A 56,067-nucleotide genomic window follows, 5' to 3' on the forward strand; every position below is an offset into this window, starting at 1 on the left:
GAGGATAATTTGGCATTTGACAAGTGCACGCTGTTGAGTTCTCAAGGATCGGACGCACCCACACACCCACCCCATCAGGGCAAGAAGCGCAGGGCAACTTCACAATCATAGGTCGGCATCTCGGAGCTGTCAAAAGCAGCTGTTCCGAAGCCGGAGCCTCTATCTTACACCCGCGGAACCGCGTCTGGAAGATGTGGAGGCCGTTCGCTGCTTGGAGGGGAGCCAGGCCTTCCGGCCTTCCGCTCAACCGCTTGGGGCGAACATGTAATAACTTACGCGGATCCCGCAGGTCCGGCAAATCCCCATCGCATCCCGGGCGTGTCGCCATCCTCCTTCCCCGGTTTTCCGGGGTTCTTCCGCACTGCCACCGACCACGCCCCGCGGAGAGGACACCGGCGTACTGTCGGCACATGACGCAGTCACTCGGCGGACATCCGGTGCCGCTCCCCTCCACGCTCGGGGTGGCCGAGCTCGCGCGGCGCAGCGTTCATGCCGCAGGCGCCGCACTCTCCGTCGACGGAAGCAGTTCGCCCGATCCCGACGACATCGCCGCCGCCTACCGCAGCGACCGGTACCTGCGCATCGACGGCGCCGCACCGGATGTCTGGTCGCCGCTGTCGCGCTTCTGGCCGACGACCGAGGGGTGGATCCGCACCCACGGCAACTACCCGCATCACGCGGTCGCGCTGCGTGTCGGCCTCGGGCTTCCCGCCGACGCCGACGCCGAGGAGATCGGCTCCGTGATTCGTACGCGCAGCGTCGTCGACGCGGTCGGCGCCATCCGCGCCGCCGGCGGGATGTGCGCACCCGCGCTCGGGGAGCATCCGGAGCGGGATGCGGAGTTGCGCGCACGGCCCCTCGTAGAGACCTCGCCCCTCACCACGTCTGCGCTGAGGCAGCCGGTCAGGCGGCTCTCGGCGGGCTCGCTTGCCGCACCGCTGGCAGGAGTGCGCGTGCTCGACCTCACGCGGGTGATCGCCGGCCCCGTCGCCACGCGCACCCTCGCTCTCGCGGGCGCCGAGGTGCTGCGCATCGACCCGCCCTGGCTTCCGGAGCCCGACTGGCAGCACCTCGACACCGGGCACGGCAAGCGCTCCGCACTGCTCGACATCGCCGCCGAGCCTCAGCGGTTCGAGCGCGTGCTCACCGGCGCCGACGTCGTCGTGCTCGGATACCGACCCGAGGCGCTGGCGGGCCTCGGACTCTCCGCCCCGCTGCTCGCCGAACGGCATCCCCACCTCATCGTCGGGCAGCTCAGCGCCTGGCCGGGCGCGGACTCCCCGCGGGGCTTCGACAGCCTGGTGCAGGCGGAGTCAGGCATCTCCTGGCTGGAATCGCCAGACGGTCAGGAGCCCGGCGCGCTTCCGGCCCAGGCTCTGGATCATTCCGCCGGCTATCTGCTGGCCGCCGGCATCGCCACCGCGCTGCGACGGCGCACTCGATCCGGCGGCGGCTGGTGGGTGCGCACGTCGCTGCGCCGGGTCGCGGCGGAGCTGCTCGGCATGCCGCGCGGCATCCGTCCGGCCGAACCCACCGCCCCGCCGGCTCGGACACAGGATTTCGTCGTCGCGGGCAGGCGGATCACCACGGTGGCACCCGCGGTGCGCTGGCCGGGATCACCCGAGTGGTTCCCCGCCCCGCGGGTGTGGGGCGGGGACGACGCGGCGTGGTGAGCGCGCGACGACGACAACGCAGACGACCAGGGTCAGTGCCCCCCACGCACCGGAGGCCGCAGGCAGCGTGCGGTAGGCGAGCTGCTGCACGCTCAGCGCTCCTGCACGGCCGCCGACCTCGAGTGGACCGTAGGCCGCGAGGCCGACGAGCCACCCGGCAAGCAGGACGGCGGGCAGAGCCAGCATCCACGTCCACCGCAGCCATGCCGGCACTTGATCTCCCGCGGCGCGCAGGGGTCGCGCGCGCAGCCAGCTCAGCGCGAATACCGCGAGGATCGCCAGGCCGAGCACGCTCGAGCCGTGCTGCAGCCACTTGTAGCCGGCGAGCGGTCCCCACATCTGCTGCAGTGCCGGCAGCGCCTGCACTCCCCAGCGCCCCTCGTGCGTGAAGAGGTCCCAGCCGATGTGCGACAGCACGCCGAGGATGAGTGAGAGCGCCAGCATCCACGGTCCGGCCGCTCCCCCGCGACCACGCAGGGCATCCCGCGCGGCGTCCGACCCGGTCTGCTCCCACTCGGCGGGCAGCCGTCGTCGCAGGAACGCGGGCGCCAGGGCCGTCAGACCCGGGCGCATCACGACCCGCCAGAGCAGCAGCAGGATCAGCGCGACGAGGGCGGTGAGCAGCACGTTGCCCGGTGCGTGCGTGAAGCCGTACGACGGCCCCAGTCCGCGGGTGAACAACGGCAGGTCCGGCGTCATCGCGCCGATCGCCAGTGCGGCAGGCACCAGCGGCGTGCGCAGGAACGGCAGCGCGACCACCGCATGGCTCGGGGTGAAGGGCATGGATCCTCCGGCTCGGGCGGGGACGGACCGACTCAGTCGGTCCGCTTCCCCGCCTCGCCTGCAGAGCTCGAAGTCGTCGCGGCTCCCGCGGCGTCCTCCCCCGCCTCGGCGCCGACGACCGCGAGAGGCATGGTGCTGGTGTCGATGAACGGGTTCTCGTCCTGGCCGGCGACGAGCTCCTCGGCTTCCGCGACGCTCTCCACCGTCGGCACCGATCCGAGCAGCGGACGCTGCGCGGTCTCGCGCATGGTCAGCAGCGCGACCCCGCCGAGCGCGGCGAAGAACATGATGTAGAACGCCGGCATGTAGATGTTCCCGGTGAGCTCGATCAGCGCCTGGCTGAACAGCGGCGTGGTGCCGCCGAACAGCGACACCGCGAGGTTGTACGCGATCGCCATGGCACCGAAGCGCGACGCGGTCGGGAACAGCGCGGGCAGGGCGGATGCCGAGATCGCGACGTAGAACGCGACCGGGATCGCCACCATCGCCAGCGCCAGCATCACCGCCCATTCCTGACCGATCTGCATGACGGCGAAGGCGGGGAGCATGAGCACGACGGTGGAGCCGACGGCGATGCCGTACACCGGGCGGCGCCCGATGCGGTCCGAGAGCCGACCGATCAGCGGCAGGCACGCACTCATCACGACGAGCACCGGCACCGTGGCCAGCGCCGCCATCAGGTTCGACACGCCGACCTCCTTCTCGAGGTAGGTGGGCATGTAGCTCGTGAGCGCGTAGCCGGCGGTGTTGGTCGCCGACACCAGGGCGATGCCGATGAGGATCTGCCGCCAGTAGTGCCGGAAGATGCCGCCGACACCCTGGCGGGCCATCGGATCGGCGGGGTCGGTGCGGTTCAGCCCGGCGCTCTCCTCGGCCTCATAGGCGGGTGTCTCGGGGATGCGCAGCCGGAACCAGATGGCGACAGCGCCCAGCGGGATGGCGACGAGGAACGGGATGCGCCAGCCGTAATCGGTCATCGCCGCGGGCCCCGATACGCTCTCGGCGATCCAGGTCGTGATCGCGACGACGCTCGCGCCGGCTGCGAAGCCGACGTACGAGCCGACGTCGAGGAACGACGACCAGTAGCCGCGGCTGCGGTCGGGCGAGAACTCCGAGACGTAGGTGGTGGCGCCGGCGTACTCGCCGCCGGTCGAGAAGCCCTGCACCATCTTCAGCAGGTACAGCGGGATGATCGCCCACAGGCCGATCTGGGCGGAGGTCGGAAGCACGCCGATGAGCGCGGTGGCCACCGCCATCATCGCCATGGTGAGGAACAGCACGCGCTGTCGACCGATGCGGTCGCCGAGCGGGCCCAGCACGATACCGCCCAAGGGGCGCACGAGGAACGAGATCGCGAACCCGAGCAGGGTGATCAGCAGACCCCATGCACCGGGCAGATCGCCGGTGAAGACGACGGCGAGGGTGACCGCGAGGTATCCGTACACCCCGAAGTCGAACCACTCCATGAAGTTGCCGACGACGGTGCCGGAGATCGCCGTGCGCAGGCGGCTCTTCCTGACGACGAGGACGTCATCGACCTGCAGCCGGCGTGCGGCGCGGCGTGCGGAGGGACGGCGGACATGTGCTTCCTTGGGCAAGAGAACCAGCTCCTAGAGTGCTTGCGGACAGCGTCAGCTGTCCGATGCTACTAAAGCTGTCCGCACGGAACCTGGCACGCCACGCGTGCTGCACTCAATCCAGGAAGACGCCCGCCAGCGTCTTCTTGCCGCGCCGGAGCACCGAGACGCCGCCGGGCAGGGAGCCGCGCACCACGGCATCAGCGTCGCCGACGCGCTCGCCGTCGAGCGAGACGCCGCCCTGCGCGATCGCACGGCGCGCCTCCGAGGCGCTCGAGACGAGGCCGGTGCGCACCAGCGCGTCGACCACGGTCGTCCCGGACGCCAGGTGCGCGTTGGGCAGCTCCTCGAGCGCGGTGCGCAGCGTGCCGGCGTCGAGCACCGACAGGTCGCCCTGGCCGAACAGCGCCTCGGATGCCGCGATGACCGCCGCCGTCGCCTCCGCGCCGTGCACGGTCGCGCACACCTCGAGCGCGAGGCGCTTCTGCGCCGCACGGCGGAACGGCTCGGACTCGACGAGCTCGGCGTACTGATCGATCTCGGCCCGGGTCAGGAAGGTGAACACCTTCAGCCGGTCGATCACATCGGCGTCGGCGGTGCTCAGCCAGAACTGGTACATGCGGTAGGGGCTGCACATGTCGGCATCCAGCCAGATCGCGTTGCCCTCGCTCTTGCCGAACTTCGTGCCGTCACTGTTGGTGATCAGCGGAGTACCGATCGCATGCACCGATGCGCCTTCCACGCGGTGGATCAGATCGGTGCCGCTGGTGAGGTTGCCCCACTGGTCGGATCCGCCGGTCTGCAGCACGCAGTCGTACGAGCGGTACAGCTCGAGGAAGTCCATGCCCTGCAGGATCTGGTAGCTGAACTCCGTGTAGCTGATGCCGGCATCGGAGTTCAGGCGGGCAGCCACTGCATCCTTCTTCAGCATGGTTCCGACGCGGTAGTGCTTGCCGATCTCGCGCAGGAAGTCGATCGCGCTCAGCGGCGCGGTCCAGTCGAGGTTGTTCACCATGCGCGCGGCGTTCTCGCCCTCGAAGCTGAGGAAGCGCTCGACCTGCGCGCGCAGGCGCTGCACCCACTCCTCGACCGTCTCGCGCGTGTTGAGCGTGCGCTCGGCCGTGGGCCGCGGGTCGCCGATCAGGCCCGTGGAGCCGCCGACGAGGCCGAGCGGCTTGTGGCCGGCAAGCTGGATGCGGCGCAGCGTGAGCAGCTGCACGAGGTTGCCCAGGTGCAGGCTCGGCGCGGTCGGGTCGAATCCGCAGTAATAGGTGATCGGGTCCCCGCCGAGAAGGGCGCGCAGCGCCTCCTGATCGGTGGACACGTGGACGAGGCCGCGCCACAGCAGCTCGTCCCACACGTTCTCGAACGTGGGGTCGAGCGCCACTGCAGTGGTGGTCAGCGGGGCGGTCGTCGGAGCGGGATTCGACACGCGCTCCAGGCTATCAGCGGCGTCCGGGTCAGCTGTGCACGCCCCACCACAGCAGGAATGCCGCGCCCAGGGCGACGACCCAGCTGACCAGACTGCCGACGAGGAAGTACTCGGCGCGTGCTCCGGTCTCGCCGTCCTTGGAGATCTCGGGGAAGCGCACGATGCCCTTCGCGGCAAGCACCGCCGCCAGCAGGGAGTAAGCGCCGGCGAGGGTGAGCGCCACCACGAGCAATCGCTCGAGCGGGCCGATCAGCCGGCCGCCCTGGAACCCCGTGGCGACCTGCTGGGGCTGGCGCAGCTGTCCGCCGCGGTAGCGTCCGCCGGCTTCGACGGGGCGCCAGGTGCCCTCGCGATCCAGCGCGGCGCGGACGACGAGGTTGCCCGACTCGGCCACGAACACCAGTACCCCCAGCGCCAGCACCGCCGCGTCGAAGCCGATCTCGCCCTCCGGAGAGGGCAGGTGCCAGGCCGCGCCGATGAGTCCTGGCGCGGGACGCGCGGGCAGCAGCGCCGTGGTCGAGGCGGCGACGACGGCGAGCAGCACTGCAGGCCAGAACGAGGCTCGCCCGGTGGCATCCAGCGGCATGAGGCGGATCCACACGCCGCCGATCGCGACCGCGCAGACGGCGGGGATGATGGCGTCGGAGAGCGCGCCGACGGCGATCAGCACGACGGCGAGCGCGAGCAGCACGGCGATCCGTGCCCCACGTGCGAGGATGAAGCGCCGCGCGAGGTCGGCACCTCCGACGGCGAGCAGGGCGAGACCGGCGACGATCACGCGACCCCCTCCTTCTGCTGCTCGAGTCGGGGCTGCTCGTATCGGGGCTTGTCGAGCCTGAGCTGCTCGAGCCCGTCGAGCAGTGCCGCGGCGCCGGAGCTGCGCAGCGCCTTCGACACGGCCGGCTGGGTGACCCCCTCCTGCGCGGCGAGTTCGCTCTGCGAGAGACCGCCCAGACGCCCGTATGCCAGGCGCCGCTCGCGGGCGGACATCCGCACGACGACGGCGTCGCGGGCGAGCAGATAGGCGTTCGCCGTCGAGACCAGGGCCGGCTCGGACTGTCCGGGTGCAGCGACGATCCAGCTGCGCGCGGTCGGGACCGCCTTCTGCTGCCGCGCGTGCACGATGTCGATCGCCTCGCGAGCCGCCCACCAGCCCGGACCGTCGGTGAGCTCGCGATGCGCCGACTCGATGGCCCGGATCTCGCCGACGCCGAGCCCGTAGCGGAACTCCGCCCCCTCGGGCAGCGCCAGCTGCAGCAGCAGCACACCGACCATCGCCTCGTCGAGGGTGCGGTAGACGCCCTGCTGCTCGTCGCCGACCGTGGGTCGCAGCGGCTCGAGCGCGAGCGGATGCTCCTGCTCCACCCGGGCGATGGTCTCATCGAACATCCGCTGCGCCTGCGCGCGATCGCGCAGGCGACGGGATCCGACGATGTCGGCAATCACAGCGACGACCATCTCATGAACATAGCACGCATAATCGCGCGATATGCGTCATCCGGTTATGTTCTCCGGATATGCCCGCTCAAAGACCCAGCGCGTGCGCGGCGGCCTGCGCGCGGGCGACGAGCTCTCCCCGCTGTTCCGCCACGCGCTCGGGCGCGGTGCCGCCGACACCGGCACGCGAGGCCACCGACCCCTCGATACTCAGCACGGTGCGCACCTCCGGGCGCAGGTGCTCGGACGTGGCCTGCAGCAGCTCGTCGTCGGCATCCTCCAGCCCGATGCCGCGCTGCTCGCACGCACGCACCAGCGCTCCGCTGATCTCATGCGCGTCGCGGAACGGCACGCCCTGCTTGACCAGCCATTCGGCGACATCGGTCGCGAGCGAGAATCCCTGCGGCGCCAGCTGCGCCATCCGCTCCGTGTCGAAGCGGAGCGTCGCGACCATGCCCGCGAAGGCCGGCAGCACCAGCTCGAGCGTCTGCACCGAGTCGAAGACCGGCTCCTTGTCCTCCTGGAGGTCGCGGTTGTACGCCAGCGGCAGGCCCTTCAGCGTCGCGAGCAGACCCGCGAGGTTGCCGATCAGCCGGCCCGATTTGCCGCGGGCGAGCTCCGCGATGTCGGGGTTCTTCTTCTGCGGCATGATGCTGGAGCCCGTGGAGTACGCATCGTCGAGGGTGACGAAGCCGAACTCCCGCGTGTTCCAGAGGATGATCTCCTCGCTGAGGCGGGAGAGGTCGATGCCGATCATGGCGGCGACGAACGCGAACTCCGCGACGACGTCGCGGGCGGACGTGCCGTCGAGCGAGTTCTCGGCCGGGCGGTCCAGGCCCAGCTCCCGCGCGACGAGCGCCGGGTCGAGGCCGAGTGTGGAGCCGGCCAGCGCTCCCCCGCCGTACGGCGACACCCCGGCGCGACGGCGCCAGTCGACCAGGCGCTCGAGTTCGCGCACGAGCGGCCACGCGTGCGCCTGCAGGTGATGGGCGAGCAGCACGGGCTGAGCATGCTGCAGATGCGTGCGGCCCGGCAGGATCGCCTCGGGGTGCGCCTCGGCCTGCGCGGTGAGGGCGTCGATCACGCGCAGCAGCTGACGGGCGATCACGCGCGCGTGGTCGATGAGGTACATGCGCACGAGCGTGGCGATCTGGTCGTTGCGGCTGCGACCGGCTCGCAGCCGTCCGCCCACCTCCGCGCCCACCTCGGCGATGAGCGCCTTCTCGAGCGCACCGTGCACATCCTCGTCACCCGGGTCGGGCAGCAGCGTGCCGTCTGCGATGCGCGCGGCGAGAGCATCCAGGCCGGCGTGCATGGTGCGCGCGTCGTCGGCGTCGAGATACCCGGCCGCCTCCAGCGCAGTCGCGTGCGCATGCGAGCCGGCGATGTCGTAGGGCGCGAGGATCCAGTCGAAGTGCGTGGAGCGGCTGAGCGCCGCGAGCTCGGGCGAGGGCCCGCCGGCGAAGCGCGCCCCCCAGAGGGCGCCGTCGTTCGTGCCGTGCGCGCTCATGCCGTCGCCGCCTCGGCATCGCTGTGCCCCAGCAGCCAGACCAGCAGCGCCTTCTGCGCGTGCAGCCGGTTCTCGGCCTCGTCCCAGACGACGCTCCGGGGCCCGTCGATGACCTCCGAGTCCACCTCGTACCCGCGGTCGGCGGGGAGGCAGTGGATGAAGATCGACGACGGATCGGCGAGACCCATGAGCTCGGTCGTCACCTTGTATCCGCCCAGGTCGCGCAGCCGCTCGATCTTCTCCTCCTCCTTGCCCATCGACACCCAGGTGTCGGTGACGACCACGTCGGCGGCGTCGGCGGCCGCGCGAGGGTCGGTGAGCAGGGTGAGCGAGCCGCCGGTCTCGGCGGCGCGGGTGTGCGCGGCGGCGACCACGTCCGCGCGAGGTGCGTAGGCCTCCGGGGAGGCGATGCGCACGTGCATGCCGGCGGTGACGCCGGCGAGCACGTAGGAGTGCGCCATGTTGCTGCGCCCGTCTCCGAAGAACGCCAGGGTCAGGCCCTTCAGCTCGCCCTTGTGCTCGCGGATCGTGAGCAGGTCGGCCAGCAGCTGGCAGGGGTGGAAGTCGTCGGAGAGCGCGTTGACGACCGGCACGCGGGTGCCGCGCGCCATCTCCTCGAGCCCCGCCTGCGCGTAGGTGCGCCAGACGATGGCGGCGACCTGGCGCTCCAGCACGCGCGCGGTGTCGGACGGCGTCTCCTTGCCGCCCAGCTGGCTGTTCGCGGTGGAGATGATCAGCGGCGAGCCGCCGAGGTCGGCGATGCCCACGGCGAACGACACCCGCGTGCGCGTCGAGGACTTGTCGAAGATCACCGCGACGGTCTGGGGACCTGCGAGCGCCTTGCTGGCCCAGCGGTCCTTCTTCAGCGTCAGCGCCAGGTCGAGGATCTCGGTCTGCTCGGCGGGAGTGAGATCGTCGTCGCGCAGCAGGTGGCGGGTCATGCGGGAGCCTCCGTGAGGGTTGTGGCGGTCGGTGCCGGGAGCGTCTCGGCGACGGCGGCGAGCGCGGCGCGGAACCGGCTGAGGAACTCCTCGACCTCCGCATCGCCGATCGTGTACGCGGGTGCGATGCGGATGACGTCGGCGGTCGGCGCGTTGACGATGAGCCCCCGCTCGTGCGCGGCCGCGCGGACCTCGGCAGCGACCGGAGCGGTGAGACGGATGCCGATGAGCAGTCCCGCGCCCGTCGTGCCGCCCACCAGCGGCAGCGAGCGCACCCCCTCGCGCAGCTGAGCGCCGCGCGCCGTGACGTTCGCGAGCAGGTTCTCGCTCTCGATGTACCCGAGCACGGCGTTCGCCACGGCGCTCGCGAGCGGATTGCCGCCGAAGGTCGAGTTGTGCGTGCCGGGGTAGAACAGCTCGCTCGCCGCCCCGAAGGTGATCATCGCCCCGAGGGGGAAGCCGGCTCCGATGCTCTTGGCCACGGTCACGGCATCCGGGGTGATGCCCTCGCGCTGGAACGTGAACCACTCCCCCGTCCGGCCCGATCCGGTCTGCACCTCGTCGAGGATCAGCAGCGCCTGATGCTCCACGCTCAACTCGCGGGCGCGGGCGAGGAAGCCCGCCGGCAGCTCGACGACGCCCGCCTCGCCCTGAATGGGCTCGACGATCAGCGCGGCGATGCCCTCGCGTGCGAACGCCTGCTCGAGCCCGGCCACCGAGCGCTCCACCGTGATGACATCGGGCAGCGCCGGCTGGAAGGGGTCGCGGTACGCCGCCTTCGGGGTGAGGGAGAGCGTGCCCATGGTGCGCCCGTGGAAGGCGCCCTCGACGACGAGGATCGTGCTGCGGGAGCGTCCCTCGGACTCCGCGAAGCGGTTGCCGTGCAGACGTGCGAGCTTGACGGCGGTCTCGTTGGCCTCCGCGCCGGAGTTGGCGAGGTACACCCGCCCCTGCTCCCCCGTGCCGGCAAGGCGCTTGAGCCGCGCGGCGAGCTCGAGCTGGGCGGGCGAGGCGAAGTAGTTCGACACGTGCGACAGCGTCGCCGCCTGTCGCGACACCGCGTCGACGAACACCGGATGCGCGTGACCCAGGCAGTTCACCGCGATGCCGCCGAGGAAGTCCAGGTAGCGGTTCTCGTCGGCATCCCACACCCACGAGCCCTCGCCGCGGGTGAGCAGCGCCAGACGCCCGCCCAGACTCATCAGGTCGCGCGCCGCGTCATCGTTCCAATCAGGCATCCTTGACCACCTCCGTGCCGATTCCCTTGCTCGTGAACAGCTCGACCAGCACCGAGTGCGGCACGCGCCCGTCGATGATCGCCGCGGCGTCCACGCCGCCTTCGACCGCGTCGAGGCAAGCCCGCATCTTCGGGATCATCCCCGACTCCAGCCGCGGCAGCATCTGCGCCAGCGCGCCGGAGGTGAGGTGCGAGACCAGCGAGTCGCGGTTCGGCCAGTCGGCGTACAGTCCGGCGACATCGGTGAGGACGACGAGCTTGCGCGCTCCCAGCGCGATCGCCAGGGCGGATGCCGCGGCATCCGCGTTCACGTTCAGCGACTGACCCGGGTGATCCAGGTCGGGAGCGATCGAGGACACCACCGGAATGCGCCCGGCGGCCAGATGGTCGAGCACCGGAGTGGGGTCGACCTGCACGACATCGCCGACCCGGCCGAGATCGACCTCTTCGCCGTCCACCACGATGCCGCGGCGACGGCCGCCGAACAGACCCGCGTCCTCACCGCTGAGCCCGGTCGCGATCGGCCCGTGCGAGTTGATCTTCGCGACGAGCGTGGGGTTGATCTGGCCGGTGAGCACCATGCGCACCACGCTGATCGCCTCGGTCGAGGTGACCCGGTAGCCGCCCTTGAACTCGCTGGGGATGGCCAGCCGGTCGAGCATGTTGGAGATCTGCGGGCCGCCGCCGTGCACGACCACCGGCTGCACGCCGACGTAGCGCAGGTAGGCGATGTCCTGTGCGAACGCCTCCTGCAGCTCGTCGCTGACCATCGCATTGCCGCCGTACTTGACGACCACGATCTGGTCGCGGAAGCGCTTCAGCCACGGCAGGGACTCGATCAGGGTGGCGGCCTTGACGGCGGCCTCCTCGGGGGCGGTGTCCTGAAGGTCTGTCATGAGGCGTAGGCGCTGTTCTCGTGCACGTAGTCGTGGGTCAGGTCGTTGGTGAGGATGGTCGCGGTGGCCTCGCCGATCTTCAGGTCGATCTCGATGCGCGTCTCGCGCGGGGTGAGGTCCACCTCCTCGCGCGGTCGGTCCGGTCCCCCGGCGGTGCACACCCGCACGCCGTTCATCGACACGTCGACGTCGTACGGGTCGAACTGCGCCGAGGTGGTGCCGATCGCGGCGAGCACGCGACCCCAGTTGGGGTCGTTGCCGAAGATCGCGGCCTTGAAGAGGTTGTTCCGGGCGACCGAGCGGCCCACCTCGACCGCCTCGGTCTCGGTGACCGCGTTCTTCACCTCGATGGCGATGCTGTGACTCGCGCCCTCCGCGTCGGCCTGCAGCTGCTGGGCGAGATCGCGGCAGAGGTCGGTGAGCGCCTCGGCGAAGACCTCGAGGTCGGGGCGGATGCCGCTCGCGCCGTTGGCGAGGAACGAGACCTGGTCGTTGGTCGACATGCACCCGTCGGAGTCGAGCCGGTCGAAGCTGACGTTGGTGGCGCGGCGCAGCAGGGCGTCGGCCTCGACGGCCTCGAGGTCGGCGTCGGTGGTGATCACGACGAGCATGGTCGCCAGGCCCGGCGCCAGCATCCCCGCGCCCTTGGCCATGCCGCCGATCGTCCATCCCTCGCGGCTGACGACTGCGGTCTTGGGCACGCTGTCGGTGGTCATGATGGCCTGCGCGGCAGCCGCGCCGCCGTCCGCGCTGAGCTCGCCGATGCCGCGCTCGACCCCGTCGAGCACCTTCGCCCGGAACGCCTCGTCGCCGGTGCCGATCAGCCCGGTCGAGCACACCAGCACGTCGCCCGCGCTGACGCCGAGCAGCGCGGCGGCGCGCTCCGCGGTGAGATGGGTGGTCTGGAACCCGAAGGACCCGGTGAAGCAGTTCGCTCCGCCGGAGTTCAGCACGACCGCCTCGACCACCCGGTCGACGATCACCTGCTGCGACCAGATGATCGGGTTGGCCTTGGCGCGGTTGGTGGTGAACACCGCCGCGCCCACCTTGCGCGGGCCGCGGTTGACGACGACCGCCACATCGGGCTTGTCGGTGCTCTTCAGACCGGCGGAAACTCCGGCCGCTTCGAATCCTTGGGGTGCGGTGACACTCACGGTGCGACTCCGTTGACGGTGAGGGCGCGGTCCTCGGGGAGGCCGAGCGCGATGTTCATGGACTGCACGGCGGCGCCGGCAGTTCCCTTGACGAGGTTGTCGAGGGCGGTGACGACGGTGACCCGGCCCGCGGCCCGGTCGACCGCGAGGCCCATCAGTGCGGTGTTGGCGCCGAGCACGTCGGCGGTGCGCGGGAAGTGGCCCTCGGGCAGCAGCTGCACGAAGGTCTCGTCGCCGTAGGCGCTCTGCCATGCCGCGCGGATCTCGGCGTCGCTCACGCCGTCCGCGATCGGGGCGGTGGAGGTGGCGAGGATGCCGCGCGCCATCGGCACGATCACCGGGGTGAACGAGATGCGGATGCCGTCGGGCTGAGCCTGGCTGGGTTCCTGAGCCTGTCGAAGGGCGGCGAGCGCCTGACGGATCTCCGGAATGTGCCGGTGCGTGCCGCCCACAGCGTACGGGTTGGCGCTGCCGAGGATCTCGCTGCCGAGCAGGTGGGGTTTGAGGCTCTTCCCCGCTCCGGAGGGACCGACGGCGAGCACGCTGACGATGTCGCCGGGGTCGATGACACCGGCGGCCACACCCGGTGCGAGGCTGAGGCTCACCGTCGAGGCGTTGCAGCCGGGAGCGGCGATGCGCCGCGCCCCGTGCAGCTTCTCGCGCTGCTTGCCGCTGGCGGTCAGCAGCTCGGGGACCCCGTAGGTCCACGGTTCGTGGAAGGGCCCGCCGTAGAAGTCCTCCCACGCCTGCGCGGAGGTGAGCCGATGATCCGCCCCGGCGTCGATCACGAGCCCGGTGTCGCCGAGCGCATCGGTGTACTGCCCCGATTCGCCGTGCGGCAGGGCGAGGAAGACGATGTCGTGACCGGCGAGGATCTCGGGCGTGGTGTGCTGCAGCGTCAGCTGCGACAGCGAGCGCAGGTGCGGCTGCTGGTCGACCAGCGGCTGTCCGGCGCTGGAATGCGCGGTCACCGTGCGGATCTCGATGTCGGGGTGGGCTGCGAGAAGCCGCAGGATCTCGCCTCCCGCGTAGCCGGATGCGCCGGAGACGGCGACGGAGTACGTCATGCTTCCACCTTAACGGTCGGTGCTCGATCGACCCCGACGATGACGCGGGTCGAGAGCGGCGGACGGGACGTGCGGTCCCGAAGTCCGGAGGCGGCGACGCCGCATGCGCAGCCGTGGAAGCGGGTGCGGTGCGGGTCGCCTAGGGTCGGCGGCCGCGACGTCGGCGCACCGCAGCGAGGCTGCGCGGCAGCGTCGTCGAGAGCGGGGCGACCGAGGGCATGCGGCGACAGTAGCCCCGACCGCCCGTTATCCGCAAATCCCTCCCGGCTGCGTCACCGCGCCGTCAGCTGCCCGATCAGCGTGCGCTCATCGGCACGAGTGAGCCCGGCTCGACGTTCGCGTTCCAGACCGCGGGCGCGTTCGTCGTCGAGCACGGCGCGGATGGTCTCCTCCAGCGGTCGCAGCACTCCCCCGCCAGCGCGATACGCGGAGTTGTCGCGGCGCATGAAGCCGGGCATGTCGGCGGGCAGCCACAGCGGCAGCGACCGCTCGCCCATCCAGTACTGCACATCGTGGGCCTGGAGCCACTCGTCAGCCGCTTCGAGGAGCTCTGCGGTGTGACCGGCGGCGGCGCGGATGCGACTGAGCACCGCGGCGAGGGTGTGGACGTCGCCGATCGCGTTCACCACGCCACGGCGCGGTTCGCCGACGAGGAACCCCGCGAGGTCGTCGACGTCGATGACCTGAACCGCTCGGCCGGCGAGGGTGGGCACCAGCACGGGATCGATGCCGGCCCTCGCGAACGCGGCAGCCCAGTAGCCGAAGCGGTCGCTGGGGTCGCCCGCTCCGACGATGAGACCGGGCCGCACGATCAGGACCTGCTCCCCGAGCGCGCGGACGGCGCGTTCCGCGGCGACCTTCTCGGCGCCGTAGTCGTACTCGCCGTCCTCGGTCGCCGGGGCGAGCGTCGGACCGGACTCGTCCAGGCCGATGGTGACATCGTCGGAATACACCGACATCGACGACACGTATGTCCAGTGCGCGCTGTCCTGCCCGAGCGCGACCACCGCCTCGCGCACATGACGCGCGCGCGAGGAGACGTCCACGACCTCGTCCCACTGTCGGCCGCGCACGCGCTCGTAACCGGCCGGGTCGTCTCGATCGCCGACGACCAGCGCGGTGCCCTCGGGCGCTGCGCGGCCACCGCGCGCGAGACAGGTCACGTCAGCGCCGGCATCCCGCCATCCGCGCGCGATGCGCTGGGAGAGCCAGCCTGTTCCGCCGAGCACGAGCACCTGAGCAGCCATGCGACCATGACAGCACGAGACACCCGATCCCGCACCCCCGATCCGGGAGCGCCACGCGCGTCAGTCTCGGATGCTCGCCCCCCAGCGCTCTGCGGCGGCGGCCACACCCGCGAGCTTCGCCTCGGTGGCCTCGGCCGCCGTCAGGGTGCGATCGGCGGCGCGGAAGCGCAGCGCGAAGCTGAGGCTCTTCCGTCCCTCCTCGACGCCCTCGCCGCGGTAGTCGTCGACCAGGCGCACCGACTCGAGCAGGTCGCCCGCGCCCTCGACGAGCGCGTCGCGCACCTCAGCCGCCGGCACGTCCGCGCGCACCACGAGCGAGACGTCCTGGGTGGCCGCCGGGAACGACGACAGCGACTCGGCCACGACGCGTCGGCCTGCCAGGGTGAGCGCTCGATCCAGATCGAGCTCGAGCACGTAGACGCGGCCGGGGAGGTCGGCGTCGGCGGAGACCTGCGGGTGCAGCTCGCCGAGGTAGCCGATCTGCTCTCCCGCAACGCTCAGCGCCCCGGCACGTCCCGGATGCAGCGCGGCGCGCTGCGTCTGGGTCACCTCGATCTCCACTCCGGCAGCGACGCCGATCACCCGGACGGCGTCCAGAGCGTCGGACAGATCCACGTGTTCCGCGGAGCGGCCGGGCTGGCGGGCGGCGATGTGGCCGGCGAGCAGTGCGGCGACCAGGCGCGGCTGCGGCGGGATCGCCGCATTCAGCGCGTCGAGCGTGGCGTCGTCGGGCCGCGCACCCAGCGGCGGGATGAAGTCGGTGCCGTAGACGACGCCCTCCTCAGGGGTGAACACCGCCCCCGTCTCGAACAGGGCGAGATCGACGAGCCCGCGCGAGATGTTGCGGTGCGCGGTCTGCAGCAGGCCCGGGATGAGCGAGCGGCGCAGGAACGGCGCCTGCCCGTCGAGGGCGTTGGCGAGCCGGATGCTGGGCAGATGCGTGCCCGAGGCCGAACCGTGCAGATCGTTGTGCTGCTCTGTGGTGAAGGGGAACGAGGGAGTCTCGACGAAGCCGGACGCGGCGAGGGCGTCCGCCACGCGCTTGCGCCCCTTCTGCAACGCGGTGTAGCCGCGCCCTGACGGCGGGGTGGGCAGCACGGAGGGAATGCGGTCCAGCCCATGGATGCGCGCGATCTCCTCGACCAGCGTCCACTTGTCGGTGAGGTCGGGCCGCCAGCTCGGCGGGATCACGAACCATCCCTGTGACTGGTCCCCTGAGCTTGTCGAAGGGTCGACGTCCGCGCCGATGGTCTCCAGCGCGCCGACGATCTCGGCATCCGAGTAATCCACCCCCACGACGCTCTGCGCGAAGCCGCGGGGCAGGTCGATGCCGGCGATCTCGACCTCGGCGTACAGCGCGCCGCCCTCGTCGGTGAGCCGGCCGCCGGCCAGCTCGACCATGAGATCGGCGACGCGACGGGCGGCCACGAACGGGATGAGCGGGTCGACGCCGCGCTCGAAGCGCTTGGACGCCTCGCTGGGCAGCTTGTGCCGGCGGGCGGTGCGGGCGATGGTCACCGGATCGAAGATGGCGGCCTCGATCAGCACGTTGCGGGTGGTCCCGCTCATCTCGGTCGTCCCGCCGCCCATCACGCCGGCGAGGCCGATCGGGCCCGAGTCATCGGTGATGAGCAGGTCCTCGGCGTGCAGGGTGCGCTCCTGCCCGTCCAGCGTGCGCATCCGCTCGCCCGGGGTGGCGCGGCGCACGCGGATGCCGCCCTGCAGCCGGTCCAGGTCGTACCCGTGGATCGGGTTGCCGAGTTCGAGCATGACGTAGTTGGTGATGTCGATGAGCACGCCCAGCGAGCGCATGCCGGCGAGAGCCAGGCGCGCGATCATCCACGGCGGCGTCGGGCGTGAGGGGTCCACATCGCGCACGACGCGCGTGACGAACTCGCTCGCCCCGACCGCACCGCGGATGGGAAGAGCGTCATCGACCGCGATCGGGAACCCGCTGCCCGGCTGCAGCTCGGCGAAGTCGCGCTCGGCCGGATCCCGGAACGCCGCCCCCGTCGCGTGCGCGTACTCGCGAGCGAGCCCGCGCAGCGAGAAGGCGTAGCCGCGGTCGGGCGTCACGTTGACCTCGACGGCCACGTCGTCGAGGTGCAGCAGCGCGATGGCGTCCGTCCCGACCTCTGGGTCGAGACCGAGCGTGGACAGCACGATGATGCCGTCGTGCTCGTCGCCGAGTCCCAGCTCGCGCGCGGACGCGATCATGCCGTCGGAGACGTGACCGTAGGTCTTGCGCGCGGCGATCGGGAACGGCCCGGGCAGCACCGCCCCGGGAAGGGTCACTACGACCTTGTCGCCGACGGTGAAGTTGTGGGCGCCGCAGACGATTCCTCTGATGTCCCGATCGCCGCTTGCGGCGGACTCGGTTCCTGACGCTTCGACAGGCTCAGCGAGCGAAAGCGGACCGACGTCGACCTGGCACCAGTTGATGGTCTTGCCGTTCTTCTGCGGTTCGGGGACGACCTCGAGCACCTGTCCGACGACCACCGGACCGGAGATCTCGAAGCGGTGGATGTCCTCCTCCTCGAAGCCGACCGACACGAACGACGCCAGGACGTCCTCCGGCGTGGCATCCGCGGCCACATCGACGTACTCGCGCAGCCATGAGAGCGGAACGCGCATCACACCACCATCCCGAACTGCTCGCTGAAGCGCACATCGCCCTCGGCCATGTCGCGCATGTCCTTCACATCGCTGCGGAACATCAGCGTCCGCTCGATCCCCATCCCGAACGCGAAGCCGCTGTACTGCTCGGGGTCGATCCCCGCGGCGCGCAGCACGTTGGGGTTGACCATCCCGCAGCCGCCCCATTCGATCCAGCGGGCGCCGCCCTTGAAGGTCGGGTGCCAGAGGTCGAGCTCGGCGGACGGCTCGGTGAAGGGGAAGTAGTTGGTGCGCAGCCGGGTCTTCGCCTCGGGGCCGAACATCTGCCGTGCGAAGTGGTCGAGGGTGCCCTTCAGGTGCGCCATCGTGATGCCCCGGTCGATCACGAGCCCCTCGAACTGGCTGAACACCGGCAGGTGCGTGGCGTCGAACTCGTCGGTGCGGTAGGTGCGACCAGGACACAGCACGTAGATCGGCAGGTTGCGCTCGAGCATGGAGCGCACCTGCACCGGGCTCGTGTGCGTGCGCATCACCAGATGGCGCGAGGCGGGATCGACGTAGAAGGTGTCCTGCTCCTGACGTGCGGGATGATCCTCGTCGAAGTTCAGCGCGTCGAAGTTGAACCACTCGTGCTCGAGCTCGGGTCCCTCGGCGATCTCCCAGCCCATGCCGACGAAGACGTCGCACACCTGCTCCTTCAGCAGCGTGAGCGGATGCCGGGCACCCACCCGGGAACGCGACGCGATGGCGGTGATGTCCACGCGCTCGGCCTCGAGTCGGGCGGCCGTCTCGGCTTCGGCGAGCTCGGTCTCCTTCGCGGCGAGCGCCTGCGTGACGCGGCCCCTGCCCTGCCCGATCAGCTTGCCGAACGTCGCCTTGTGCTCGGGGGCGACCTGACGCATCGAGGCGTTCAGCACCGCCAGCGGGGAGCCCTCGGCCACGTGCGCGGCCCGGGCGTCCTTCAGCTGCGCGGTGTCGGCCGCAGCGGCGATCGCCGCAAGGGCGTCATCGACGGCGGACTGCACCGCCTCGGGCGTGATCTGGGGGTTGTGGGGCGAGTCTGACACGAGAACAGAGTCTACCGGCGCGCAGCACAGCGCCCGTGCCGGTGGTCAGACGACGAGCCCCAGCAGCAGCACGCCGAGCAGCCCCACGACCGAGACCGCGCACTCCATCAGGCTCCACGTCTTGAAGGTCTGCCCGACGGTGAGTCCGAAGTACTCCTTCACGAGCCAGAAGCCGGCGTCGTTGACGTGCGAGAGGAACACCGAGCCGGCGCCGATCGCCAGCACCATGAGCGCCACGTGCGTGCCGCTGAGATCACCCACGAGTGGCGCCATGATGCCGGCCGCGGTGATCGTGGCGACGGTGGCGGAGCCGGTGGCCAGGCGGATGACCACCGCGACCACCCAGCCGGCCAGCAGCAGCGGCATCCCGGAACCGGCGATGCCGCTGCCGATCACCTCGCCCACCCCGGAATCGACCAGGGTCTGCTTGAACCCACCGCCGGCGCCGACGATGAGAAGGATGGAGGCGATGGGGGCGAACGAGTCCCCGGTGATCTTCGCGACCTCCCCCATCGACCTGCCCAGTGCCGCGCCGAGCGCGATCATCGCGTACAGCGCGGTGATCAGCAGCGCCTGCAGCGGCGTGCCGATGAACATGAGCACCTGGCCGACGGGGTTCTCGTCGAGCCCGAGCGACTTCACGACGGTCATCAGCAGCATGAGCACCACCGGCAGCAGCACCACCGACAGCGCCACGGCGAACGCCGGTCGCCTGCCCTCGCGTTCCGTGACCGGCGACAGCAGCCGATCGGATGCCTGGATCGGCACCCATCGCGACATCGGCACGGCGAGCACCGGTCCGGCCACGATCACGGTGGGGATCGCGACCAGCAGTCCGAGCCCCAGGGTCAGTCCGAGGTCGGCCTTCAGCGCGTCGATCGCGATCAGCGGACCGGGGTGCGGCGGCACGAGGCCGTGCAGCGCGGAGAGGCCGGCGAGGGCGGGGATGCCGACGAGGATGACAGGCAGCTTCGCGCGGCGCGCGACGAGCATGACGATGGGGATCAGCAGCACGACGCCGACCTCGAAGAAAAGCGGGATGCCGATGATGAACGCGGCCAGGGCCATCGCCCAGGGCAGTCGCTTCAGCGGGGTCTTCGCGAGGATGGTGTCGACGATCTCGTCGGCGCCGCCGGACTCGGTGAGGAAGCGCCCGATGACCGCACCGAGCACGATCAGCACGCCGACTCCGCCGACGGTCGAGCCCAGGCCCGCGGAGAACGAGGTGAATGCGTTCTCGAAGCCCATGTTCGCCGTGACCGCCATCACCGCCGCACCGAGCATCAGGGCGAAGAACGGGTGCATCTTCACCCAGACGATCAGCACGACGATCAGCGCGATCGAGATGACGGCCGCGATGATCAGCTGCGGCGTCCCGGCCGCCGGCGTCACCGTGTCGGCGGCGAGGACGGCGTCGATCAGCGCCCCCGCATGTGGTGATGCAGTCATGGCGTGCTCCTCACTGCGGTCGGCACATCGGCGTCCGGACCGTGTCGCACACGATACTCGCGGGTAGGATCGGCGGCGAGACCGACACAGCGACGACGAGGGGCGGGACACAGATGACCGATGAGCAGATCCCCACCACGGAGAGCATCAAGCTGGTGTCCGCACCCGCACCCTACGTTCTGGCGATCGACATCGGCTCGGGCTCCACGCGCTGCGGTCTCTACGACGCGTACGCACGCCCCATCAAGAAGCACACCGTCAAGGTCGAGCATCTGTTCACCGAGGCGGCCGACGGCACCGCCGAGGTCGACGCCGACCAGATGGTGCGTGAGGTCGCCGACGCGATCGATCGCGCCGTCGCCGGCGTGGAGGCGGGAAGCATCGGAGCGGTCGTGATGGACACCTTCGCCTCGACCCTCATCTGCGTGGACGAGCACGGCGACGCCCTGACCGCCTGCTTCACCTACGCCGACTCCCGCTCCGCCGGCCACCTCGCACGGCTGCGCGCGCAGCTGGACGAGGACGAGGTGCACCAGCGCACCGGAGCGCGGCTGCACACCAGCTACCACCCGCCACGTCTGCTGTGGCTGCAGGACGAGTTCCCGGACCTGTTCGCGCGCACCGCGAAGTTCCTCTCGCTGGGCGAGTACGTCTACGCGAAGCTCGCCGGCATCGAGGGAGCGGCGACCTCGACGATGGCCTGGGCCGGCATCCTGAACCGCCACACCTGCGAGCTCGACGAGGAGCTGCTCGCGGCGGTGGGCGTCGAGCGCAGCCGATTCGCGCCGATCCTCGACCCCGATCAGCCGATCACCGACGTGTCCGAACAGGTCGGCCGCCGCTGGCCGGCGCTGGCCGGCGCTGCCTGGTTCCCCGCGGTCCCCGACGGCTACGCCTCGAACGTCGGCGTGGGCGCCGCGCACCCGACGACCGCGGCGATGTCGGCCGCGACCTCGGGAGCCATCAGAGTCATCGTCGACGGCACCCCGGATGTGCTGCCGTCCGGACTGTGGGCGTACCGCATCTCCCGCTCGCAGTCGATCGTCGGCGGGGCGCTGAACGACGTGGGCCGGGTGACCCTGTGGCTGCAGGCCACCCTTGCACCCCTGTCCGCCGACGAGATCGACGAGCTGCTGCGGGCGGCGCCGAGCGCGGGCACGCCGCTGATGCTGCCGTTCCTCACCGGTGAGCGCGCTACGGGCTGGGCGGGAGGAGCGCGCGCCGTGCTGACCGGCGTCTCATCGGCATCCGGCCCCCGCGAGCTGTGGCGCGGCGCCGCCGAGGGCATCGGGGTGTCGTACCAGCGCGTGTTCGAGCAGCTGCGCGAGGTGGCACCGCACCTCGAGCGCGTGATCGCATCGGGTGGGGTGACGCGCGCGTTCCCCGGGATGATGCAGGTGGTCGCGCAGGCGATCGACTTCCCGGTGCAAGTCGTCGAGGTCAAGCGCGTGACGATGCGCGGCGCGGCCGCGATCGCGCTGTCGGTGCTGCAGCCCGACCATCCGCTCGCGACGATCCCGCGCACGGCGCTGACCGAACCGGATGCCGCACAGCAGCCGTACTACGCCGACCTGCGCCGGCGGTTCGACGCCCTCTACGCACAGGTGATCGCCGGCTGAACCGGCGCACCCGCCGCACGGCGCGCGGCGTCAGATCTGGTTCGAGTCGTGCTTTCCGATGCCGCGCTGCATGGCGATCACCTCGGTGACGGTCGATCCGTCGTGCAGGCGCGGATCGCCCGCGGTCTCCGGGGTGTAGCCCTGCACACGAGCGGAGTGCCGTGTGCGCACCTCGACCCACTTCGCCACACCGGCGAGGATCAGGCAGAGCGCGATGTAGATGCCGCCGATCACGAACGCCGACTGCAGGATCGGGCGACCCTGCTGCGAGCTGAGCAGCTTGGCGTAGTACAGCAGCTCGGGGTAGGTGATGATGAACCCGAGCGCGGTGTCCTTGAGGGTGACCACCAGCTGCGCGACGATCACCGGCAGCATCGCGCGCACCGCCTGCGGCAGCAGGATCAGGCGCATCACTCCGCTCTTGCGCAGACCGATCGCGTAGCCGGCCTCCTTCTGCCCCTTGGGCAGCGATTCGATGCCCGCGCGCAGCGCCTCCGCCAGCACGGAGCCGTTGTAGACCATGAGCCCGATCACCACCGCCCAGTACGGGTCCATGTCGACGCCCAACACGGGCAGCCCGTAGTAGAGCAGCATCATGAACACCAGCACCGGCACGGCGCGGAACAGCTCGATGACGACGCCCACCGGCACGCGCACCCACGCGTGGTCGGAGAGGCGGCCGATCGCCAGCAGGAAGCCGAGCACGAGGCTGAGCACGGCGGCCAGGGCGAATGCGCCCAGGGTCTTCCCCAGCGCGCCGAGGATGCCCATCCACACGTTGGAGAACGTGAAGACGTACCACTTGCGCGCCTCGAACTGCCCGGTAACGAACATCCGGTAGACGATGAAGCCGATGACGGCCAGCAGCAGCAGGATCGTGATGACGGCGAGGATGCGGTTGCGGACGATGGCCCGGGGCCCGGGCACGTCGTAGAGCACTGAGGTCATCGTGCGATCCTCCACTTGTTCTCGAGGTGGCGCTGCACCGCGCTCATCGCGAGCACGAGGATGACGAACACCACGGCGACCCAGAGCAGGACCTCCATCGGGTTGCCGGGCCGGCCGGCGGCGTCGTTGATCGTGGCACGCAGCGCGGCGAGCTCTCCGATGGAGAAGCCGGCGGCGACCGTGGTGTTCTTCAGCAGGGCGATGAACACGCTCATCATCGGCGGGACCACGGAGCGGAACGCCTGCGGCAGCACGATGAGCGTCATGACCTGGCCGAACGGAAGCCCGATGGCGCGGGCGGCCTCGGCCTGGCCGACGGGGACGGTGTTGATGCCGGCGCGCAGCACCTCCGCCACGTAGGTGGCGGTGTAGATGCCGATGGCGAGGATGCCGAGCACCGTGTTCGACAGCCGGGGCAGGCCCAGCTGCGGGTATCCGAAGACGAAGAAGAAGAAGACCAGCGTGAGCGGGGTGTTGCGGACGATGTTCACGTACGCGGTGCCGACGGCGCGGGCGATCGGCACCGGCGAGACGCGCATGGCCCCCACGATGATGCCCAGCACGAGCGCGATCAGCCCGCCCACGAAGAACACGAGAAGCGTGTTCCCGATGGCCTCGCCCCAGAGGTCGAGGTTTCCGAAGATGACGTCCACGCCGTCTTCCCTTCTGAGGATCTGCTCGGGGGCGCCCGAGTGCGGCCGCCCCCGAGAGGTGATCAGTACGCGTCGACCTCGGGCTGCTCGACCTTGATGCCCGACTTGCCCAGGTTCTTGTCGAAGATGGCCTGCCAGGTGTCCGGGTTCTCGGTGAACAGGTCGTTGATGTGCTTGCGCAGCACGTCATCGCCCTTGGTCAGGCCCACGCCGTAGCGCTCCTCGGTGAACAGGCCGCCGGTGACCTTGACCTCGTCCGGGTACTGCGCAGCGTAGCCGATGAGGATGGCCTGGTCGGTGGTGACCGCGTCGACCTTGCCGTCGATGAGGTCCTGCACGCACGCCGAGTACAGGTCGTACTCCTGCGTCTTGATCTGCTTGAAGTTCTCCTTGATGTTCTGGATCGGCGTGGAGCCGGTCGCAGAGCACACGGTCTTGCCGTTGAAGTCCTCGAGCTTGTCGGCGTCGGGGTCGTCCTTGCGGATGAGCAGGCCCTGCCCGGTGAGGAAGTACGGGCCGGCGAAGTCGATCTGCTCCTTGCGCTTGTCGTTGATCGAGTAGGTGCCGACGTAGTAGTCCACGTCGCCGTTCACGATCGCCTGCTCGCGGTTCGCGGATGCGATCGGCTTGAACTCGATCTTGTCCTCGCCGTAGCCGAGCGAGGCGGCGATCCAGCGGGCGATGTCGACGTCGAAACCGCTACGCTCGCCCGTGGTGGCGTCGAGGTAGCCCAGACCCGGCTGGTCCTCCTTCACGCCGATGGTGACCTTGCCGGCCTTCTCGATCTTGTCGAAGGTGGGGCTGCCCTCGAGCTTGACGTCCTTGGCGACCTCGAACAGCGGCTTGTCGCCGCTGTCGCCGGCGTCGCCGCCGCCGCCCGGGTTCGAGGGGCTGCCGCTGTTGCAGCCCGTGAGGGCGAGCAGCGCCGCCGTGGCGATGCCGATGCCGGCGAGGACTCGTGTGCGTCGCATGTGCGTCTCCTTGTGTGCTGTGTGATGGTGCGTGTGCTGTGGTTGCGGGATGCCGCAGGTGCGCCGAGGCGCGCCGCTCAGTGCGTGAGCAGCTTGGAGAGGAAGTCCTTCGCGCGCCCGCTCTGCGGGTTGGTGAAGAACTGCTCGGGAGCGGCCTCCTCCACGATCTGACCGTCGGCCATGAAGACCACGCGGTTGGCGGCCTTCCTGGCGAAGCCCATCTCGTGGGTGACGACGATCATCGTCATGCCCTCCTTGGCGAGCTCGACCATGACGTCGAGGACCTCGTTGATCATCTCCGGGTCGAGCGCGCTCGTGGGCTCGTCGAAGAGCATGACCTTGGGGTGCATGGCGAGGGCGCGGGCGATCGCCACGCGCTGCTGCTGTCCGCCGGACAGCTGCGCGGGCAGCTTGCCCGCCTGCTGAGCGACGCCGACGCGCTCGAGCAGCGCCATGGCCTCCTTCTCGGCATCCGCTTTCGACTTGCCGAGCACCTTGATCGGGCCGAGGGTGACGTTCTCGAGGATCGTCAGGTGCGCGAAGAGGTTGAAGGACTGGAAGACCATCCCGACCTCGGCGCGCAGCTGCGCCAGGCCCTTGCCCTCGGCGGGCAGGACCTTGCCGTCGATGCGGATCTCGCCGCTCGTGATCGTCTCCAGACGATTGATCGTGCGGCACAGGGTCGACTTGCCCGAACCGGAGGGTCCGATGACGACGACCACCTCACCCCTGTCGACCGTCAGGTTGACGTCCTTGAGGGCGTGGAAATCGCCGTAGTGCTTCTGGACGTTCTCGACCACCACGAGGGCGTCTTTGCGCTCTGCCATGAGTTACAGACTAGGACAGCGGCCGCACCGCGCGCGAAAGCACAGCGGACTTTACCGATTCGTGATGGGGGTGGGCGTCTCAGCGCGCGGCGCGCTGGGCGAACGCGCTCTCGTACAGGCACACGCTCGCCGCCGTCGCGAGGTTGAGCGACTCGGCGCGGCCGAAGATCGGCAGCCGCAGCGCGCGATCGGCCTCGGTGAGCGCCTCGTCGTCGAGTCCGCGGGCCTCGTTGCCGAACAGCCACGCGGTGGGCGCGCCCAGCGTGCCATCGGCGCGCGCGGCGAGCAGGTCGTCGCCCTTGACGTCGGCGGCGATCACCTGCAGCCCGGCCTCGCGTGCGCGACGGATGACATCGCTCAGCTCGCCGCCCACCGAGATGGGCAGGTGGAACAGCGATCCGGTCGTCGAGCGCACGACCTTGGGGTTGTACGGGTCGACCGTGCGGCCGGTCAGCACCACGGCATCCGCTCCCGCGGCATCCGCCGCGCGGATGATCGTGCCGAGGTTGCCGGGGTCGCGCACCTCCTCGCAGATCGCGACGAGCCGTGGAGCTGCGGCGAAGATCTCGCGCACCGAGGTGGGCGTCTGCCTGGTCACCGCGACGAGGCCCTGCGGGGTGACGGTGTCGGCCATGGCGGCGAGCACGGTCTCGGTGACGTACTCGACCTCGATGTCGTTCTGCGCGGCGAGGGCGCGCAGGTCGGGGTGCTTCTCCCAGCCGGTCGGCGTCGCGAACAGCTCGACGATCGCCGCGGGCACGTACTGCAGGGCCTCGCGCACCGACTGCGGTCCCTCCAGCAGGAAGAGTCCCGTCTCGGCGCGTGCGCTGCGCTTGCTGAGCTTGGCGACGGCGCGAACACGGGGAGAGCGAGGGTTCTCGAGCACGCGTCCAGTCTATCCGGGCGATCGGACGCGAAACGGGCGCCTCCCCGAGGGGAGACGCCCGTCAGATCGCGAGGATCAGGCAGCGGCCTTCGGCGCGTTGACGTCCGAGGGCAGCGCGTTCTTGGCCACCTCGACCAGCGCGGCGAACGCCCCGGCGTCGGTCACGGCCAGCTCGGCCAGCATGCGGCGGTCGACCTGCACGCCCGCCAGGCCCAGGCCCTGGATGAAGCGGTTGTAGGTGATGCCGTTCTGGCGGGCAGCGGCGTTGATGCGCTGGATCCACAGGCGGCGGAAGTCGCCCTTGCGCTTGCGACGGTCACGGTACGCGTAGACGAGCGAGTGGGTGACCTGCTCCTTCGCCTTGCGGTAGAGGCGCGAACGCTGGCCGCGGTAACCCGACGCGCGCTCGAGGATGACGCGACGCTTCTTCTGCGCGTTGACTGCGCGCTTGACTCTTGCCATTTTCCTGTATTCCTATTCGTGCGTGGGTCGGGCTCAGCCGCGACCGAGAAGCTTGTTCGCGACCTTGGAGTCGGCCTTGGAGAGCACCTGGTCCTGGTTCAGGCGACGGGTGCGACGGCTCGACTTGTGCTCGAGGTTGTGGCGCATGCCGGCCTGCTGCTTCTTCAGCTTTCCGCTGCCGGTGATCTTGAAGCGCTTCTTCGCACCCGAGTGGGTCTTCTGCTTCGGCATCTTCTCTTCCTTCGTGTGGCGCCCTGGCGGGCGACGGTGGGTCCCCGCCGGAGGCGGGAGCTTGTGGGGCGGCTTACGCCGCCGACTCGTCCGTGGGCTCGGAGTCGGCGCTCGCGCCGCTCTTCGCGTCCCGCGCGGCCTGCTTGTTCGCCGAGCGCACCGCGTTCTGCTCGGCCTTGGCCTCGGACTTGTTCTTCAGGGGGGCGACGACCATCACCATGTTGCGGCCGTCGATGGTGGGGTTCGACTCGACCGTGCCGAACTCCGCGACGTCCTCGGCGAACTTGCGCAGCAGACGCACGCCCTGCTCGGGCCGCGACTGCTCGCGACCGCGGAACAGGATCATGGCCTTGACCTTGTCGCCCGCCTTGAGGAAGCCCTCGGCGCGCTTGAGCTTGGTCGTGTAGTCGTGAGCCTCGATCTTCAGGCGGAAGCGGACCTCCTTGAGGATGGTGTTCGCCTGGTTGCGGCGGGCTTCCTTCGCCTTCTGCGCGGCCTCGTACTTGAACTTGCCGTAGTCCATGATCTTGACCACGGGCGGCTTGGAATTGGGGGCCACCTCGACGAGGTCGAGGTCCGCCTCCTGGGCCAGACGCAGCGCTGCCTCGATGCGGACAACACCGATCTGCTCACCCGCGGGGCCGACGAGGCGGACCTCGGGGACGCGGATGCGCTCATTGGTACGGGGATCGCTGATGCGGAGCTCCTTAGACGTGGGTTTCGGCCACCGCGCTGCTGTCTGCAGCCCGGGCGAAATCGGAGTCTCCCCACCCGCCGGCGCAGTCAGACGCACCGGCTTGTGACACCCTTTCCACCGGAACCGGCGGGGTGTGGAACCCGGTAGCCTGGTACGGCAAGCGCGGGTGGGATTGAGAATCCTCTTTCGTATCGGAGCATGACACTCCGAAGCCCGCAGAAGTCTACCAGAAAGCATCCCGAAGTGACGATTCCTGCCGAGCACCACGATGACCGCCACGAGCACTGGGCTCAGCAGGAGCAGGCTGCGGCCTCCGCGTCGCGCGACCTCGCCGACGTCCCCGCGGTCGAGGTGATCACGACCACCGCCGTGCACCTGATGAGCGCCGCGGCCGTGAAGCTGGGACTCGCCGACGACCCTGCAATGCAGACGGACCTCGACGAGGCGCGCAAGCTCATCAACGCCCTCGCGGGCCTCATCACGGCCGGCGCGCCGGAGATCAGCGACGCGCATGCCCGCCCGCTGCGTGACGGGCTGCGCTCGCTGCAGCTGGCGTTCCGCGAGGCGTCGACGATTCCGGATGCCGTTGGCAAGGGCCCTGGCGAGAAGTGGACCGGCCCGGTCACCTGATCAAGGCGTGTGGTCAGCCCGCCGAGCGGGTGAGCTTCACGGTGAGGGAGTCGACGAGCACGGCCATCCGGTCGTCGGCCGCCCAGCGCTGCGCGAGTCGTGAGAGCACCGCGTCCAGGGTCTCGCGCTCCAGACCATCGGTGAGCTCGAGGGTGACGATGAGCTCCGGACCGCGCATGCGGGCTTCCGGGTCGCCCGCGGTGACCGACACGTCGATCACCGCCAGCTCGTGCGCGATGCTCTCGCGCAGTGCGGTGAACACCTCCGGGGAGAGGAAGCTGGGCTCCCACGGCTGAGCCTGCGCGAGCGCCCACACCGCGGGGCGGCGCAGCACGAACTCGGTCTCGGACGCCGGATCGAGCACTATCAGGTCGGTCTGCTCGCTCGAGGCCGACAGGGCGACGCGGATCGCCTCGACCGGGATCGGCCGTGCTGTGGCATCCCATCGTCGCATCGTGTCGACCGACGAGAACACCGGCTGCACCCGGCGGCCGTCGGGGGCGGCGACCGTGACGATCGAGAGCTCCTGCGTCTTGTCGACGGTCAGTCCGGTCGGTCCCACGCCCTCATCGCCCTTCTCGGCGACGAGCGGCACCAGCACCCGCGCGTCGCGGAACGCATCGACCACCTCGATCTGCGAGCCCTCTCCGCTGCGGAATCGCAGCAGGGCTGCCAGCAGGGCCGGATCGGCCGAGCCGTCGTCGGCAGCGTGCGCGTTCGCCTCGAAGCTGCGTCCCGCCCAGGGCACCCCGGCCGAGTCGCGGGTGTTCGCCGCGCCGTGCTCGCAGCCGTCGTCAGTCGCCGGCGACATCCAGCGCCTCAGCCAGGGTGAACTGCCCGGCGTACAGCGCCTTGCCGACGATGGCGCCCTCGACGCCCAGCGGCACCAGCTCTCGCAGCGCGGCGATGTCGTCGAGGCTGGCGACACCCCCGGAGGCGATCACGGGCTTCGGCGTGCGTGAGGTGATCTCGCGCAGGAGGTCGAGGTTCGGTCCGCGCAGAGTGCCGTCCTTGGTGACGTCGGTGACGACGTAGCGGCTGCAGCCGGCCTCCTCCAGACGCTCGAGGACCTCCCAGATGTCCCCGCCCTCCTTGGTCCAGCCGCGGGCGGCCAGGGTGGTCCCGCGCACGTCGAGTCCGACCGCGATCGCGTCGCCGTAGCGGCTGATCACGTCAGCCGACCACTCCGGGTTCTCGAGGGCGGCGGTGCCGAGGTTGATCCGCGTGGCACCGGCCTCGAGCGCCGCGTCCAGGCTCGCGTCGTCGCGGATGCCGCCGGAGAGCTCGATGCTCACTCCGCGGTACTGCTTGATGACCTTGCGCAGGATCGCGGTGTTGCTGCCGCGCCCGAAGGCCGCGTCGAGGTCGACCAGGTGGATCCACTGCGCGCCGGCGTCGACGAACTCCCCCGCCGCGTCCACCGGGTCGCCGTAGCTGGTCTCGGTGCCGGCCTCGCCCTGGGTCAGGCGCACGGCCTTGCCACCGGCGACGTCGACCGCGGGAAGCAGGATCAGCGAGGGGGACTGTGCGAAGTCGTTCATGTCGTCCTTCGGGAGGGGTGAGGCGGCCCGATCGGGCACGAGAGAACAGAGTAGCCCGGGCGACGGGCTCTCTCAAACGGTGAGTCGAGGCGGTGCCGTGCCATCCCGCAGGCATCTTCGCACGCGTCCCCGCTACGATCGACGTGCACGGGCACGCCTGCACGATCGGCGGCCTCACGACGCGGAGGGAAGCAACGCATGACGGACGCGCACAACGACGGTGCAGCGGGGCCCCTTCGCCGACGCTCGAGCGCGACGCGCCGGTCCGCCGAGGCGCCGCAGCCGACGCCCCAGCCGCAGCCGACGCCCCAGCCGCAGCCGGCGACGCAGCCGCCCGCACCGGCCGTGATCTCCGAGGTGCCCAGGCAGAACGCGGCGCCCGCACCGAGCCCGGCAGCACCCGCCGCCGCGCCCGCACCGAGCCCCGCAGCACCCGCCGCCGTGCCCATTCGAAGCACCGCGCCGATTCAGAGCGCTGTGCCTGCGAAGAGCCCGGCCGCACCTGCCGGCAGTCCCGAGGCGCCCATCCAGGCACCGCGCTATCACCGCGGCTCCGGCGCAGCATCCGCCCCCGCAGCGACCGACGAGCCCGCTCGGCAGCAGCGGGAGCGGCCGTCCTTCCTGCAGCAGGAGCGCCGCGAGGAGCCGGCGAAGACCGGCGCGCGTGGAGCGCTGAACCGGCTCGGCTTCTCGCTGGCACCCGGCGCCGCCGAGCGCGCGGTGCGTGACAACGAGCTGCTGGTCAGCCAGCACTGGCCGGGTCCGCGCACCATCGCGGTGGTGAACGGCAAGGGCGGCGCGGGCAAGACGCCCACGACCGTGCTGCTGGCGGCGGTCTTCGCGCGCTTCGGCGGTGCGGGCGTGCTGGCCTGGGACAACAACCAGACCCGTGGCACCCTGGGCTGGCGCACCGACCAGGGCCCGCACGATCGGACGCTGTTCGAACTGCTGCCGGAGGCCGACCGCCTGCTGGGCGCCGGCGCGCAGTCGGCGGATCTGGCGCATTACGTGCACCACCAGGCGCGCGAGAAGTACGACGTGCTGCGCTCGAAGCCGATGCGCCTCGCCCAGGAGAACCGGCTGCACTCCTCCGACATCGACGCGATCCACGCCGTCGCGGCGAAGTACTACCGTCTCATCATCATCGACTCGGGCAATGACGAGTCCGACCCGATGTGGCTGCGCATGATCGACCACGCCGACCAGATCGTGGTCGCCACGACCACGCGCGACGATCATGCCGAGGCCGGGGCGCTGCTGCTGGAGGCGCTCGAGGACCGCGACGAGCGCTCGGCCGAGCTGGCCCGCCGCTCGGTTGTCGTCGTGACCCAGGCGGATCCCAAAGCCACCGCAGCGGACGTGAACCAGGTCGTCACCGGCTACCGCGATCTCGCCCGCGAGGTCGTCAGCATCCCGTTCGACCATGAGATGGTCGACGGCCATCTGCGCCTCGGCGCCCTCGCCGCAGCCACGCAGACCGCCTGGCTCGCCGCGGGCGCGGCGGTCGCCCGCGGACTCTGAGTCCCGCGGTCAGCTCAGCTCAGCTCAGAGCAGCTCAGAGCGATTCGACCCAGTTCTGCAGCAGCCGGATGCCGGCGGCGCCGGACTTCTCTGGGTGGAACTGCGTCGCCGAGAGCGGGCCGTTCTCCACGGCCGCGAGGAAGCGCTCGCCGTGCGTCGCCCAGGTGAGCGACGGCTCGCGGAACGGACGCTCGACGTCGATCTCCCATGCCTTCGCGGCGTACGAGTGCAGGAAGTAGAAGCGCTCGTGTTCGATCCCACGGAACAGCGTGCTCCCGGCGCCGGTCTCGACGGTGTTCCAGCCCATGTGCGGCAGCACCGGCGCATCGAGCTCGCTGACTGTGCCCGGCCACTCCCCCAGCCCGTCGGTGAGCTGCCCGCGCTCCACGCCGCGCTCGAACATCACCTGCATGCCGACGCAGATACCGAGCACCGGGCGACCCCCGGCCAGCCGGCGATCGATGATCTCGTCACCGCCGTGGGCGAGCAGCGCCTCACTCACGGCCGCGAATGCACCGACTCCGGGCACGAGCAGGCCGTCCGCCTCGAGCGCGCGATCCCGATCGCGCGTGAGCTCGACTTCGGCGCCGGCCGCGGCCAGCGCCTTGACCGCGGAGTGCACGTTGCCGGACTCGTAGTCGAAGACGACGACCCGCCGCCCGCTCACAGCGCCCCCTTGGTCGAGGGCACCCCGTCGACGAGCGGATCCAGGGCCTTGGCCTGACGGAACGCGCGCGCGAACGCCTTGAATTCCGCCTCGGCGATGTGGTGCGGATCACGCCCGCCGAGCACGCGCACGTGCACGGTGAGCCCGGCGTTCAGAGTGATCGCCTCGAACACGTGGCGCACGAGCGAGCCGGTGAAGTGCCCGCCGATGAGGTGGAACTCGAAGCCGGCCGGCTCGCCGTCGTGCACGAGGAACGGGCGCCCCGAGATGTCGACGACCGCCTGCGCGAGCGCCTCATCCAACGGCACCAGCGCGTCGCCGTAGCGCGAGATGCCGGCCTTGTCGCCGAGTGCCTCACGGATCGCCTGGCCGAGCACGATCGAGATGTCCTCGACGGTGTGGTGCGCGTCGATGTGGGTGTCGCCGGTCGCACGGACGGTGAGGTCGGTGAGCGAGTGCTTGGCGAAGGCGGTGAGCATGTGGTCGAAGAACGGCACGGAGGTGTCGATGTCGCTGCGGCCGGTGCCGTCGAGGTCGATGCTCACCTCGACCGTCGACTCGGAGGTGTGGCGGCGGCGCTGTGCCGTGCGGGACGCGGTGCGGTCGCTCATGCGGGGGATCCAATCGAGGCGAGGGCTTCCAGGAATGCGGTGGTCTCGGCGGCTGTGCCGGCGGTGACCCGGAGGTGGTGCGGGATTCCGACGTCGCGGATCAGCACACCCTGCTCGTAGAGCGCCTGCCACACGGCGCGCGGATCGTCGACCCCGCCGAAGAGCACGAAGTTGGACCACGACTCGTGCGGCGTGTAGCCCAGCGCCTCGAGCGTCGCGGAGATCCGGTCGCGCTGCTCGACGATCTCGTCCACCATGCGCAGCATCGTGTCGGAGTTGCGCAGCGCAGCCACCGCGGCCGCCTGCGTGAGCGCGCTGAGGTGATAGGGCAGGCGCACCAGACGCAGCGCATCGATGAACGCGGGGTCGGCGGCGAGGTAGCCGACGCGCGCTCCCGCGAAGGCGAAGGCCTTGCTCATGGTGCGCGACACCGCCAGACGCGGTCGGCCGTGCAGCAGCGAGAGCGCCGACGACGCCTCACGCGGCGCGAACTCGTGGTAGGCCTCGTCGACGACGACGACGCCGCGAGCGGCCTCGTACACGGCTTCGACGACCTCCAGCGGCAGCGGCGTGCCGGTCGGGTTGTTCGGCGAGCACAGCAGCACCACATCGGGATCGGCGTCCCTGACCTGGCGAGCCGCGTCGTCGGGGCGCAGCGTGTAGTCGTCGTCCCGCGAGCCGGCGACCCAGCGCGCCCCGGTGCCCTGGGTGATGAGCGGGTACATGGAGTAGGTCGGAGCGAACCCGAACGCCGCGCGCCCGGGGCCGGCGAAGGCCTGCATGATGTGCTGCAGCACCTCGTTGGAGCCGTTGCCCGCCCAGATCTGCTCGGCGGTCAATCCATGGCCGAGATAGTCGGCGAAGCCCTCGCGCAGGACGGTGAACTCGCGGTCGGGATAGCGGTTCACGTCGCGCAGGGCGAGTGCGATGTCGTCGAGGATGTCGCTGGCGACGGCATCCGGAACCGGATGCGTGTTCTCGTTGACGTTCAGAGCGACCGGCAGCGGCGCCTGCGGCGCGCCGTACGGAGTGAGCCCGCGGAGATCATCGCGGAGGGGCAGCTCATCGAGGGATGTCACGTCCTCCATCGTAGGCGGCGGCGCGGTGTCGCCGCCCCGCGTGACGGCGACGCTCGCACTACTCGCCGTAGGCGGTGGGGATGGCGATGGTGCTGCCGACCTGGATCATGCCGGAGCTGAGGTTGTTCAGACGCGTGATGTCGGCGATGACCTCGCGCGGGTCGACACCGGGAGCCGCGTCTGCGGCGATCGACCACAGGGTGTCGCCCGGAAGCACGGTGATCGTCTCGAACGACACCGCCTGACCGCTCTCGTTCGAGGCGACGGCGGAGCCGCCGGCGAGCAGGGAGACCGCGACGCCGGCGACGATGGGCACCGCAGCCAGGGAGAGCAGCACGCGTCGCCCGCGGGCGGTGAGACGCAGGCGGACCGTGCTCGCGCGGCGGGCGGCGTCTGTGCGCACGGCCAGGGGTGTCATGGGGGCCTGGAGGCTGATGGTGCTCATGTGCTGCTCCTTCTCGTCCTCCCGCCGATCGCGCGGCGGGGGTGCGGCGTTCGCATCCGGCATCCGGCCGGGGATGCCGGATGCGAAGCTACGTTCCGAATCTATCTTCGATCTCGAACATGTGTCAAGCGTTATTCGAATCCGTCTCGCCGACTTCTTCGACACGCTCGAACGGATCTTCCGATTCCGGGCCGGACTCGGATACCGTTTCGATGAGGACAGCCCATCACGGGCCTCCGACATTCGAAGCGGATCAACGCGAGGACGCGGTTCCACACCGCACGTGGCCATGAAGGAGCACCGATGAGCGACACCCCCGAGACGGCAGCCGAGGCGCCACGAACGCGCCGTCGCAAGAGCCTCAGCGCCAAGCAGGTGGCGATCCTCGAGGTCATCCAGAACTCGATCGCCCGGCACGGATATCCGCCGAGCATGCGCGAGATCGGCGATGCCGTGGGCCTGAAGTCGCTCTCCAGCGTGACGCACCAGCTCGGCCAGCTCGAGCTCAGCGGTTATCTGCGCCGCGACCCCGGGAAGACGCGTGCGATGGAGGTGCTCATCGATCTGCCCGGCAGCAGCGCCGAGAACCCGGCCGACAGCGGTCCCGCCGTCGGCGATGCCGCTCTCGTGCCACTGGTGGGGCAGATCGCCGCCGGAGTGCCGATCACCGCCGACCAGCAGGTCGAGGAGATCTTCCCCCTGCCGCGACAGCTGGTCGGCAAGGGCGACCTGTTCATGCTGAAGGTGAACGGCGAGTCGATGATCGATGCGGCCATCTGCGATGGCGACTGGGTGGTCGTCCGCACTCAGAACAACGCCGAGAACGGTGAGATCGTCGCCGCCATGATCGACGGCGAGGCGACGGTGAAGACGTTCCGCCGTCGCGACGGTCACACCTGGCTGCTCCCCCGCAACTCCGCCTTCGAGCCGATCCTCGGCGATGAGGCCGTCGTGCTCGGCAAGGTCGTAGCCGTGCTGCGCGCGGTCTGAGTCGGCTCCCCCGCTTCGGCATCCGGGGTCAGACCGCGACGGCGACGTCCTCCCGCACGCGACGCGTGGCCTCGACGATGTTGCGCAGCGAGGCGACCGTCTCGTCATAGCCGCGGGTCTTCAGACCGCAGTCCGGGTTGACCCAGAGCTGGCGCAGCGGCAGCTCGTCGACCGCCCGGCGCAGCAGCGTCTCCACCTCCGCGACGCTCGGCACGCGCGGCGAGTGGATGTCGTACACGCCGGGGCCGATGCCGTGGTCGAAGCCGTGGTGCGCGATGTCGGCGACCACCTCCATGCGGCTGCGCGCCGCCTCGATCGAGGTGACGTCGGCGTCGAGTGCGCGGATTGCGTCGATGACCACGCCGAACTCCGAGTAGCAGAGGTGGGTGTGGATCTGCGTCGCGGCAGCCGCCCCGCCGGTCGCGAGCCGGAACGAGCGCACCGACCAGTCGAGGTAGGCCGGCTGGTCGGCCTGCTTCAGCGGCAGCAGTTCGCGCAGCGCGGGCTCGTCCACCTGGATGATCGCGATGCCGGCCGACTCGAGATCGGTGATCTCGTCGCGCAAGGCGAGGGCCACCTGGTCGGCGGTCTCGCTCAGCGGCTGGTCATCGCGTACGAACGACCACGCGAGGATGGTCACCGGGCCGGTGAGCATGCCCTTGACGGGCTTGACGCTGAGCGACTGGGCGTACGTCGCCCAGGACACCGTGATCGGCGCGGGCCGCGAGACGTCGCCCCAGAGGATCGAGGGACGCGTCGCGCGGGAGCCGTACGACTGCACCCAGCCGTGCTGGGTGACCGCGAAGCCGTCGAGGTGCTCGGCGAAGTACTGCACCATGTCGTTGCGCTCGGGCTCGCCGTGCACGAGCACGTCCAGTCCGAGCTCCTCCTGCAGGGCGACGACCTGGTCGATCTCGCGGCGCAGGAAGTCCGCGTAGTCCTCGACGGGGATCTCCCCGCGCAGGAAGCGCGCGCGGGCCCGTCGGATGTCGCCGGTCTGCGGGAACGAGCCGATGGTGGTCAGCGGAAGGGCGGGCAGACCCAGCGCCTGCTGAGCGCTCTCGCGCTCGGCGTACGAGACGCGCGAGAAATCCGCCTCGGCGACCTCATGGCCGCGCACGGCGCCGTCGCGCACGCCGGGGGCGTCACGCCGGTCGGCGAGTGCGGCGGACGCCGCGTCGAGCTCGTCGGCGATGGCATCGCGTCCGTCGGCGAGACCGCGCGCGAGGGTGACCACCTGGCCGACCTTCTGGTCGGCGAAGGCGAGCCACGAGACCAGACGGGCATCCAGAGCCGTCTCGTCGTCGACATCGTGCGGCACGTGCAGCAGCGAGGTCGAGGTGGATGCCGCGACCGCTGTGGCGCCGAGCGCGCGCAGCGCCTCGAGCGTGCGGAAAGCGCCAACGAGGTCGCCGCGCCAGATGTTGTGACCGTCGATCACGCCGCCGACGAGGGTCTTGCCGGCGAGGGACGGCAGCGAGGCGGGCACCTCGCCGCGCACGAGGTCGATGCCGATCGCCTCGACAGGAGCGGCTGCCAGCACGTCGAGCGTCGCGCCGAGCGCCGCGTACGGGGCGGCGACGAAGATCTGCGGGCGTTCGCCGGCACCGCCGAGAACCGCGAGCGCGCGGGCGGCGGCATCCGCGAGGGTCCCGGTGTCGACCGGCAGCGACTCGCTGACCAGCGCGGGCTCGTCCAACTGCACCCACTGTGCGCCGGCAGCCTTGAGCTTCTCGAGCAGCTCGGCGTAGACCGGCAGCACGTCGTCGAGGCGGCTGAGCGGCTCGAAGCCCTCCGGCGCGTCATCCGATGCCTTCGCCAGGGCGAGCAGGGTGACGGGTCCGACGATCACCGGGCGGGTGACGTATCCGGCAGCGGCGGCTTCGGCGACCTGCGTCACGAGGTGCTCGCTGGCGAGCGAGAAGGTCGTCTCGGGGCCGATCTCGGGGACGAGGTAGTGGTAGTTCGAGTCGAACCACTTGGTCATCTCCAGAGGGGCGCGCTCGCCCTCGCCGCGGGCGACCGTGAAGTACGCGCCGAGGCCGATCGAGCCGTCGGCGTCGCGCAGGTCGTCGAAGCGGGCGGGGATGGCGCCCACGGTGACGGCCGCGTCGAGCACCTGGTCGTAGAACGAGAACGACTCCGGGATGGACGAGTCAGCACGGCCGAGGCCGAGCGCGGAGAGTCGCTCGCGGGTGGCGGCGCGCAGCTCGGCGGCGGTGCGCTCCAGTTCTGCCTCGTCGATGCGCCCGGCCCAGAACGACTCGACGGCCTTCTTCAGCTCGCGGCGTCGGCCGATTCGCGGGTAGCCGAGGATGGTCCCGGCGGGGAAAGCGGTCATGAGTTTCCTTTCGATGCAGCGAGCAGGCGGCGCTCGGGGAGGACCCCGGCACCGTGGAGGACGTCGAGCACGGTCTCGTGCTGGTTGAACGCGTACAGGTGCACGCCGGGTGCGCCGCCGTCGACGACGGCGCGGATGAGGTCGGCGGCCCAGCGGATGCCGATCTGCCGGCGCCCCTCGGCGGTGGGCTCGATCTCGAGCTCGATCGCCAGCTCGCTCGGCAGCTCCTCGCCGGTGAGCTCCAGCACCCGGGTAAGTCGGGCGGGCGATGTGATGGGCATGATGCCCGGCAGGATCGGGATCGTCACCCCGGCGCGGCGCGCGCGCTCGACGAAGGCGAGGTAGTGGTCGGGATGGAAGAACAGCTGCGTGATGGCGAGCGTGGCGCCCGCGGCCTGCTTGGCGAGCAGTGCGTCGACGTGCTGGCTGCTGTACGCGGAGCGCGGGTGGCCGTTGGGGAAGGCGGCGACGGCGATGCTGACCTTGCGGCGCGGCGCCACGCGCACGGCATCCGGGTTGCCGCGCACCGGCGACTCCTCGTACGGCGCGCACTCGGCCTGCACCCGGTCGATCAGCTGCACCAGCTGCGCTGAGCTCTCCAGATCGCCGAGGAACGCGTCGGACTCGTCCTGACCCGCCGGCGGGTCGCCGCGCAGGGCGAGGAAGCTGCGCACACCCGCGTCGAGGAACTCGCGGATCAGCCGCGCCGCGCCCTCGTAGGTGTTGCCGACGCAGGTGAGGTGCGCGAGCGGCTCGGTCTCGGTGTGCTGGCGGATGTGGCGCAGCACCTCCAGTGACCGGCCGCCCGTCGAGCCGCCGGCGCCGTAGGTCACCGAGATGAACTCCGGGCCGGCCTCGGCGAGACGGGCGATCGTGTCGTGCAGCGCTCGGGCGCTCTCGGCCGTGCGCGGCGGGTACAGCTCGAAGGAGAACGGGACGCGGTCCATGGCCTTCTCCTCTGGGTCTCGGGGGGGGTGTCCTCAGACGGTAGGACAGCGGCGTCGCGCGGTGCACACTGTGTGACGCCGTGTGTCAGGTGGGTGACGCCGTGTGTCGGGGGGTGACGGCGTGTGCCGGCTGCGTGCTGGATAGGCTCGAGGACATGACCGCGTCCTACGGCTCATGGCCCTCCCCGTTCACCGCCGCCCAGATCGCCCAGGCAGCGCCGCGCATCGACGGCGCCCGCTTCGTGGGCGAGGAGATCTGGTGGGGTGAGTCGGTGCCCGCCGAGGGCGGGCGGGTGACCGTGCGCAGCTCGGCCGGGATCGAGGTGCTGCCGGCGCCGTGGAACGCCCGCTCGCGTGTGCACGAGTACGGGGGAGGGGCCTGGACCGCGGATGCCGACGGCGCGCTGTTCTTCGTGCACGGGGCCGATCAGCGCGTGTACCGGATGGCTCGCGACGGAGCCCCCGAGCCGCTGACCGCTGCGGGGGCGGCGTACGGCGGGCTGCGTGTGCAGCACGGTCGGCTACTCGCGGTGCGTGAGGATCTGCGCCCGGAGCAGCACCTGCGCGCGATCGTCGAGATACCCGTGGACGGCTCGGCCGCCGAGGACGAGGCAGCCGTGACGACGTTCATGGCGACGAGCGGCTTCGTCGCACATCCCGCTCTGTCCCCCGACGGCGCGCACCTGGCCTGGGTGCAGTGGAGCACTCTGCACATGCCCTGGGAGCATGCGCTACTGCACGTGGCACGAATCGGCACCGACCAGATGCTGCCGATCACGACCCGGTCCGCGCTGCAGCCGGAGTGGGCGGGCCCGCAGGAGCTGCTCTACCTCGACGACCTGCCCGATGGCCGCTGGAACCTGCAGCGGCTGCGCCTGCATCCGCACGACAGCGAGCGGCCGCCGACGCGCGAGCAGGTCGCGCCGGCGGACGCAGACACCGGCGGCGGGCTGTGGGTGCTGGGACAGCGCTGGTATCAGCCGCTGGCCGACGGGCGCGTCGTCGCGGTGCGCACGAACGGACGCGACGAGATCGTGCTGGTCGGCACCGACGGACGCGTCGAACTGCTGACCCTGCCCATCACCGCCGGCGCGTCCGTCGACGACGCGCACGGTGCGCGCGTGCTCATCTCCGGCGCCGGTGCGACCGTGGGCGCCGGCCTGTGGTGCATCGACCTCGACCACGGCACGGTGACGACGATCAGCGGCGGCGACGAGGCCGACCCGGCCTGGGTGCCGCGGGCGCGCACGCTGACGTTCGACGGCCCGCACGGTATCGTGCACGCGTTCGACTACCCGCCGACGAACCCCGACGTTGCCGCCCCCGCCGGCGAGCTGCCGCCGTACATCGTCATGGTGCACGGCGGACCCACCGCGCACGTGTCGGGTGCGGCCTCCACCGCGTACGCCTACTGGACCAGCCGCGGCATCGGCGTGCTGGATGTGAACTACGGCGGCTCGACCGGCTACGGCCGCGATTACCGCGAACGGCTGAACGGGCAGTGGGGCGTCGTCGACGTCGACGACGTCATCGCCGCAGCGCGCGGTCTCGCCGACGCCGGGCGGGCAGATCCCGCGCGGATCGCGATCCGCGGCGGCTCGGCGGGCGGGTGGACGGTGCTCAGCGCGCTGGTGCGCGGGGGCACGTTCGCCGCCGGGATCTCCCGCTACGGGGTGGCCGACCTGCGGATGCTGGCGGCCGAGACGCACGACTTCGAGGCTCGCTACCTGGACGGGCTGGTGGGCCCGCTGCCCGAGGCGGAGGACGTGTACATCGCCCGATCGCCGCTCACGCATGTCGACCGCATCGACGTGCCGGTGCTGCTGGAGCAGGGCTCCGAGGACCGGGTCGTGCCGCCCTCGCAGTCCGAGGCGATCCGCGACGCGCTGGCCGCGCGCGCAGTGCCGCACGAGTACGTGCTCTACGAGGGTGAGGGGCACGGCTTCCGCGCGGCGGAGACGATCATCTCGTCGCTGGAGACCGAGCTGCGCTTCCTCGGTCGCGTCTTCGGCTTCGACCCGCAGCTCTGACCGGTCACTCCCCCGTGCGGTTGCGCATGCGCATGGCGCGCTCGGCCTCGCGGGTGTCCTGGCGCTCGCGCAGCGTCTGGCGCTTGTCGTACTCCTTCTTGCCCTTCGCCAGCGCGATCTCCACCTTCGCGCGCCCGTCCGAGAAGTAGAGCTTGAGCGGGATCAGCGTGTAGCCGCCGGCCGAGACCGCGTGCTCGAGCTTGCGGATCTCATCCTTGTGCAGCAGCAGCTTGCGGATGCGCTTGGCGGAGTGATTGGTCCAGTGACCCTGGGAGTACTCCGGGATGTGCACGGCGTCGAGGAACGCCTCGCCGCCCTTGACATAGGCGTAGCCGTCGCTGAGGTTCGCGCGACCCTGGCGCAGCGACTTCACCTCGGTGCCGGTGAGCACGAGGCCCGCTTCATACGACTTCTCGAGGTTGAAGTCGTGGCGCGCGCGACGGTTGGTCGCGACGACCTTCTCCCCGCGTTCCCTGGGCATGTTCTACTCCTGACGACGGCCAGCCCTCCACCTTATCGGGTCCGCAGCCTGTCGAAGGGTCGCTGAGCCTGTCGAAGGGTCAGGTGCGCAGCCAGCGCCGGATGGCGAAGCCGGCCGACAGCGCGGCGAGCAGGACGCCGATGCCGATGAGCACGGGCACGACGAACGCGGCGTCCTGCATGTCGACCAGCGGGCGCATGAACGGCACCCGCTCGGCGAGATATCCCTCTACGCCGAACTTCACCCCGGCGAGCACGGCGACGCAGGCGAGCACCGATCCGAGGAAGGCCGCGAAGACGCCCTCCAGCACGAACGGCGTCTGGATCGACCGGTTCGACGCGCCGACCAGGCGCATGATGCCGATCTCCTTGCGCCGCGCGTAGGCGGACAGGCGGATGGTGGTGGCGATCAGCAGCACCGCGGCGATGAGCATGAGCGCGGCGACGCCCACCGCGATGTAGGTGGCCACGGTGAGCGCGGCGAACAGCGGGTCGAGCAGTCGGCGCTGGTCCTGCACCTCGTCCACACCGGCAACGCCCGAGAAGGCCTCCGTCAGCACGGTCGACTGCTGCGGATCCTTCAGCGTCACGCGGAACGCCACGCCCATGTTCTCCATCCCGAAGGCGTTCGCCTGCTCCTCACCGAAGCGCTCGACCCAGTTCTGGAACGTGGTCTGCTTGTCTTCGAAGGTCGTCTCGCTGATCAGCGGCGAGAGGGCGGGCCCGGCGAGGTCGTCGCGGACCTTTGTGATCTGCTCCTCGGTCGCCTCGTCGTCCGTGCAGTTCTGCGAGGTCGACAGCGGCGAGCACATGTAGATGGTCACCTCGGCCTTCTCGCCCCAGTAGCCGCGCATGGTCTGGATCTGGGTCTGCATGAGCACGGCGGCGCCCACGAACGTCAGCGACACGAAGGTGACCAGCACCACCGAGATCACCATGGAGATGTTGCGACGCAGCCCGATCAGGGCCTCGCCGACGATGAGTCCGAGATTCATGAGGTCGGGCCCACTTCCTCGTCGTCGTCCCCCGAGAGTCCCAGGCGATCGGCCATGCCCAGCTCGGCGACCTCCACCTCCGGAATGATGATCGCGTTCGTGCGCGGCCCCACCGTCGCACGCTGCTCCTCGGGCGCCGCCGGCGGCTCGGCGACGACGGGCGGCGTCTCGGACGTCGATCGGGATGCCGGCGGGGTCGTCGGCTCGGAGCGGAAGGTCGCGGGCACCTCCGCCCCCGGGGACGCGGCCTGCTCCGAGAGCGTCGAGGGGTGCGTCATCACGGGCAGCGCGGTGGTCTCGCGCTGCACCTCCTGCACCGCGGTGAGCGCGGCGGCGGCCGCCGCGCCGGGGATCGCCTCGGGCAGCAGGCGCGGGATGCTGGAGGTGTCGCCGTAGCCGCCGCCGGCCTCGTCGCGCACCATCTCGCCGCCCTTGAGCTCGATCACCCGCCGCTGCATCTGGTCGACGAAACCCGCCTCGTGCGTCGCCATCACCACGGTGGTGCCGCCCGCGTTGATGCGGGTCAGCAGCTGCATGATCCCCACGGAGGTGGCGGGGTCGAGGTTTCCGGTGGGCTCGTCGGCCAGCAGCACCTTGGGGCGGTTCACGATGGCGCGTGCGATCGCGACGCGCTGCTGCTCACCACCGGAGAGCTCGTGCGGCATCCGCTTGGCCTTGCCGTCGAGGCCGACCAGCGCGAGCGCCTCGGGCACGGCCTGCTGGATGAAGCCGCGGGAGGATCCGATCACCTGCAGCGAGAACGCGACGTTCTGCGCGACGGTCTTCGACGGCAGCAGCCGGAAGTCCTGGAACACCGAGCCGATGTGGCGCCGGAAGTAGGGCACCTTGCGGTTGGCGAGCGAGCGCAGGTCGCGCCCGAGCACGGCGACGCGGCCGGAGGTGGGCACGTCCTCGCGCAGGATCAGTCGCAGGCACGTCGACTTGCCCGAGCCGGAGGCTCCCACGAGGAAGACGAACTCCCCCGCGTCGACGTTGAAGTCGACCTCGGAGAGGGCGGGGCGTGCGGTGCCGCGATAGCGTTTGGTGACGTTCTCGAACCGGATCATGGCCATACGAGCCTATGCGGGCCGGGCGTCCGCGCGTTCAGCGACACTCCCCGTCCCCGCTGAGCCGGCGCGCACTGATATACACGTAGGGCGACACACACCGACACGAGGAGGATGCCATGAGCGTTCCCGCAGGATGGTACGACGACGGATCGGGACGCCAGCGCTGGTGGGACGGACAGCAGTGGACCGACCACTTCGCGCCCGCCGCGGGCGCCGAGACCTCCGCCGAGGACGCGCAGCCCACCATGGCGTATCCGAGTGCCGCAGACAGCGGCCTCGCCGGTCAGTCCGCCACCTCCGCCGACGGCCAGGGCGGGTACGCACCGCCCTCCGCAGACGCGACGAACCCCTATGCAGCCTATGCCGCGGCACCCGCCGACTCGAGCGGCTACGGACCCTACGACGCCGACGCGTATCGCGGCGAGGCGCCCGCGCCGCGCCGCACTCCCGTGCTCGGCTACATCGGTCTCGGCCTCGCGGTGATCGGCGGCATCATCGGCTGCATCCCCACCATCGCGACCTTCGGTGTGGGCGCGTTCCTGCTCTTCGCCGCCTTCGTCGTCTCGATCATCGCGCTGTTCATCAAGAACACGGTGAAGTGGCCGGGAATCGTGGGCCTGATCCTGTCGATCGTGATGGGCATCGTCGCGGCGGTCGTGCTGTCGGTCACGCTGTTCGCCGGCTACGCCCAGAGCGTCGACTGGGATTCGGTGGGCTCGCCGTCGGCATCCGATCCATTCACCGACGACACCGACGACACGGGTGCCACCCCCGACGACGCTCCGGATGACACCGGCGCGACCGGCGACCGGCCGGACGCCCCCGCCGTCGCGGAGGGGCTGGCCGTGATCCTCGACGTGCAGGACTCCGACGCGTTCACCGAGTCCGCGATGCTGTGCGTCGCGCAGGCGGTCGTGGACTCCGACCTCAGCGACGCGTCCGTGCAGCAGATCGCCGAGGGCGACCCCGAGCTGTCCGACCCGGACGAGCTGATGGAGTTCGGCTCGGCGCTCACCGACGCCGCATCCTCCTGCGCCGGCGTGGAGTGAGCCGGCACCACTGCGACCATTGACACGGAACGGCTCCCGGGAAGCATCCCGGGAGCCGTTCTCATGTCACTGACGCGATCCGGTCAGTCGTCGTCATCCTTGCGCTTGCGCCACCGGATGCCGGCCGAGATGAAGTCGTCGAGGTCGCCGTCGAACACACTGGCGGGGTTGCCGGACTCGTGCCCGGTGCGCAGGTCCTTGACCAGCTGCTGGCCGTAGAGGAAGTACGAGCGCATCTGGTCGCCCCAGCTGGCGGTGATGTTGCCGGCCAGCTCCTTCTTCTTCGCGGCCTCCTCCTCCTTCTGCAGCAGCAGCAGGCGGGTCTGCAGCAGGCGCATGGCGGCGGCGCGGTTCTGGATCTGCGACTTCTCGTTCTGCATCGAGATGACGATGCCGGTGGGAAGGTGGGTCAGGCGCACCGCGGAGTCGGTGGTGTTCACCGACTGCCCGCCCGGGCCCGAGGAGCGGAACACGTCCACGCGCAGGTCGTTCTCGGGGATCTCGACCTCGGTGGCCTCCTCCATGAGCGGGATGACCTCGACCGCGGCGAACGAGGTCTGCCGCTTGTCGGCCGAGCCGAACGGGCTGATGCGAGCCAGGCGGTGCGTGCCGGCCTCGACCGACAGCGTGCCGAACGCGTAGGGGGCGGTGATCTCGAAGGTCGCGGACTTGATGCCTGCGCCCTCGGCGTACGAGGTGTCCATCACCTTCACCGGATAGCCGTGCTGCTCGGCCCAGCGCAGGTACATGCGCATGAGCATCTCGGCGAAGTCGGTGGCGTCGTCGCCGCCGGCGCCGGAGCGGATCGTGATGATCGCGTTGCGCTCGTCGTACTCGCCGTCGAGCAGGGTCTGCACCTCGAGCTGGTTGATGGTCTGGGTCAGCGAATCGAGCTCGGCGCGCGCTTCGGCAGCGGAGTCCTCATCCTGCATCTCGTTGGCGAGTTCGACGAGCACCTCGAGGTCGTCGAGGCGGCGCTCGACCTCGGTGACGCGCTTGAGGTCCGCCTGCTTGTGGCTGAGCGCGCTGGTCACCTTCTGCGCCTGTTCGGGGTCGTCCCAGAGGTCGGGGGCGCCCGCTTCCTCGCTGAGGCGCGCGATGTCCGCGCGCAGGGTGTCGACGTCGACGACCTCGCGGATGTCGCCGAAGGTGTGTCGCAGGGCCTGGATGTCGGCGGAGAGATCGAGTTCGAACATGGCAGTCCACCTTATCGCGCCGCGCCCGGCTTTCCCTGACCGCGGCCCGCGCTGATGCGCCCAGGACCCGGCCACGGCTAGCGTGGGCGTGTGGCAGCAGACAGCGCAGCGGAAGTCCTGAAGCGGTTCGGGCCGATGGTCTACGCGCCCACGGTGCTGTTCTCGCTCGGTGAGGGCGCCGTGATCCCGCTGATCCCGGTGATCGCGACGCGCCTCGGCGCCGACGTGTCGCTGGCGGCGCTGGTCGCGGCGGCCCTGGTGATCGGCCAGCTGTGCGGCAACCTGCCCGCCGGTGCGCTGGTCGCGAAGGTCGGCGAGCGGTTCACGATGGTGGTCGCGGGCCTGGCCTCCATCGCCGCCGGGGTGGGGATGCTGCTCGCCGAGGACCTCACGCTGTTCACCGCGTCGGTCTTCGTGCTGGGATTCTGCGCCGCGGCGTTCGGGCTCGCGCGGCACGCGTTCATGACCACGCGCGTACCGCCGCGCTTCCGCGCGCGGGCGCTGTCGTTGCTGGGCGGCAGCTTCCGCTTCGGCGTCTTCATCGGACCGTTCGTCGCCGCCGGGCTCATCCAGCTCACCGGCGCCGAGCAGTCCACGATCTGGGCACTCCTGGTGTGCGCGGGCGCGATCGTGCCGCTCGTGCTGTTCGGCCCTGACCCCGAGAAGAGCAGCCCGGTGCTGCTCAAGCCGACCGGCGCCGCAGTGGCAGAGGATTCCGGCGAGGTCGTCACCGGGTCGATCCCCACGCACGATCGTTACGGCGTGCTGGCCACCATCTCGTACTACCGCGCCGTGCTCATGCGGCTGGGCGTCTCGGCAGCCACACTGTCGGCGGTGCGCTCGGCGCGGCAGGTGATCCTGCCGCTGTGGGGCGTCTCGCTCGGACTCGACGCCAGCACCATCGCCGTGGTGGTCGGCGTCTCCGGCGCGATCGACTTCGCCCTGTTCTACGCCAGCGGTCAGGTGATGGACCGCTTCGGGCGCATCTGGGCGGCACTGCCGGCCATGCTGTTCATGGGCGCAGGGCTCATCGTGCTCTCGCTCACCCACGAGGCGAATCAGGCTGCGATGTGGTTCGCGCTGATGGCGGCGATCCTCGGCCTCGGCAACGGCCTCTCCAGCGGCATCCTGCTCACCTACGGCGCCGACCTCGCCCCCGAGGAGGACCCGGCGACCTTCCTCGGCGCCTGGCGCACGCTGACCGATGCCGGCGGCGCGGCCGCTCCCCTGGTGGTCGCGGGCGTCACCGCCGCAGCATCCCTCTCGCTCGCCACTGGCGTGATGGGCGCGGTGGCGCTGCTGGGTGCCGCAGGATTCCTGCGCTGGACGCCGCGGTTCCTGCCGCGCCGCGACGCCTGAGCCGGCCGCTTCGGACATCCGGTCAGCGCAGGGCGGTGCGGCTGGTCGCGGTGGCCTCGAGCGGGACGCCGTCCGGCACGAACGGCGAGAACAGCGGCGGATGCCAGGCCGCGGCCACCGTGACACGCGCCGAGACCCCGTCTGGCGTGCCGGCCGAGATCAACCTCGCCTCGGTGGCGACGGCGCCGAGGACCGCGGCCGCCTGCTCGCGCACGCCTTCGTCGGTGAGCTCGGCGCGCACGCCCTCCCCCGCGGCCTGCAGGGTGAACCCGTCCGACCCGGCGAGCGCGGCGGCGTCGGCGAGCGAGTCGAGCCGCTTCTGCGCGATGTAGAGGTCGGTGGCGCAGACGCACGAGAACACGAGGGCGGTGGCGAGCAGCACGTAGCCCAGGATGAGCGGCAGCACGCTGCCGTCCTCGTCCGCCGCCGCGCCCGCGACCACCCGACGCAAGCGGGAACCCGCGCGAGAGGGGTCAGAAAACGCGGGGTGCGGGGCGCGGGATGCGACATTTCTTGACCCCTCGCTGCGGGGGATCACGGGTCACCCCACAGCCGCGACACCTTCTGGGCCGCCTGCGCCTCGATGGGGATCGCGCCGAGGCGGTCGAGCCCGAACACCGGCGGCAGCAGCGGCAGGCTGACGCTCGTTCGCACCGTCACGATCACGGTCGCCCCGGCGGTGGGGCAGCTCGCAGCGGCCGGGCGGCAGTCGATCTGCGCGTCGACGGCGTCGGCGTCCATGCCGTACTCGCTGACCACCGCCGCGAGCACCGCGTCGCCGCGCGCCGAGGCGGCGGCGGCATCCGGAGCCTGGCCGATCACGCGGGCGGTGTGCCGGGCTGCGGCTTCGGCGCCGAGGGTCTGCTCCTGCACCGCGCCGAGCGTGAGCACCAGGTAGGCGAGCGGGACCAGCAGCAGGATGCCGGCGACGATGAACTCCAGCGCTGCCGACCCGCGGTCGTCCCGCAGCCGCTCACTCCACCTCGAACGACTCGACCGGAGCACGGGCCTGCACCTCCATCCCGTAGGGCACGCCGATCAGGCCGAGCACGGGAAGGGTGGCGCGCACGCGCACGACGACGCTGCGGTGACCGAGTGCGTCGTCCTCGCCGACGGTGACGTCGCCCGCGTAGTCCGCGCCGATCGCGCGCGTGATCACGGACTCCGTGCGCGCGCCACCCTCCCGCAGCGACGTGTCGGCGAGCGCGGCGTGGTGCGCACCCTCCACCGCGGCGTCGTGCACCACGTTTCGCACGTACACCGCCAGACCCAGCTGCAGCACCGCCAGGGTCAGTGCGGTCAGCAGCGCGCCGACGAGCACGAACTCGACCGGGCTCGAGCCGCGCTCCTCCCGCAGCAGCGACCGCATGCTCATCGTCGCGGGTGGTCAGATGCCGGACACGCGCGAGATCGCCTGCTCGAACAGGTCCACCAGCGCGGGGCCGGCGACGGCCCAGATGACGACGACGAGAGCCGCGGTCATCAGCGTCACGAGCACCCAGCCCGGCACGTCGCCGCGCTCGTCGTCGATCAGGTCGCGGCCGGCCGCGACTGCGCTGCGCAGTCCTCTCCTCAGCGTCTTCATGTCGTCTCCCTCCGTGTCGGTGGTCTGGTGGTGTCTCGTGGTCTCAGGGTCTCGGTGCTCGGTCAGCCCAGTCCCAGCCGCAGGATGAACAGTCCCGGGTACACTGCGAAGAGCACCGAGAGCGGCAGGATGAGGAACACCAGGGGCAGCAGCATGAGGATCTCCTTCTGCCCCGCCTGCTCGATGAGCACTCGCTTCGCCTCGTCGCGGGCGTCGGCCGCCTGCGAGTGCAGCACCGCCGCCAGTGGCGCCCCGTGTTCGAGGGCGGCGACGATCTGGTCGGTGGCGCGGGTGAGCCCGGGCAGCTGCAGGCGCGACGCGGTCTCGGCGAGTGCGTCCGCCAGGGGCGAGCCGGTGTGCACCGCGAGCACGCTCTGGCGCAGCTCGACCGTCAGCTCTCCGGTGCCGATCGCCGATACCCGCCGCAGGGCGTCCAGCAGCGACTCCCCCGCCGACAGGCACAGCGCGAGGAACTCCAGCATCGTCGGCAGCTCGTCGGCCAGCCGCGCGCGCCGGGCGCGGGCGCGTCCACTGAGTCGCATGTCGTACCCCGCAGCGGCACCCGCCGCGGCGAGCACCGGCAGCAGCGCGGCGGGCGGGCTCAGTCGACCGGAGATGGCGAGGACGACGACCAGCAGCGCGCCGGTGATGAGTCCCCCGGTCGCCCACGCCAGCTGGCGGGCACGGAACGCGCCGGGCGTTCCGCCCCGCCCGGCCTGCATGAGACGCAGCCGCAGCGCGTCTCCCGAGCCCAGCATCCCCTCGAACGCCTCCCGCAGCCGCTGCCAGACGCTCGGGGCATGCACAGGCAGCACGCCCGTGAGGGGAAGGATGCCGGCCGGCAGCAGGTCGTCGGCGATGACATCGCGCACATAGGGGGCGATACGCCGCTCCAGTGTCGGCGCACCCCACCGCGGCAGCGCGGAGAGCACGCCCAGCAGCCCGAGCGCGAGGGCGCCGCCCAGCAGCACGGCGAGGGCGGCATCGGTCACGGCGGTCATCCGAACCACCTCTCGGGCTCGGGCAGACGTCCGATGCGCAGCATGATGCGGAACGCGACGACCGAGACGGCGGCGCCGACGAGGATCACGACCATCCCCTCGGCACTGCCGTACGCGTCGCGGCCCTCGGGACGGATTGCGAGCAGGCCGAGGATCACCCAGGGCGCGACGGCACCCAGAACGGCGGCACCGCGGATCCAGGACTGACGCGCCTCGACCTCGCCGCGCAGCGCGGCGTCCGCTCGCACCGACCCCGACAGCGCGCGCAGCACACCGGTGAGCTCGGTCCCGCCCACCTGCCGTGCCATGCGCAGGGTCTCCACGATGCGGTCCGCGATCGGATCGGCGAGGGTGCCCTTGAGCCGATCCAGGCTGCTCTCGAAGCGGCCGGTCGCGCGCAGATCGCGCGCGAACACCGCGAAGGCCGGGCGCACCGCGGGAGGCGCGGAGTCGGCGAGGCTGGCCACGGCGTCGGGAAGCGAGAGGCCCACCCGGATCGCCGCCACCAGCAGATCGCACACGTCCGGCCACATCTGCCGACGTGCCTTGCGCAGCCGCAGTCGGCGGCCACGCAGGAACATGACGGGGGCGGCAGCGCCGGCGAGCGCTGAGAGCAGGGCCAGCACGGGGATGCCGGTGAGCAGCCAGACGATCGCCGCCGCGACGACGCTCAACGCGATCATCACGACGATCAGGATGCGCGCCGACGTGCGGGCATGCCCGGCCTCGTCGAGCAGGCGACGCAGCCGGCTGATGCGGATCGTTTGGGGAGTGCTCTCGCGTTGCGGCCACAGCCAGGGTGCCGCGCAGAGCAGCAAGCCCGCCCCCAGCAGGGCACCCACGAGCAGAGTCACGGCACCGCCTCCGCTTCCTCCTCGCGCGGACCCGGCTGCCAGGGCGCTGCCCGGTAGACGGTGCTGCTGATGATCCTGCCGTCGACGACCTCTCCGGTCGGCGTCACGACCTCGCTCACCCGACGCGAGCCGTCCGCCTCGCGCCGGCAGTGCACGACGTACGTGATCGACCCGGCGAGAGCCGGGGCGATGAAGGCCCGGTCGATGTTGCGCCCGGCCAGCAGCGGAAGCAGGGCGAGCTTCTCGAGCGCCTCCGCCGCTGAGTTGGCGTGCACGGTGCCGGCTCCCGGCACGCCGGTGTTCAGCGCCAGCACCAGATCCAGCGCCTCGGCGTCGCGCACCTCTCCGACGACCAGCCGGTCGGGGCGCATCCGCAGCGCCTCCTTCACGAGTCGGCGCAGCGTGATCTCGCCGCTGCCCTCGAGGCTGGCCTGGCGTCCCTGCAGCGCGACGACGTCCGGGCCGTCCACGGCGAGCTCGAACGTCTCCTCCACGGTGATGATGCGCTGCCGGCTCGCGCACGCCGCGAGCAGCGCGCCCAGCAGCGTCGTCTTGCCCGCGTGCGTGGCACCGGAGATGATCAGCGTGCCGCCCTCGTGCAGCGCCTCGACCAGCAGGTGCGCGAGATCCGCGGGCAGCGCACCCTGTGCGACGAGTGCCCCGAGGCTGCGGTGCCGCGCGAGGAACTTGCGGATGTTCACAGCCCACGAGCCGCGCACGACATCCGCGATGGCGACGTGCAGCCGCGACCCGTCAGGCAGCGATGCGTCCACGAACGGCTGACTGACGTCCACCCGACGGCCGGTGGTCTGCAGCATCCGCTCCACCAGGTCTCGCACTCCGGTCTCGGTCAGGGCGAGGTCGACCCGTTCGCTGGTGCCGCCCCGGGCGACGAATACCCGATCCGGGCCGTTCAGCCAGATCTCCTCGATGTCCGGGTCGTCGAGCAGCGGCTGCAGTGCACCGAACCCCGAGACCGAGGCGAGCACATCGCGCACCAGGGCCGCCTCATCGTCGATCATCGCCTCACCGCGCTGCAGAGCAAGGTCGTTGTGCCGGCGCACCTCCAGCTGGGCGATGCGCCGCGCCTCGTCGGGGTGCGCCGCCGGATCGGTGTGCTCGAGGCGCAGCCGGCGGCGCACCCTCTCGGCGACGGCGACGGACGGATGACTCACGCGGGCATCCTGACACGAACCCCGCACCGCCCGCGGAAGTTATCCACACCCGTCTGCGCACCACGTACCGAGCGGGAGCGAGTACAGGGCAGATCTACGGAAAACCCGACCACACCGGTCGCTAGACTCAGAACCGCGCGGAAGTGGTGGAATTGGTAGACACGCAGGATTTAGGTTCCTGTGCCCCCGGGCGTGTGGGTTCAAGTCCCATCTTCCGCACAGCACCTCCCTCCGCAGTCCCCTTCACCGCCGACACGACCGACGGGATCTCTCTTGCTCCAGACCGCACTGCAGGCGCCGGCCTCGCTCATCCCCTGGCTCGACCCCGCCAACATCATCGAAGGCGCCGGGTCCTGGGCCCTCGCCGTGGTCTGCTTCATCGTGTTCGCCGAGACGGGCCTGCTCGTCGGCTTCCTGCTGCCCGGCGACACGCTGCTGGTCATCTCGGGGCTGCTCACGCACACCAACGACATCTTCGGGCTGAACATCTGGGTGGTGTCGCTGCTGATCGGCCTCGCGGCGTTCGTCGGCGGCGAGGTCGGCTACCTGATCGGGCACAAGGGCGGGCCGGCGGTGTTCGAGCGCAAGGAGTCGGGGCTGTTCAGCCGCAAGAACGTCGAGCGCACCAACGCGTTCTTCGAGCGGTTCGGCGGCCTGACGATCATCCTCGCGCGCTTCGTGCCGATCGTGCGCACCTTCGCCCCGGTCGCGGCCGGTGTCGGACACATGCCGTGGAAGCGATACTCGCTGTTCAACCTCATCGGCGCGGTGCTGTGGGGCTTCGGCCTGACGATGATGGGCTATCTCATCGCGTACATCCCCTGGATCCGCGACCTCGTCGTCGAGTACATCGATCTCATCCTGCTGCTCGCCGTCGGCGGCACCGCGGTGCTCACCCTGTGGCATTACCTGGTCGAGCGGCACCGGGCCAAGAAGGCCGCGGCGGCCGGCGAGGACGTCGACACCGACGCCGCGGAGGCGCAGTCGCTGCGCCTCAACCCGGAGGTCTTCGACCGTGCACCCGACCTGGACGGCGACGGCACGCACTGAGCGCAGGGGCGGCTGGGGCTGAGAGCATCAGCCGGCCTTCTTCTTCGCGGGCGCCTTCTTCGCAGCCGTCTTCTTCGTAACCGATGACTTCTTCGTCGACGCGGGCTTCTCGTGGTCCGCGGTCTCGTCGTCCGCGGCCTCATCGTCGGCATCCTTCGCCGCCGTGCCGGTGCCGTTCTTGCGCGCGGCCTTCGTGCGCTCCACGCTCGCGCGCAGCGCCTCCATGAGGTCGATGACCTCGCCGCCCTTGGCCGCCCCCTCGTCCTCCTCGCCGAAGGTGCCGGCGACGTCAAAGCCCTCGCCGGCCTCGATCTTCGCGTCGATGAGGGTGCGCAGCTCCTTCTGGTACTCGTCGACGAACTCCTCGGGATCGAAGTCGCTCGAGTAGCTCTCGACGAGAGCTGCCGACATCTCCAGCTCCTTCGAGCTGATCTTCACGTCCTCGTCCAGCGCGGGGAACGCCGCCTCGCGCACCTCGTCCGCCCACAGCAGCGTCTGCAGCACGAGCACGTCGCCGCGCACGCGCAGCGCGGCCAGCCGCGTCTTCTGCCGCAGCGTGAAGCGCACGATCGCGGTGCGGTCGGTCTGCTCGAGCGTCTTGCGCAGCAGCACGTACGCCTTGGGCGACTTCGAGTCGGGCTCCAGGTAATACGCCTTGTCGAGGGTCAGCAGGTCGACCTGCTCGCTGGGCACGAACTCGACTACGTCGATCTCCCGGCTCTTCTCGGCCGGAAGGGACGCCAGATCGTCCTTGGTCAGCACGATCGTCCGCCCGTCGTCGACGTACGCCCGATCGATGTCGGCGTACTCCACGGGTTGGCCGTCGATCTCGCAGACGCGCTGGTAGCGGATGCGGCCGCCGTCCTCATGGTGGACCTGATGCAGCGGCACGTCGTGGTCCTCCGTCGCGGAGTACACCTTCACCGGCACGTTCACCAGTCCGAAGGTCAGCGCGCCCTTCCAGATGCTTCTCATGGCCCCAGTGAACACCACCACCGCGCGGGGCCGCGAGGGGCTTGCGTCCGCCCGCTAACCTGGGCCACATGGCAGCCGGCGAGCAGATCGTGCAGATCGACGGCCGCCGCCTGCGGGTGACGAACCTCGACAAAGTCGTCTACCCGGTCACCGGCACCACGAAGGGCGAGGTGATCGCCTACTACTCGCAGATCGCGCCGCTCATGCTGCCGCACATGCGCGGACGGCCCGTCACCCGCAAACGCTGGGTCGACGGGGTCGGTACGGCGGATGCGCCCGGCGAGAGCTTCTTCACGAAGCAGCTCGAGCGCGGCGCGCCGGAGTGGATCCGGCGGATGCCGATCGAGCACTCCGACGGCCCGAAGGAGTACCCGCTCGCCGACGATGTCGCGGCACTGGTGTGGTTCGCGCAGATCGCCGCCCTCGAACTGCACGTGCCGCAGTGGCGCTTCACGCACTCCGGCGGCCGCGGCATGCCGGATCGGATGGTGCTGGACCTCGACCCCGGGCCCGGGGTGGGACTGGCGCAGTGCGCCGAGGTGGCGCGGATCGCGCGCGGCATCCTCGGCGGCATGGGACTGGAGCCGATGCCGGTGACCAGCGGCAGCAAGGGCATCCACCTCTACGCGCGTCTGCCCACCTCCGACGACGGCACCGGGCTGCAGTCCAGCGATGACGTCTCCGCCGTGGCGAAGGAGCTCGCGCGCCTGATCGAGGCGGATCATCCCGATCTCGCCACGCATGTGATGGCGAAGTCGCAGCGCGCCGGCCGGGTGTTCATCGACTGGAGCCAGAACAACGCGGCGAAGACGACCATCGCGCCGTACTCCCTGCGCGGGCGGGAGCGGCCGTGGGTCGCTGCGCCGCGCAGCTGGGCGGAGCTCGACGACCCCGATCTGCGGCACCTGGAGTTCCACGAGGTGCTCGAGCGGATGGCAGCCGGAATCGACCCGCTCGCGGCTCTCGCGCCGACCAGCACGGCACTCACCGCGTATCTCGCCAAGCGGGACGCCGCCAAGACGCCAGAGCCCATGCCGCAGACGGCATATGCGGCGTCCTCCGGCGCGCCGCGCTTCGTGATCCAGAAGCATCACGCCAGCCGGCCGCACTACGACCTGCGCATCGAGCGCGATGGCGTGCTGATCAGCTGGGCCGTGCCGAAGGGCGTGCCGGAGACCGCGGATCGCAACCACCTCGCCGTGATGACCGAGCCGCATCCGCTGGAGTACCTCACCTTCGAAGGCGAGATCCCACGCGGGGAGTATGGAGCGGGATCCATGACGGTGTGGGACACCGGCACGGTCGCGCTGGAGAAGTGGCGCGACGACGAGGTGATCGGCACCTTCACCGGTCGCGCCGGCGGGCGCCTGGGCAGCGCCCGCCTGGCGCTGATCCGCACGAGCGGCGAGGGCGAGAAGTCGCAGTGGCTGCTGCACCGGATGAAGAGCGCCGATGCGCATCCGGAGTCCCCCGAGCGCTCCACCCGCCCCCGGCAGGAGAACTCAGCCAGCCCCCGGCGCTCCACCCGCCCCCGGCAGGAGGAGAGCGCCGACGCTCCGCTCCCCTCGTTCATCCCGCCGATGCTGTCCGAGTCCGGAACACCCGGGCTGGCGCGGTCGCTGGGCGAGGGGTGGGCGGAGATCAAGTGGGACGGCATCCGCGCCATCGGCACGTGGCAGCGCACCGGCGAGCACGGCGGGCGCTTCACGCTCCGCGCGCGCAGCGGCACCGACATCACGGCGCGCTACCCCGAGCTCACCGCGGACGGCGCGCCGCATCTGCCGGCCGCCGAGGCGGTCGTCGACGGGGAGATCGTGGCCTTCGACAGCGACGGCAGACCGAGCTTCGCGCGACTGCAGAACCGGATGCATCTCACCAAGGGCCGCGAGATCGAGCGCGAGGTGGTGCGCAACCCGATCGTCTACATGCTATTCGATCTGCTGCACCTCGACGGGCACGACCTGACCGGCATGCCGCTGCGGGAGCGCCGCGCGCTGCTCGAGCAGCTCGCCGCCGATCTCGACGCCCCGGTGCAGGTGCCGCCGGTGTTCGACGACCTCGAGGCCGCACTCGGCGCGAGTCGGCAGTTCGGGCTGGAGGGCGTCGTCGCGAAGGACCCGCAGTCGCGCTACCTGCCTGGCCGCCGCTCGAGCGCGTGGTTGAAGCTCAAGCAGACGCACATGCAGGAGGTGGTGATCGTCGGCATCCGCCCCGGCCGCGGCAGCGGGCGCAGCGGCATCGGCTCGCTGCTGCTGGGTGTGCCCGACGAAGGCGGCGCCCTGCGCTATGTCGGCAGGGTGGGCACCGGCTTCACCGACCGGATGCTGCGCGACCTCGCCGCGCAGCTGAGGCCGCTGCGCACGACCGGCCCCGCGCTGGAAGTGCCCTCCCCGGATGCCGCCGACGCGCGGTGGGTGCGGCCGGAGCTGGTCGGCGAAGTGGAGTTCGCGAACTGGTCGCCCGGCGGCATCCTGCGCCATTCGCGCTGGCGCGGGCTGCGTCCCGACAAGTCTGCGGACGAGGTGCGCATCGAGAGCTGAGCACGATCAGGCGTGCGCGGCCTCGCACTCGTCGTGATCAGCGGGCTCGAGCTGGAAGGTGGAGTGCTCGACGTCGAAGTGGTGCGCGAGGCAGCCCTGCAGCTCCTGCAGCAGGCGCGACGACCCGCCCGACGCCAGCACGGCGGGGTCGACCATGACATGCGCGGTGAACACCGGGGCGCCCCTGGTCAGCTGCCACACGTGCACGTCATGCACGTCGACGACGCCCGGATAGACCTTCAAGTGCTCGCGGATCTCGCTGACCGCCATGCCCTGCGGCGCAGACTCCGCGAGCACCGAGAACACCTCGCGCAGCAGCGAGATCGCGCGCGGCAGGACGAGCACCGCGATCAGCAGCGAGGCGATCGCGTCGGCCGGCATCCACCCGGTGGTGACGATCACGACGGCGGCGACGATGACCATCGCCGACCCGATCAGATCGCCCATCACCTCGAGGTACGCCCCCCGCACGTTGATGCTGGTCTTCTGCGCGCGGCTGAGCACCCACATCGCGATGGCGTTGGAGACCAGGCCGATGACCGCGACGGTGAGCATG

54 protein-coding genes and 1 tRNA gene (1 of these 55 only partly in view) are annotated in these 56,067 nt (G+C 70.7%); 11 read left to right on the top strand and 44 right to left on the bottom strand.

Going from position 1 to position 56,067, the window contains the following annotated elements; genetic code table 11:
• Positions 1-410: 410 nt before the first annotated feature.
• Complete coding sequence (locus WFG93_RS13545) at positions 411-1,673, top strand: CoA transferase (RefSeq protein WP_336646870.1); 1,263 nt, start codon at positions 411-413, stop codon at positions 1,671-1,673.
• Here WFG93_RS13545 and WFG93_RS13550 read toward each other — a convergent pair.
• The 15 genes from WFG93_RS13550 to WFG93_RS13620 form a co-directional block, all read right to left on the bottom strand.
• Positions 1,617-2,456 (bottom strand): DUF4184 family protein, encoded by an 840-nt coding sequence (locus tag WFG93_RS13550; RefSeq protein WP_336646871.1) that lies wholly within the window; start codon positions 2,454-2,456, stop codon positions 1,617-1,619. The two genes, WFG93_RS13545 and WFG93_RS13550, sit on opposite strands and share 57 nt — an antisense overlap.
• Positions 2,457-2,488: 32 nt before the next feature.
• Positions 2,489-4,054, bottom strand: coding sequence for an MFS transporter (locus WFG93_RS13555; protein ID WP_336646872.1), 1,566 nt, complete (start codon positions 4,052-4,054; stop codon positions 2,489-2,491).
• Between the two features lie 94 nt (positions 4,055-4,148).
• Positions 4,149-5,465, bottom strand: coding sequence for a tyrosine--tRNA ligase (tyrS, locus tag WFG93_RS13560; RefSeq protein WP_336646873.1), 1,317 nt, complete (start codon positions 5,463-5,465; stop codon positions 4,149-4,151).
• 28 nt (positions 5,466-5,493) lie between these two features.
• The gene (locus WFG93_RS13565; protein WP_336646874.1) at positions 5,494-6,243 is read right to left on the bottom strand and encodes a hypothetical protein; all 750 of its coding nucleotides are present in this window, start codon (positions 6,241-6,243) and stop codon (positions 5,494-5,496) included.
• Positions 6,240-6,923, bottom strand: a complete 684-nt coding sequence (locus WFG93_RS13570) for a SatD family protein (protein ID WP_336646875.1) — start codon at positions 6,921-6,923, stop codon at positions 6,240-6,242. The genes WFG93_RS13565 and WFG93_RS13570 overlap by 4 nt, the downstream gene beginning before the upstream one ends.
• 67 nt (positions 6,924-6,990) lie before the next feature.
• Positions 6,991-8,412, bottom strand: coding sequence for an argininosuccinate lyase (gene argH / locus WFG93_RS13575; protein WP_336646876.1), 1,422 nt, complete (start codon positions 8,410-8,412; stop codon positions 6,991-6,993).
• Positions 8,409-9,353 (bottom strand): ornithine carbamoyltransferase, encoded by a 945-nt coding sequence (gene argF / locus WFG93_RS13580; RefSeq protein WP_336646877.1) that lies wholly within the window; start codon positions 9,351-9,353, stop codon positions 8,409-8,411. Before argF ends, argH begins: the two co-directional genes overlap by 4 nt.
• Positions 9,350-10,591 (bottom strand): acetylornithine transaminase, encoded by a 1,242-nt coding sequence (locus WFG93_RS13585; protein ID WP_336646878.1) that lies wholly within the window; start codon positions 10,589-10,591, stop codon positions 9,350-9,352. Before WFG93_RS13585 ends, argF begins: the two co-directional genes overlap by 4 nt.
• Complete coding sequence (gene argB / locus WFG93_RS13590) at positions 10,584-11,486, bottom strand: acetylglutamate kinase (RefSeq protein WP_336646879.1); 903 nt, start codon at positions 11,484-11,486, stop codon at positions 10,584-10,586. Before argB ends, WFG93_RS13585 begins: the two co-directional genes overlap by 8 nt.
• Positions 11,483-12,640 carry a bifunctional glutamate N-acetyltransferase/amino-acid acetyltransferase ArgJ gene (argJ, locus tag WFG93_RS13595; protein WP_336646880.1) on the bottom strand — a complete coding sequence of 386 codons (1,158 nt, stop codon included), beginning with the start codon at positions 12,638-12,640 and terminating at the stop codon, positions 11,483-11,485. Before argJ ends, argB begins: the two co-directional genes overlap by 4 nt.
• Positions 12,637-13,707 carry an N-acetyl-gamma-glutamyl-phosphate reductase gene (gene argC, locus WFG93_RS13600; RefSeq protein ID WP_336646881.1) on the bottom strand — a complete coding sequence of 357 codons (1,071 nt, stop codon included), beginning with the start codon at positions 13,705-13,707 and terminating at the stop codon, positions 12,637-12,639. The genes argJ and argC overlap by 4 nt, the downstream gene beginning before the upstream one ends.
• A 272-nt stretch (positions 13,708-13,979) precedes the next feature.
• Complete coding sequence (locus tag WFG93_RS13605; RefSeq protein WP_336646882.1) at positions 13,980-14,954, bottom strand: NAD-dependent epimerase/dehydratase family protein; 975 nt, start codon at positions 14,952-14,954, stop codon at positions 13,980-13,982.
• A 60-nt stretch (positions 14,955-15,014) separates the two neighbouring features.
• Positions 15,015-17,588 carry a phenylalanine--tRNA ligase subunit beta gene (gene pheT / locus WFG93_RS13610; RefSeq protein WP_336646883.1) on the bottom strand — a complete coding sequence of 858 codons (2,574 nt, stop codon included), beginning with the start codon at positions 17,586-17,588 and terminating at the stop codon, positions 15,015-15,017.
• A complete protein-coding gene (pheS, locus tag WFG93_RS13615; protein WP_336646884.1) occupies positions 17,588-18,637 on the bottom strand; it encodes a phenylalanine--tRNA ligase subunit alpha in 1,050 nt (349 codons plus the stop codon). The genes pheT and pheS overlap by 1 nt, the downstream gene beginning before the upstream one ends.
• A 45-nt stretch (positions 18,638-18,682) precedes the next feature.
• Positions 18,683-20,086 (bottom strand): GntP family permease, encoded by a 1,404-nt coding sequence (locus tag WFG93_RS13620; RefSeq protein WP_336646885.1) that lies wholly within the window; start codon positions 20,084-20,086, stop codon positions 18,683-18,685.
• Positions 20,087-20,199: 113 nt separating this feature from the next.
• Between WFG93_RS13620 and WFG93_RS13625 the strand changes: the two genes are divergently transcribed.
• Positions 20,200-21,705: a gluconokinase gene (locus tag WFG93_RS13625; protein WP_336646886.1), complete on the top strand. Its 1,506-nt coding sequence runs from the start codon at positions 20,200-20,202 to the stop codon at positions 21,703-21,705.
• Between the two features lie 30 nt (positions 21,706-21,735).
• Here the strand turns inward: WFG93_RS13625 and WFG93_RS13630 are convergent, their stop codons facing one another.
• From WFG93_RS13630 to infC, 8 genes are all read right to left on the bottom strand, one after another.
• The gene (locus WFG93_RS13630) at positions 21,736-22,653 is read right to left on the bottom strand and encodes an amino acid ABC transporter permease (protein ID WP_336646887.1); all 918 of its coding nucleotides are present in this window, start codon (positions 22,651-22,653) and stop codon (positions 21,736-21,738) included.
• A complete protein-coding gene (locus tag WFG93_RS13635; protein WP_336646888.1) occupies positions 22,650-23,306 on the bottom strand; it encodes an amino acid ABC transporter permease in 657 nt (218 codons plus the stop codon). Before WFG93_RS13635 ends, WFG93_RS13630 begins: the two co-directional genes overlap by 4 nt.
• Positions 23,307-23,368: 62 nt before the next feature.
• Positions 23,369-24,277 carry a glutamate ABC transporter substrate-binding protein gene (locus WFG93_RS13640; protein ID WP_336646889.1) on the bottom strand — a complete coding sequence of 303 codons (909 nt, stop codon included), beginning with the start codon at positions 24,275-24,277 and terminating at the stop codon, positions 23,369-23,371.
• Between the two features lie 77 nt (positions 24,278-24,354).
• Positions 24,355-25,104: an amino acid ABC transporter ATP-binding protein gene (locus tag WFG93_RS13645; RefSeq protein WP_336646890.1), complete on the bottom strand. Its 750-nt coding sequence runs from the start codon at positions 25,102-25,104 to the stop codon at positions 24,355-24,357.
• Positions 25,105-25,183: 79 nt separating this feature from the next.
• The gene (locus WFG93_RS13650) at positions 25,184-25,990 is read right to left on the bottom strand and encodes a TrmH family RNA methyltransferase (RefSeq protein ID WP_336646891.1); all 807 of its coding nucleotides are present in this window, start codon (positions 25,988-25,990) and stop codon (positions 25,184-25,186) included.
• Between the two features lie 75 nt (positions 25,991-26,065).
• Positions 26,066-26,452 carry a 50S ribosomal protein L20 gene (gene rplT / locus WFG93_RS13655; RefSeq protein ID WP_336646892.1) on the bottom strand — a complete coding sequence of 129 codons (387 nt, stop codon included), beginning with the start codon at positions 26,450-26,452 and terminating at the stop codon, positions 26,066-26,068.
• 33 nt (positions 26,453-26,485) lie between these two features.
• The gene (gene rpmI / locus WFG93_RS13660) at positions 26,486-26,683 is read right to left on the bottom strand and encodes a 50S ribosomal protein L35 (protein ID WP_179410442.1); all 198 of its coding nucleotides are present in this window, start codon (positions 26,681-26,683) and stop codon (positions 26,486-26,488) included.
• Positions 26,684-26,756: 73 nt separating this feature from the next.
• On the bottom strand, positions 26,757-27,428 hold the full coding sequence (infC, locus tag WFG93_RS13665) for a translation initiation factor IF-3 (protein WP_336646931.1): 672 nt from the start codon (positions 27,426-27,428) through the stop codon (positions 26,757-26,759).
• 201 nt (positions 27,429-27,629) lie between these two features.
• Here infC and WFG93_RS13670 point away from each other — a divergent pair, with 201 nt between their 5' ends.
• Positions 27,630-28,010, top strand: coding sequence for a DUF1844 domain-containing protein (locus WFG93_RS13670; protein WP_442928270.1), 381 nt, complete (start codon positions 27,630-27,632; stop codon positions 28,008-28,010).
• 13 nt (positions 28,011-28,023) lie between these two features.
• On the opposite strand, the gene WFG93_RS13675 is transcribed toward WFG93_RS13670, so the two are convergent.
• Both WFG93_RS13675 and priA read right to left on the bottom strand, forming a co-directional pair.
• Positions 28,024-28,821, bottom strand: coding sequence for an SseB family protein (locus WFG93_RS13675; protein WP_336646894.1), 798 nt, complete (start codon positions 28,819-28,821; stop codon positions 28,024-28,026).
• Entirely contained in the window at positions 28,805-29,551 is a 747-nt protein-coding gene (gene priA / locus WFG93_RS13680; protein ID WP_336646895.1) for a bifunctional 1-(5-phosphoribosyl)-5-((5-phosphoribosylamino)methylideneamino)imidazole-4-carboxamide isomerase/phosphoribosylanthranilate isomerase PriA, read from the bottom strand. The genes WFG93_RS13675 and priA overlap by 17 nt, the downstream gene beginning before the upstream one ends.
• A 198-nt stretch (positions 29,552-29,749) precedes the next feature.
• Between priA and WFG93_RS13685 the strand changes: the two genes are divergently transcribed.
• On the top strand, positions 29,750-31,072 hold the full coding sequence (locus WFG93_RS13685) for a MinD/ParA family ATP-binding protein (RefSeq protein WP_336646896.1): 1,323 nt from the start codon (positions 29,750-29,752) through the stop codon (positions 31,070-31,072).
• Positions 31,073-31,106: 34 nt separating this feature from the next.
• On the opposite strand, the gene hisH is transcribed toward WFG93_RS13685, so the two are convergent.
• The 4 genes from hisH to WFG93_RS13705 are packed head-to-tail and all read right to left on the bottom strand — an operon-like array spanning position 31,107 to position 33,874.
• Positions 31,107-31,739, bottom strand: a complete 633-nt coding sequence (gene hisH, locus WFG93_RS13690; protein WP_336646897.1) for an imidazole glycerol phosphate synthase subunit HisH — start codon at positions 31,737-31,739, stop codon at positions 31,107-31,109.
• Positions 31,736-32,350 (bottom strand): imidazoleglycerol-phosphate dehydratase HisB, encoded by a 615-nt coding sequence (hisB, locus tag WFG93_RS13695; RefSeq protein WP_336646898.1) that lies wholly within the window; start codon positions 32,348-32,350, stop codon positions 31,736-31,738. Before hisB ends, hisH begins: the two co-directional genes overlap by 4 nt.
• Positions 32,347-33,438 (bottom strand): histidinol-phosphate transaminase, encoded by a 1,092-nt coding sequence (locus tag WFG93_RS13700; RefSeq protein ID WP_442928269.1) that lies wholly within the window; start codon positions 33,436-33,438, stop codon positions 32,347-32,349. The genes hisB and WFG93_RS13700 overlap by 4 nt, the downstream gene beginning before the upstream one ends.
• 49 nt (positions 33,439-33,487) lie before the next feature.
• Complete coding sequence (locus WFG93_RS13705) at positions 33,488-33,874, bottom strand: LysM peptidoglycan-binding domain-containing protein (protein ID WP_336646900.1); 387 nt, start codon at positions 33,872-33,874, stop codon at positions 33,488-33,490.
• A gap of 303 nt (positions 33,875-34,177) precedes the next feature.
• Between WFG93_RS13705 and lexA the strand changes: the two genes are divergently transcribed.
• The gene (lexA, locus tag WFG93_RS13710; protein WP_336646901.1) at positions 34,178-34,864 is read left to right on the top strand and encodes a transcriptional repressor LexA; all 687 of its coding nucleotides are present in this window, start codon (positions 34,178-34,180) and stop codon (positions 34,862-34,864) included.
• A gap of 28 nt (positions 34,865-34,892) precedes the next feature.
• On the opposite strand, the gene metE is transcribed toward lexA, so the two are convergent.
• Both metE and WFG93_RS13720 read right to left on the bottom strand, forming a co-directional pair.
• Positions 34,893-37,205, bottom strand: a complete 2,313-nt coding sequence (gene metE, locus WFG93_RS13715; RefSeq protein ID WP_336646902.1) for a 5-methyltetrahydropteroyltriglutamate--homocysteine S-methyltransferase — start codon at positions 37,203-37,205, stop codon at positions 34,893-34,895.
• Entirely contained in the window at positions 37,202-38,152 is a 951-nt protein-coding gene (locus WFG93_RS13720) for a methylenetetrahydrofolate reductase (protein WP_336646903.1), read from the bottom strand. Before WFG93_RS13720 ends, metE begins: the two co-directional genes overlap by 4 nt.
• A gap of 155 nt (positions 38,153-38,307) precedes the next feature.
• Between WFG93_RS13720 and WFG93_RS13725 the strand changes: the two genes are divergently transcribed.
• Entirely contained in the window at positions 38,308-40,182 is a 1,875-nt protein-coding gene (locus WFG93_RS13725; protein WP_336646904.1) for a S9 family peptidase, read from the top strand.
• 4 nt (positions 40,183-40,186) lie between these two features.
• Here the strand turns inward: WFG93_RS13725 and smpB are convergent, their stop codons facing one another.
• The 3 genes from smpB to ftsE form a co-directional block, all read right to left on the bottom strand.
• Complete coding sequence (gene smpB / locus WFG93_RS13730) at positions 40,187-40,663, bottom strand: SsrA-binding protein SmpB (protein WP_336646905.1); 477 nt, start codon at positions 40,661-40,663, stop codon at positions 40,187-40,189.
• Between the two features lie 79 nt (positions 40,664-40,742).
• Positions 40,743-41,657: a permease-like cell division protein FtsX gene (gene ftsX / locus WFG93_RS13735; protein ID WP_336646906.1), complete on the bottom strand. Its 915-nt coding sequence runs from the start codon at positions 41,655-41,657 to the stop codon at positions 40,743-40,745.
• On the bottom strand, positions 41,654-42,724 hold the full coding sequence (ftsE, locus tag WFG93_RS13740) for a cell division ATP-binding protein FtsE (protein WP_336646907.1): 1,071 nt from the start codon (positions 42,722-42,724) through the stop codon (positions 41,654-41,656). The genes ftsX and ftsE overlap by 4 nt, the downstream gene beginning before the upstream one ends.
• Positions 42,725-42,843: 119 nt before the next feature.
• Here ftsE and WFG93_RS13745 point away from each other — a divergent pair, with 119 nt between their 5' ends.
• On the top strand, positions 42,844-43,776 hold the full coding sequence (locus tag WFG93_RS13745) for a DUF2510 domain-containing protein (RefSeq protein ID WP_336646908.1): 933 nt from the start codon (positions 42,844-42,846) through the stop codon (positions 43,774-43,776).
• Positions 43,777-43,859: 83 nt separating this feature from the next.
• Here WFG93_RS13745 and prfB read toward each other — a convergent pair whose 3' ends face one another.
• Positions 43,860-44,972 carry a peptide chain release factor 2 gene (prfB, locus tag WFG93_RS13750; protein ID WP_336646909.1) on the bottom strand — a complete coding sequence of 371 codons (1,113 nt, stop codon included), beginning with the start codon at positions 44,970-44,972 and terminating at the stop codon, positions 43,860-43,862.
• A gap of 135 nt (positions 44,973-45,107) precedes the next feature.
• On the opposite strand from prfB, the gene WFG93_RS13755 reads away from it, so the two are divergent.
• Complete coding sequence (locus WFG93_RS13755) at positions 45,108-46,331, top strand: MFS transporter (RefSeq protein WP_336646932.1); 1,224 nt, start codon at positions 45,108-45,110, stop codon at positions 46,329-46,331.
• A gap of 22 nt (positions 46,332-46,353) precedes the next feature.
• Here the strand turns inward: WFG93_RS13755 and WFG93_RS13760 are convergent, their stop codons facing one another.
• From WFG93_RS13760 to WFG93_RS13790, 7 genes are all read right to left on the bottom strand, one after another.
• The gene (locus tag WFG93_RS13760; protein WP_336646933.1) at positions 46,354-46,773 is read right to left on the bottom strand and encodes a hypothetical protein; all 420 of its coding nucleotides are present in this window, start codon (positions 46,771-46,773) and stop codon (positions 46,354-46,356) included.
• A 92-nt stretch (positions 46,774-46,865) separates the two neighbouring features.
• Positions 46,866-47,336, bottom strand: coding sequence for a TadE family protein (locus tag WFG93_RS13765; protein WP_336646910.1), 471 nt, complete (start codon positions 47,334-47,336; stop codon positions 46,866-46,868).
• Complete coding sequence (locus WFG93_RS13770) at positions 47,305-47,700, bottom strand: TadE/TadG family type IV pilus assembly protein (RefSeq protein WP_336646911.1); 396 nt, start codon at positions 47,698-47,700, stop codon at positions 47,305-47,307. Before WFG93_RS13770 ends, WFG93_RS13765 begins: the two co-directional genes overlap by 32 nt.
• Positions 47,701-47,718: 18 nt before the next feature.
• Complete coding sequence (locus tag WFG93_RS13775; RefSeq protein ID WP_336646912.1) at positions 47,719-47,916, bottom strand: hypothetical protein; 198 nt, start codon at positions 47,914-47,916, stop codon at positions 47,719-47,721.
• 62 nt (positions 47,917-47,978) lie between these two features.
• A complete protein-coding gene (locus tag WFG93_RS13780) occupies positions 47,979-48,917 on the bottom strand; it encodes a type II secretion system F family protein (RefSeq protein ID WP_336646913.1) in 939 nt (312 codons plus the stop codon).
• Positions 48,914-49,771: a type II secretion system F family protein gene (locus WFG93_RS13785; protein WP_336646914.1), complete on the bottom strand. Its 858-nt coding sequence runs from the start codon at positions 49,769-49,771 to the stop codon at positions 48,914-48,916. Before WFG93_RS13785 ends, WFG93_RS13780 begins: the two co-directional genes overlap by 4 nt.
• Positions 49,768-50,946, bottom strand: coding sequence for a CpaF family protein (locus WFG93_RS13790; RefSeq protein WP_336646915.1), 1,179 nt, complete (start codon positions 50,944-50,946; stop codon positions 49,768-49,770). Before WFG93_RS13790 ends, WFG93_RS13785 begins: the two co-directional genes overlap by 4 nt.
• A 137-nt stretch (positions 50,947-51,083) precedes the next feature.
• Between WFG93_RS13790 and WFG93_RS13795 the strand changes: the two genes are divergently transcribed.
• Positions 51,084-51,165 (top strand) — tRNA-Leu (locus tag WFG93_RS13795).
• A 54-nt stretch (positions 51,166-51,219) separates the two neighbouring features.
• Positions 51,220-51,996 carry a DedA family protein gene (locus WFG93_RS13800; protein ID WP_336646916.1) on the top strand — a complete coding sequence of 259 codons (777 nt, stop codon included), beginning with the start codon at positions 51,220-51,222 and terminating at the stop codon, positions 51,994-51,996.
• Positions 51,997-52,023: 27 nt separating this feature from the next.
• On the opposite strand, the gene ku is transcribed toward WFG93_RS13800, so the two are convergent.
• The gene (gene ku / locus WFG93_RS13805; RefSeq protein WP_336646917.1) at positions 52,024-52,971 is read right to left on the bottom strand and encodes a non-homologous end joining protein Ku; all 948 of its coding nucleotides are present in this window, start codon (positions 52,969-52,971) and stop codon (positions 52,024-52,026) included.
• A gap of 68 nt (positions 52,972-53,039) precedes the next feature.
• On the opposite strand from ku, the gene WFG93_RS13810 reads away from it, so the two are divergent.
• Positions 53,040-55,511, top strand: coding sequence for an ATP-dependent DNA ligase (locus WFG93_RS13810; protein ID WP_336646918.1), 2,472 nt, complete (start codon positions 53,040-53,042; stop codon positions 55,509-55,511).
• Between the two features lie 6 nt (positions 55,512-55,517).
• Here WFG93_RS13810 and WFG93_RS13815 read toward each other — a convergent pair whose 3' ends face one another.
• Positions 55,518-56,067 carry the 3' portion of a cation diffusion facilitator family transporter gene (locus WFG93_RS13815; RefSeq protein WP_336646919.1) on the bottom strand. The gene runs 368 nt beyond the window's last position, so the window shows 550 of its 918 coding nt (coding positions 369-918); its start codon lies beyond the right edge, outside the window; the stop codon is at positions 55,518-55,520.

The organism is Microbacterium sp. USHLN186 (assembly GCF_037145155.1).
Taxonomy (GTDB): Bacteria; Actinomycetota; Actinomycetes; order Actinomycetales; family Microbacteriaceae; genus Microbacterium.

Bases quoted from the DNA above. Each gene is read 5' to 3' on its own strand.
- WFG93_RS13725 (WP_336646904.1), top strand. From the start codon at position 38,308: ATGACCGCGTCCTACGGCTCATGGCCCTCCCCGTTCACCGCCGCCCAG.
- WFG93_RS13605 (WP_336646882.1), bottom strand. From the start codon at position 14,954: ATGGCTGCTCAGGTGCTCGTGCTCGGCGGAACAGGCTGGCTCTCCCAG.
- ftsX (WP_336646906.1), bottom strand. From the start codon at position 41,657: ATGAATCTCGGACTCATCGTCGGCGAGGCCCTGATCGGGCTGCGTCGC.
- WFG93_RS13585 (WP_336646878.1), bottom strand. From the start codon at position 10,591: ATGCCTGATTGGAACGATGACGCGGCGCGCGACCTGATGAGTCTGGGC.
- WFG93_RS13705 (WP_336646900.1), bottom strand. From the start codon at position 33,874: ATGAGCACCATCAGCCTCCAGGCCCCCATGACACCCCTGGCCGTGCGC.
- ku (WP_336646917.1), bottom strand. From the start codon at position 52,971: ATGAGAAGCATCTGGAAGGGCGCGCTGACCTTCGGACTGGTGAACGTG.
- ftsE (WP_336646907.1), bottom strand. From the start codon at position 42,724: ATGATCCGGTTCGAGAACGTCACCAAACGCTATCGCGGCACCGCACGC.
- WFG93_RS13630 (WP_336646887.1), bottom strand. From the start codon at position 22,653: ATGACCTCAGTGCTCTACGACGTGCCCGGGCCCCGGGCCATCGTCCGC.
- WFG93_RS13745 (WP_336646908.1), top strand. From the start codon at position 42,844: ATGAGCGTTCCCGCAGGATGGTACGACGACGGATCGGGACGCCAGCGC.
- priA (WP_336646895.1), bottom strand. From the start codon at position 29,551: ATGAACGACTTCGCACAGTCCCCCTCGCTGATCCTGCTTCCCGCGGTC.
- WFG93_RS13685 (WP_336646896.1), top strand. From the start codon at position 29,750: ATGACGGACGCGCACAACGACGGTGCAGCGGGGCCCCTTCGCCGACGC.
- WFG93_RS13675 (WP_336646894.1), bottom strand. From the start codon at position 28,821: ATGTCGCCGGCGACTGACGACGGCTGCGAGCACGGCGCGGCGAACACC.
- rpmI (WP_179410442.1), bottom strand. From the start codon at position 26,683: ATGCCGAAGCAGAAGACCCACTCGGGTGCGAAGAAGCGCTTCAAGATC.
- WFG93_RS13770 (WP_336646911.1), bottom strand. From the start codon at position 47,700: ATGCGGTCGCTGCTGCGGGAGGAGCGCGGCTCGAGCCCGGTCGAGTTC.
- WFG93_RS13550 (WP_336646871.1), bottom strand. From the start codon at position 2,456: ATGCCCTTCACCCCGAGCCATGCGGTGGTCGCGCTGCCGTTCCTGCGC.
- WFG93_RS13620 (WP_336646885.1), bottom strand. From the start codon at position 20,086: ATGACTGCATCACCACATGCGGGGGCGCTGATCGACGCCGTCCTCGCC.
- WFG93_RS13640 (WP_336646889.1), bottom strand. From the start codon at position 24,277: ATGCGACGCACACGAGTCCTCGCCGGCATCGGCATCGCCACGGCGGCG.
- WFG93_RS13700 (WP_442928269.1), bottom strand. From the start codon at position 33,438: ATGGAGGACGTGACATCCCTCGATGAGCTGCCCCTCCGCGATGATCTC.
- WFG93_RS13780 (WP_336646913.1), bottom strand. From the start codon at position 48,917: ATGACCGCCGTGACCGATGCCGCCCTCGCCGTGCTGCTGGGCGGCGCC.
- argH (WP_336646876.1), bottom strand. From the start codon at position 8,412: ATGAGCGCGCACGGCACGAACGACGGCGCCCTCTGGGGGGCGCGCTTC.
- argB (WP_336646879.1), bottom strand. From the start codon at position 11,486: ATGACAGACCTTCAGGACACCGCCCCCGAGGAGGCCGCCGTCAAGGCC.
- argF (WP_336646877.1), bottom strand. From the start codon at position 9,353: ATGACCCGCCACCTGCTGCGCGACGACGATCTCACTCCCGCCGAGCAG.
- WFG93_RS13775 (WP_336646912.1), bottom strand. From the start codon at position 47,916: ATGAAGACGCTGAGGAGAGGACTGCGCAGCGCAGTCGCGGCCGGCCGC.
- rplT (WP_336646892.1), bottom strand. From the start codon at position 26,452: ATGGCAAGAGTCAAGCGCGCAGTCAACGCGCAGAAGAAGCGTCGCGTC.
- hisB (WP_336646898.1), bottom strand. From the start codon at position 32,350: ATGAGCGACCGCACCGCGTCCCGCACGGCACAGCGCCGCCGCCACACC.
- metE (WP_336646902.1), bottom strand. From the start codon at position 37,205: ATGACCGCTTTCCCCGCCGGGACCATCCTCGGCTACCCGCGAATCGGC.
- WFG93_RS13720 (WP_336646903.1), bottom strand. From the start codon at position 38,152: ATGGACCGCGTCCCGTTCTCCTTCGAGCTGTACCCGCCGCGCACGGCC.
- argC (WP_336646881.1), bottom strand. From the start codon at position 13,707: ATGACGTACTCCGTCGCCGTCTCCGGCGCATCCGGCTACGCGGGAGGC.
- WFG93_RS13625 (WP_336646886.1), top strand. From the start codon at position 20,200: ATGACCGATGAGCAGATCCCCACCACGGAGAGCATCAAGCTGGTGTCC.
- WFG93_RS13545 (WP_336646870.1), top strand. From the start codon at position 411: ATGACGCAGTCACTCGGCGGACATCCGGTGCCGCTCCCCTCCACGCTC.
- lexA (WP_336646901.1), top strand. From the start codon at position 34,178: ATGAGCGACACCCCCGAGACGGCAGCCGAGGCGCCACGAACGCGCCGT.
- WFG93_RS13755 (WP_336646932.1), top strand. From the start codon at position 45,108: ATGGTCTACGCGCCCACGGTGCTGTTCTCGCTCGGTGAGGGCGCCGTG.
- prfB (WP_336646909.1), bottom strand. From the start codon at position 44,972: ATGTTCGAACTCGATCTCTCCGCCGACATCCAGGCCCTGCGACACACC.
- WFG93_RS13810 (WP_336646918.1), top strand. From the start codon at position 53,040: ATGGCAGCCGGCGAGCAGATCGTGCAGATCGACGGCCGCCGCCTGCGG.
- pheT (WP_336646883.1), bottom strand. From the start codon at position 17,588: ATGCGCGTTCCGCTCTCATGGCTGCGCGAGTACGTCGATGTGGCCGCG.
- WFG93_RS13570 (WP_336646875.1), bottom strand. From the start codon at position 6,923: ATGGTCGTCGCTGTGATTGCCGACATCGTCGGATCCCGTCGCCTGCGC.
- WFG93_RS13645 (WP_336646890.1), bottom strand. From the start codon at position 25,104: ATGGCAGAGCGCAAAGACGCCCTCGTGGTGGTCGAGAACGTCCAGAAG.
- smpB (WP_336646905.1), bottom strand. From the start codon at position 40,663: ATGCCCAGGGAACGCGGGGAGAAGGTCGTCGCGACCAACCGTCGCGCG.